Below are 56,757 nucleotides of genomic sequence, written 5' to 3'. Positions count from 1 at the left end.
CCGGAACGTCTCAGCGGTGGGTGCGGTCTGCGTGGCGGGTCAGGAACGTGGCCACCCCCGCCGCCCCGCCCCGCGGCTCCAGCACCCGCGCCGCCCCCGCCAGCATTCCCCGGATCCGGGAGGAGCGGACCCGGTCCAGCAGGTCCAGCGCCTGGTGGCCCGTCGCCGCCGCCTCGTCGGCCAGGCCCGCCCGTGCCAGGTCACCCGTCAGCTGCGCCCGGTACAGCGCCAGGTTCCTGGTGAAGTGCGCGTCCTGGAGCGCCACCGCACGCCGCCCGTGCCGGGCCGCCCGTGACCAGTCGCCCAGCGCGGACCAGCACTGCGCCTCCAGCAGCTCCATCTCGGCGTCCCGGAAGAAGGTCATCCACTCCGGATCGGCGGCGGCCGGCCCCCGCTCGAACGCCGCGCGGGCCCGCCCGATCGCCCGGTCGCACCCCGTCCGGTCGCCGAGCCCCGCCCGGCCCCCCGCCTCCCGCAGCGCGAGCAGCGCCAGCAGCCGGGGCGAGCCGAGCGCGCGGGCGGCCCGCTGTCCGGCCTCCGCCGCCCGGACCGCCTCCCGGGGCCGCCCCGTGTCCCGCGCCAGGAACGACGCGTTGCAGAACGCGTGCGCCTCCAGCGCCGCGTCACCGGCCAGCCGGGCCATGGCGAGCGCCTCCGCGTAGTGCGAGCGCGCGTCGTCGAACCGGCCCGAGTCATGGGCCAGCCACCCCACCGAGATCGCCAGCTCACCCGCCCCCGCGTGCAGCCGGTCCGCGGTGGCGCGCCGCGTCGTGGCCCCGGAGTCCAGCAGCGCGTACGCCGCCCGCAGCGGCTGGCCCGCCCGCCGGTAGAGCCCGTCGCCGCCGTGCCGGTCGTCCAGCAGCCGGATCTGCCGCACCGCCTTCTCGACGGCGGCCACCTCCGTCTCGCCGACCCGGCGCTGCGCGGGCAGGAAGACCGGGGAGGCAGCCGCGCGGGTGCCGTCCAGGCTCAGGGACGCGGCCGCCACCGTGGCGGTACCGCTCGTCATGAACACGCGACGCAGCACGTCGCTCTCCTCGTCGATGTCGATGTCGCCGCGGCCCGTGGCGGGCGGGGGAAGGGACGGGGTCGGGGGCACGGGCGGGGGTGAAGAGGGCGAGGGCGCAGGGGCCGTGTCGCGCGCCCCCCTCCCTCGCACGGCCTCGCGGTCCGAGAACCCCAGGTCGGCCAGGGACGACCCGGGGAACATGTGCAGGAAGACCCGTTCGTACGCGTAGTTGGGACAGCGGATCTCGCCGGACTCCACGCGCCCGATGTACCGGGCATCGCACGCGACGTGTTCGCCGATCTCGCGGGCGGCCCTGCGGACGGCTGCCGCGAACTCCCCCGCCGAGCGTCGGCCGCGCAGTTGGCGGAAGACGACGTTGGGAACTGGCCCTGTCGACACCATGGCTGGCCCTCTCCGGTGCGGCCGGGCTCCTGGGTCAGGTGTCCCGGCGGGGCAAGAACGTACCTGGTGTGACGAACCGCATACACAGGGTTTCCCTACAAAAGGGATAACTCCCCCCTGATCCGCCATGAACTGCCACCCTTTGCGGCGGCGTGGCGCCGTAGCCCTTGACGCTGTCGGCGCGTTGGACACATGGAGACGGAGTGTGGCTCCGTTCGGCGATGAGAGGAGGGGTTCCCTTGCTGCATCTCGGCTCGGAGACCGGCTCACGTACGACCGCGACGAACTCGACGGGCACGACGACGAACCCGACGGCCGAGGCAGCGAACCCGACGGGCGCGGCGGCCGATCCGGCGGGCACGGCGACGCGTCCCACGGGTCCGGCGGCGACTTCGCCCGACCCCGCGGCCGGATCCGCCGAGGAACCCTGCGACCTGGTCACCGTCCCGTCCCGCCAGGGCCTGGAGGCCGTGGACATCCTGCGCCGCGGCGCCGACCAGGAGCCGGTCGGCCCGGTGCTGCACGACGGCACCTGCGACACCCTGGGATTCCTGGTGCCGCCGGGCACCGCCCAGGCGTGGGACGTACCCGGCAGCGCCTGTACGTCCACGAACGGCCGCGGGCTGCGCATCCCCGCCGAGCCGCCCGTCTCCGGCTCCGGCTGGCTGCTGCCGCCCGCCGACGACGCCCCGGTCACCGACCCGGCCGCGCTCCGGGCCGCGCTCGACCAGGCGGCCCGGGTGATCGAAGCGGCCGACAACTGCAGCTGAGCCCATAATGGCCGGACGGGCGGATCTGCCGCCGTTGCCGGTACCCCGGGACCCCATCAGCGAGGATCAGCGAACGTGGCACGTCGAGGAGCGCCGGCCGGGGGCGCGCGGAAGGGTTCCGCGCGCAAGCAGGAGCGCCGGGCCGGCAAGGGGGAGCGGGCCGGGACGTCCCGGACGGTGGACGGCGGCCTCGCCGAGCTGATACCCGACCGGGAACGGCCGCACGGCTGGACCCTGCTGCTGGACGGCGCCCCCCAGTCGCACGTGGACCTCGACGACCCGACGTACCTCTCCTTCGAGTACCAGCGCAGGATCGGCCACATCATCGACCTCGCCGCTCCCGCGCAACATCCGCTGCACGTCCTCCATCTGGGCGGCGGTGCCTTCACCCTCGCTCGTTACGTCGCGGCGACCCGCCCCCGCTCCACCCAGCAGATCGTGGAGGTCGACGCCGCCCTCGTCCAACTGGTGCGCGCGGAGCTCCCGCTGGACCCGCAGGCCCGGATCCGGGTCCGCTCCACGGACGCCCGCGCCGGCCTCGGCAAGATCCAGGACGGCTGGGCCGACCTCGTCATCGCCGATGTCTTCAGCGGGGCCCGTACCCCCGCCCATCTCACCTCCGCCGAATTCCTCGCCGAGGTGCGCCGGGTCCTGAAGCCCGGTGGGCAGTACGCCGCCAATCTCGCCGACGGGCCGCCGCTGGCCCATCTGCGCGGCCAGATCGCCACCGCCGCCGCCGTCTTCCCGGAACTGGCGCTCGCCGCCGACCCGACCGTGTGGCGCGGACGCCGCTTCGGCAACGCGGTGCTGCTCGCCTCGGACCTGCCGCTCGCGGTCGCGGAACTGACCCGTCGGGTCGCGAGCGATCCGCACCCCGGCCGCGTCGAACACGGGCGGGCGCTCGCGGACTTCACCGGAGGCGCCGCCGTCGTCACGGACGAGGCCGCCAAACCGTCCCCGGCCCCGCCGCCCTCGGCCTTCACCTGACGCCGGGGGCCCGTACACACGCGCACACCCGGCCCGGCATCCCGCGCACACCCGGCCCCGCGCAGCCACCTACGGGTCGACGACCTGGACCGTCGGCGGATGACCGTTCCAGGTACAGAACACCGAGTACGTCGCCTCGCCCCCGTCATGGAAGTTCACCCGGATCCAGGCCGCGTTCGTCCAGACCTGCATCGACCAGCCCGGCTCCGGGGTCGCCGAGACCAGTTTCGCCGCGTCGCTCCCCAGCTCGAAGACGACCCGGCCCCCGTCCGTGCGGTACCCCTTCACCTCGCCCGCGGGCGCCGATGTCTTCGCCCGGGCGCCGGACGGCTGCCGGGAGGGCCGGGCGGACGGCGGCGACGACGTGGCGTCAGGACCCGAGGTACGCGGATCGGTGGTGCGCGGCGACGGGGGAGGCGCGGCCCGGTGGGTCGAGGACGACACCGGCTCCCGGCCGGCCTCTCCGGTCCCCTCGGGGGCCGGCGTGCCCACCGCGATCGGAACGGCGCGCGGAGGGTCGTACGCCGTCCCCGCCATCACCGTGTGCACGCCCCACCACGACAGCGTGACCGCCGCCCCGGTGGCGAGCGACCACGCGATCGCGTGTACGAGTCCTTGTTGCATCCGGGACATCCTGCACCACCCCGGCCGGTGCTGTCCCCCGTACCTCCGGCGGCGGGACCGGGGGCCGTCGAATGGCGTACGGTGCCGCCCATGGCAAGTGTGCTCGTGGTCGAGGACGACCAGTTCGTACGTTCCGCCCTCATCCGGCACCTCAGTGAGGCCGCTCATACGGTACGGAGTGTGGGGACCGCGCTCGAAGCGCTGCGCGAGGTCGCGCACCACGGCTTCGACGTGGTCGTCCTGGATCTCGGACTGCCCGATCTCGACGGCGCCGAGGCGCTGAAGATGCTCCGGTCCATCACCGACGTACCAGTGATCATCGCCACCGCGCGGGACGACGAGAGCGAGATCGTACGGCTGCTCAACGACGGTGCGGACGACTATCTGACCAAGCCGTTCTCGGTCGAACACCTCTCGGCGCGGATGGCCGCCGTGCTGCGCCGCTCGCGCGCCTCGGGCGGTGAGGCGCCGCCGCCCAGGGTCATCCGGGTCGGCGGGCTCGCCATCGACCCGCTGCGCCGCCAGGCCGAACTGGACGGCACGGCCATCGATCTGACCCGCCGTGAATTCGACCTGCTGACCTTCCTCGCGGGGCGGCCGGGCGTCGTCGTCCCGCGCAAGGAACTGCTGGCCGAGGTCTGGCAGCAGTCCTACGGCGACGACCAGACCATCGACGTCCATCTGTCGTGGCTGCGCCGCAAGCTGGGCGAGACCGCGGCCCGCCCGCGCTATCTGCACACCCTGCGCGGCGTCGGCGTGAAGCTCCAGCCACCGGCCCCGGAGCCGCCCGCATGAGATGGGCCCTGGCCAAGGTCTGTCTGGCGGTCACCGCCATGGTCGCGATCGCGTTCGCCGTGCCGCTCGGCCTCGTCGTCAAGGAGATGGCCAGCGACCGGGCCTTCTCCGACGCGGAACGGCAGGCCGCCACGATCGGGCCGACCCTCTCCATCACCACCGACCGCAAGGAGCTGACCCGGGCCGTCCTGTCCACCGAACCGGGCGACGAGGGGCGGCTCGCCGTCCATGTCCCGGCCGCCGACGAACCGGGGCGCCGGGCATTGGAGATCGGCACCCGGCGTGCTCCGCGCGAGGACGTGGAGACCGTCCGGAAGGACGGGCGTGCCTCCATCACCGCGGTGCGGGGCGGCTCCGCGCTGCTCACGCCCGTCGCGCTGGGCTCCGGGGACATCGCCGTCGTCGAGGTGTTCGTGCCCGAGGGCGAGGTCTCCCACGGGGTGACCACCGCCTGGCTGATGCTGGCGGGTGTCGGCATCGCGCTGATCGTCGGCTCGGTGGCGGTCGCCGACCGGCTCGGCGTACGCATGGTGGAGCCCGCCCAGCGGCTCGCGGGCGCCGCCCAGGACCTGGGGGAGGGCAGGCTCGGAACCAGGGTCCCGGAGGAGGGGCCCACCGAACTGCGGTCCGCCGCCGTGGCGTTCAACTCGATGGCCGACCAGGTCGTCCAGCTCCTGGCCAACGAACGGGAACTGGCCGCCGACCTCTCGCACCGGCTGCGCACCCCCCTCACGGTGCTCCGGCTCAACGCCGCCTCGCTGGGCGAGGGCCCGGCCGCCGAGCAGACCCGGGCCGCGGTCGAGCAGTTGGAGCACGAGGTCGACACGATCATCCGTACCGCCCGCGAGCAGCGCCCGCAGGCCCAGGGCGTACAGAAGGGTGCGGGGGCCGGCTGCGACGCGTCCGAGGTGATCCGGGAGCGGATGGGCTTCTGGTCGGCGCTCGCCGAGGACGAGGGGCGCGAGGTGCGCCTCGCGGGAGTGGAACGTACGGTACGCATCCCGGTCGCCCGGCCCGAACTGGCCGCCGCGCTGGACGCGTTGCTCGGCAATGTCTTCCGGCACACCCCGGAGGGCACCGCCTTCGCGGTCGATGTGCACCACAGCGGTGACGCGGTGATCGTGCTGGTCTCGGACGCGGGTCCCGGGATCGCCGACCCGGAGGCGGCCCTGGCCCGGGGTTCCAGCGGCCGGGGCGGGGCGGCGGGCGCGGTGGGGTCGACCGGACTCGGCCTGGACATCGTGCGCCGGGTCGCCGAGGCCACCGGTGGCGACCTGCGGATCGGCCGTTCGGTGCTCGGCGGTACGGAGGTCCGGATCTGGATCGGACTGCACGGGAGCAGACCGGAGCGGGGCGGCCGGGGACACGGGCGACGGGTGGGCCGGCAGCGACGCGGGAAGATCCGCCGGAACGCGGAGGTCCGGGGCACCCGCGGCGCGGGGCCGAGCCGCTGACCCGCGAAGACCCGCACCCCGGGCCACCGCCGCCCCGCACCATTAACCCGCGCCGATGGGTCCCTTAAGCCCGCCCTAAGAACGGCGACTCCGGACCGGATCACCCCTTTTGCCGGAATCGGTGCCGCTAACGTGCTCCCGCAGCCACCCACCGCCCGCGTGCCCCGGCCGGTCCCCATCCCCCCACCCCGGCCGGGGTGCGCGCCCCGTCCCCGCCGACGCGCGCCTCCGCGGCTCCGGATCGCTCAGGCCGCCCGGTTCACCGCCGAGAGCACGGCCGTCACCGAGGCGGTCAGCACGGATGTGTCCTGGCCCGCGCCCCAGTACCGCCGCCCGCCGACCAGGCATTCCACGTACGCCATCGCGGGGCTGCCCTGGCCCCGCCCCGTCGCGTGCTGCGTGTAGGTGAGGATCTCGACCTCGATCCCCGCACCCGCCAGCGCGTGCGTGAACGCCGACACGGGGCCGTTGCCCGTGCCCTCGTAGTCGCCCTCGCGCAGGCCGTCGTCCGTCCGGAGCGTGCAGACGAAGCGGTGCTCCCCCGTCGGGCCGCGGTCCGCCGTCCAGGAGGTGAGGGCGACCGCGCCGTCCCGTCCCGGCGTCAGATACGTCGCCCCGAACAGCTCCCACAGGTCCTTCGGGGTGGCCTCCAGCCCGCTGTCGTCCGTGGCCGCCTGCACCGTACGGGAGAAGTCGGCCCGCATCGCGGCCGGCAGGTCCACGCCGTAGTTGCTGTGCAGCAGATGGGCGATGCCGCCCTTGCCGGACTGGCTGTTGACCCGGATGACCGCCTCGTAAGTACGGCCCACGTCGGCCGGGTCGATCGGCAGGTACGGCACCGACCAGAGCGTGGAACCGCTCGTCTCCTGGTGGGCCAGGCCCTTGCTGATGGCGTCCTGGTGGGTACCGGAGAACGCGGTGTAGACGAGGTCGCCGCCGTACGGGTGGCGCGGCGGCACCGGCAGCCGGTTGCAGTGCTCGACCGTGCGGCGGATCTCGTCGATGTCGGAGAAGTCGATCATCGGGTCGACCCCCTGGGCGTGCAGGTTCAGCGCGAGGTTCACCAGGTCCACGTTGCCCGTGCGCTCCCCGTTGCCGAACAGGCAGCCCTCCACGCGCTGGGCGCCCGCCAGCACCGCCAGTTCGGCGCAGGCCACCCCCGTACCGCGGTCGTGGTGCGGGTGCACCGAGAGGATCACCGAGTCCCGCCGGGCCAGGTTCCGGTGCATGTACTCGATCTGGTCCGCGTACACGTTCGGCGTCGCGATCTCCACCGTGGCCGGGAGGTTGTGGATCACCGGCCGGTCGGGGGAGGCGTCCCACAGCTCGGTCAGGCTGTCGCAGATCTCCAGGATGAAGTCCGGCTCGGTGAGGATGAAGACCTCGGGGGAGAACTCGAACCGGATGTCCGTGTCCGGTGCCGCCGCCGCGAGCCGCGCCATCTGTGTCGCCGCCTCCCGGATCACCCCGTGCACCTCGGCCCGGCTGCGGCCCAGCACCACCTCGCGCCAGACCGGCGCCGTCGGGATGTAGAGGTGCACGACCGCGCGGTCCATCCCCGCCACGGACGCGAAGGTCCGCTCGATCAGGTCGGCCCTGGCCGGGGTGAAGACGACGGGGGTGACATCGCCGGGCACCGCCCCGCTCTCCACCAGATGCCGTACGAAGTCGAAGTCCGTCCGGCTCGCGGAGGGGTAGCCGACCTCGATCTCCTTGAACCCCATCGTCACCAGCAGGTCGAACATCCGGCGCTTGCGCGGGGTGTCCATCGGTTCGGCCAGCGCCTGGTTGCCGTCCCGCAGGTCGACCGGCACCCACAGGGGAGCCTGCTCGATCCGGGCGTCGGGCCAGCGACGGCCGGTCAGGGGCAGTTCGACGCGGTCGAAGGCGGAGCGGTAGCGGTGCGAGGGCATCTCGCTGGCGCGCTGCGGGTTCCAGGCGGGCGCACCGGCCGGGACGGGGCCGCGCGGCGTACGGAGGGTGGGGAAGCCGTGCGTCGAGGACGTGGAGCCGGAGGCGGGGCCGGACATGACGCCGGAGGTGGAGTCGGGCAGAAAGCCGGGCATGACGTCGGACATGGAAACGGTCTCTTCTCGGGTCGCCGGACGCGACCGGCGCAGCACGGCACCCCGCGGCGGGGTGCCGGTCGCTTCAGGCCCCGCCGCGGCAGCCGAGAAGAAGGAGACCGCTGAGCGTCATGCCGGTACAGTAGCCACCGAACAAGTCCTCAGACAACCTGACAGGTGAAACCCGTGTCCTCGCCCGGTCCGCTCGGCCGTCCCCTCGGCCCGCTCCGCCCCAGTCCCCTCGTCGAACAGGCCACGGACCACCTGCGCGAGCAGATCACCGGCGGACAGTGGCCGGTCGGCACGAAGATCCCCGGCGAGACCACCCTGGCCAAGACCCTCGGGGTCGGCCGCTCCACGGTCCGCGAGGCCGTGCGCGCCCTGGCCGCGACCGGGCTGGTCCAGGCCCGGCAGGGCGCCGGGGTCTTCGTCATCGCCGACCGTCCGCACGAGGACTGGCCCACGCGGCTGCGCCGGGCCGCGGTCACCGATGTCTACGAGGTCCGGATGATCGTCGAGGTCGAGGCGGCCCGGCTCGCCGCCGAGCGCCGCACCGAGGACGACCTCGTCGCCCTGGACGGGGCGATGGCGGCCCGCCGGGCGGCGAGCAGCTGGGGGGACGCGGAGTTCGTCGACGCGGACATCGCCCTGCACCGGGCGGTCGTGGCCGCCGCCCACAACCCCGTACTCACCGATCTCTTCGCGGAGTTCGCCCCCGCCCTGCGCCAGGGCCTGATCGACCTCGTCGATCTGCTGGACCTGCGCACCGCCCACCCCGGCCACGGCGAGGACACTCACGCCGCCCTCGTCCGGGCCGTGGTCGCGGGCGACGCGCAGGAGGCGGCACGGACCGCCAGGGCCGAGCTGGAGGCCACTCTCGGTATGCTGCGGGGCGCCTGACCCGGCGCCCCGCAGCACCTGGACCGGGGGCCTACCGCCCCTGCCACTCCTGCGCGTACTCGTCGAAGATCGCCCGCAGATGGTGGCCGATCTTCAGGTAGTCCAGGTCGTCCAGGTTGGCCAGCGACACCCGTACCGACCACTCCGGCCCGTCGAAGCCGCCACCGTTCAGCAGCACCACCGAGGTCTGCTCGGCCAGCCGGAACAGCGGGTCGACCGGTTCGTAGTTCTTCTCCAGGAAGTCGGCGAACGGCTTCCCGTGGACGCGTTCGGCCTCCGCGAGCAGGTCCAGTTCGATGTAGTACGCGGCCCGCTTGGGATCCTCGGAGATCTTCATGTGGACGCCCTCCAGCAGGAGTTCCAGGCGCTGACGCACGATGGCACGGATGCGGTGCTTGTACGCCTGGCCCTCGTCCAGCATGTCGAAGAGCGAGAAGAGCGACATCATCACCTGGTGGGGGAGCGACAGCCCGGCGGTGTGGTTCAGCGCCACCTGCCGGGAGTCCGCGACCAGCCGGTCGATGAACGTGATCTTCTCCGGCTCCAGCGACAGCGTCCCGTACCGCTCGTTCAGCCGGGCCTTCTCGTCCGGGCCCTGCGCCGCCAGCATCGCGTCGATCACGTTGTCGTCGTGCAGCCCGATCACCCCGAGCCGCCAGCCCGTGGCGCCGTAGTGCTTGGAGTAGGAGTACACGAGGATCGTGTTGCGCGGCAGATCGGCGGCGAGCGAGCGGAAGCCCTCCACGAAGGTGCCGTACACATCGTCGGTCACGATGATCAGATTCGGGTTCTGCTCGGCGACGATCGACATGATCTGCTCGGAGACCCTCGTGGAGAGCGCCAGCGAGGGCGGATTGCTGGGATTGACGCAGCAGACCATCTTCACCGTCGGGTCGGCGAGCTTGGCGATCTCCTCCTCCGGGTAGCGCCACTGCCGCACCCCGGTCTCCGTGAACAGACTGGCCTCGACACGGACCACGTCGAAGTCGTACGTGTCCAGCTCCGGGATCTCCAGGTACGGGGTGAACACCGGGACCATCAGGGCGATCCGGTCACCCTTCTTCAGAATCCCGTTCTTCAGCAGCGAGTCGAAGATGTAGCACATCGCCGCCGTACCGCCCTCGGTGGCGAACAGGCTCAGGTTCTGTCCGGCGGGCGGCCGGTGGTCGAACATCTCGTCCGCGACGTACCCGCGCACGATCTGCTCGGTGTGATGCAGAATCCGGCCGGGCACCGGGTAGTTGTCGCCGATCGAGGAGTCCGCCAGCTCGTGGACGAAGGCATCGGGGTCGAAGCCGAACCGCTTGACCGCCAGATCCACGCTCGCCTTGAGCAGCTCGATGCCGGGCAGCTCCGGGTGCGTACGGATGAAGTGCTCGAAGCGCTCCGCGCAGCCGACCTCCTCCGGCATGCCGCCCAGGTTGTCGGCCGTCCACACCCGGCGGGACTCGGAGATCGCGAAGTAGCCGAGCGCGTGGTACGCCTCGCGGGGGCCGGTGGCCACCCAGTTCGGGTTGCCGCGGCCCGCGTTGAGCATGGCCCGCGTCGTCCTGCCCTTCTGTCCGGGCTTGTCGCTCTGCGCCGACTGGGCGATCGTGATGAACTTGTCCTTCAGCTCGAACGGGCTGAGCCGGGCGAAGGAACGGATCTCTTCGCGGCTGAGGGTGGTCTTGGGCATGGTGGTCTCCGCTCCCGTGCGTTTCAGTGGTTGAGGATGACGATCACGGCGCCCCACACGGTCAGCAGGACGTTGCCGACGGCGTAGGGGATGGTGTAGCCGAGCGTGGGGATCTGTGACTTCGAGGTTTCGTTGACGGCGCCGATCGCGGCCGTGGTGGTCTGGCCACCGGCCAGCACACCCATCAGGATCGGGAACCGGATCTTCTGGACGTAGTGCCCGAACAGGAAGCCGACGATCAGCGGTACGACGGTGGCGACCGCCCCGAGGACGAGCAGCCCCCAGCCGGCCGTGGACAGTCCGCTGGTGAAGCTCGGCCCGGCGTTGATGCCGACCACCGCGACGAAGAGGCACAGCCCGAGCGTGTCCATGAACCACTGGGCGCCGGGCGGCACATTGCCGTACGTCGGGTACTTGCCGCGGATCCAGCCGAAGACCAGACCCATGATCAGGCCGCCGCCCGAGGTGGACAGCGAGATCGGCACCCCGCCCGCTGTCAGCGCCGGGATGCCGAGACAGCCGCCGAGGAAGATGCCGAGGCCGACCCAGATCATGTCGGTGGCGAAGCTCGTCGGGACGGGCTTGCCGATCTCCCTGCCCGCCGGGCCGACGAGCCGTTCGGGACCGGTGAGGATCACCGTGTCGCCGCGCTCCAGCTTCGTGGACAGCCGGTAGGGGAATTCGGCGCCGGCCCGGTACAGCTTGTCGATGTAGACGCCGACCATGAACGGCTCGCGCCGCAGCTCCTCGATGGTCCGGCCGAGCTGGGCCTTCTCCGAGGCGACGACGTGCAGCGTCTCGGTGCGGTAGCCCAGCAGTTCGACGTCGTCGGCCTCGGCGCCGATGTGCGTACGGGCGTCGAAGTCGACCAGGTCGTGGCGCAGGGCGCTGACCGCGACGGTGTCGCCGAGCGCCAGGGCCCGTTCCTGGTCGTGCTCCAGCACCGTGCCGCCGCGGCGGACACCGGTGAGGTAGACGCGCCGGCCGAGTTCCTTCTGCTGGTTCTCGAAGTCCTCGACGGTGCGGCCGACGAGGTCGGGGCGCTGGACGGTGTACGCGCGCAGCACCACCTCGTAGTAGCCCTCGCCCTCGTCGGGACTCTCGTTCGGGGCGTCCAGCTCGGCGGCGAGCTCGGCGCTCTCGGTGGCGAGGTTCCTGCGGTACAGCCGGGGCAGCACATTGGCCAGCAGCATCGCGCACAGGATCGTGCCGAGCGGATACGTCACCGCGTACCCGACGGCCACCAGGTTCTCCTGGGTCTTCACCTCGGCGGAGGAGAGGCCGGGCAGCGTGCCGATGGCGTCCTGGGCGACACCGATGGCGGCCGACTGCGTGAGCGCCCCGCTCATCAGACCGGCCCCCAGCCCGGGACCGTAACCGAGCAGCGAGGCGAACAGCCAGGAGACCAGCAGCCCGGTGACGCAGACGACGACGGCGTTGACGACCTGGGGCAGGCCGTCCTTCTTGAGGCCGCGGAAGAACTGCGGGCCGACCCGGTAGCCCAGGGCGAACAGGAACATGATGAAGAAGAGGTTCTTCACCGTGTCGTCGATCTGCACCTTGAACTGGGCGCCGAGCACCAGTCCGGCGACCAGACAGCCCGTCACCGCGCCGAGCGCGATCGCCTTGTACCGGACCTTGCCGAGCAGGAAGCCGAGCGCGATGACGATGAAGACGAGCAGTTCGGGATGGGGCTGGAAGATGTTCCGGTTGAGGAAATCGATCACATCAGGCTCCTAGGACGCCGACGAGGATCGGCCCGGTGAGCGGCAGCAGGAAGTTCGACAGCGTGTACGTGATCGTGTAGCCGAGCAGCGGTACGGAGCTCTGGGCCACCTGGGTGATGGAGGTGATCGCGGGGGTGGAGCACTGCTGTCCGGCGATGGCACCGATGAGCAGCGGTTTCTCGATCTTCAGCAGCTTGCGGCCGACGATCAGCGAGATCGTCGCCGGGACCAGCACCATGGCGATGCCCGCGAACGGCAGCAGCGCCCCGTACTCCTTGAGCAGCGGCCATGCCTGCGGTCCGGCGGTCAGTCCCGTGCAGGCGATGAAGACCGCCAGGCCCAGGTCCTTGAGCGTGCTCGCGGCCTGTGGCGGGAAGGCGCCGAAGGTCTGCTTGCGGGAACGGAACCAGCCGAAGATCAGGCCGGAGATCAGACAGCCGCCTCCGGTGCCGAGCGACATGGGGATATCACCGGCGTTGACGACGATCTGGCCCAGCAGGGAGCCCGCCACGATGCCGAACCCGAGGTAGATGAAGTCGGTCGTGTCGTTCTTGACCACGGCGCCGATCTTCGCGACCAGCTTGTTCAGCCCGCCGCGCGCACCGACCAGGGTCAGCACATCACCGCGGTAGAGCGTGGTGCGGCCCGAGGCGGGCAACTGCTGGTCGTTGCGCACGACCTCGGTGATGTAGACCCCGTCCGCGCGGAATTCGGGATGGTTCTTCTCCAGCTGGTCGATGGTCCGGCCGTGGGTGGCCTTCTCGGTGACGGCGACCTGCTTGGTGGCCAGCGGGGTGTCGAGGCCCGGAATGGCGGGGGTCTCGGGGCCGATCTCCCGGCCCGCCTCGATGATGGCCGCGCGCCGCCCGACGACCTGGACCAGGTCGCTGAGCGTCAGTTCCAGACCGGCGTCGGGCGTCAGCAGTTTGCTGCCGCGCTTGACGCCCTCGACCGTGATCCGGCCGCCGAGCGCGGTCTCCAGCTCCCCGATGGTGCGCCCGTCGGCCAGGGTCACGAGATAGGTGCGGCCGACCGTGCCGGGCAGCGCCTCGCGCTCGTCGGACTCCAGTCCGGCCGCTCCGCCGCGCATCTTCTCCCAGAGTTCGCGCGAGGCGTCCGCCAGGTTGATCCGCAGCAGCATCGGCATGACCTGGCTGGTGAAGAGCACGATGGTGATCAGGCCGAACAGATAGCAGACCGTGTACGCGGTGGCGACATGTCCCTGGTACTGGGAGATCTGATCGGCGCTCAGCCCGCTGAGCTTGCCGATGGCCTCGGTCGCCGTACCCACGACCGCCGACTCGGTCGCCGCGCCCGCCAGGATGCCGGCGGCGGTGCCGACGTCCAGGTCGAACCCCTTGGCCAGGCCATAGGCGATGCCGAGGACACAGACCAGCTCGATCAGGCAGAGCGCGAAGAAGCGCAGGCTCCTGCGGTTGAGGTTGGCGAAGAACTGAGGGCCCGCCATGTAGCCGAGCGAGAAGATGAACAGCGCGAAGAAGACGGTCTTGACGTCGTCGTTGACGCTGATGTGCCGGGTGCCGAGCACCAGCGAGACGATCAGCGTCCCGCAGATGCCGCCGAGGGTGATCGGGCCGACGCGGAGCTTGCCGACCAGGTATCCGGCGGCAAGACAGAGGAAGAGCGCCAGTTCGGGGTGGTCACGGATGACACCCATCGCGTCTCACCCGCCCAGCGGGGAGTAGGTGATCAAAAAGGACATAAGGGTGAAATTAGCAGCAGTTGGGTGTGAAGGCACTTCACTGCGCGGGCCCCGCGCTCGCGGGTTTTCCCCGGGTGGCCGAGGGGGTGGCCGAGGGGTGGTCAGGAGTCGGCCGGGGGTGGTCAGGAGTCGGCCGGGGGTTGGTCGAGAGGGTGGCCGAGGGGGCGGCCGAGGGGCGGGTCTTCGGGGAAAGAACGCGGAACCGGCCCGGGTGGGGTGCTCGGCGCCCCGGCTCGTTCACCTTCCGGCGGCCGTGTCGCGCCGTCCGCCTTCCCGTGGGGCAGTGCCGGACGGTCGACCGGCCGGGGCGCTCGGGGATGATCTCCGTCGCCGCCGGGGGTGGATCTCGCTGCTCTGCGGGCGCCTGACCTGCACACATGAACCCATGGGCGGACGGGCGATCAGAAGCCCGGCCGGGGGCGCAAGATGTCGTGCGGGCACGTTCCCGTGACGTGATGGACACGCTCGGGCAACGGAAACGTCTTCAACTCTTGACACTCACCCCCTTGAGGCAGCAACCTTCCGACATCGGCGCATGGGAGCGCTCCCACAACGCACGGGAATCTCGTGCGCATGGCACTGCCCGTGCCTCCGCCCCGTACCACCTGTCGTCGTCCCGCGCCGCTCCCCGGGCCCCGCGGAGCGGCGCCAGTCCCACCCCGGAACAAGGAGTAGTGGAATGCGCATCACCCGCAGCGTTGCCGGTCGACGCCGTAGAACCGCGATCGTGGCCACCACGGGCCTGACGGTCTCCGCCCTCTTGCTCACCGCGTGCAGCGACTCCTCGGACTCCGGCGGCGGAGCCGATGCCGACGGCAACATCACGCTGACCGTCGCCGACTTCGGGCAGTTCGGGTACAAGGAGGCCGGGCTCTTCGAGAAGTACCACGAGCTCAACCCGAAGATCACCGTCAAGGAGGACACCACCGCCGAGGAGAAGAACTACTACCCCAAGCTGCTTCAGCAGCTGAACTCGGGCAGTGGGCTGGCGGACGTCCAGGGGATCGAGGTCGGCCGGATCAAGGAGATCGTCGACACCAAGGCGGACGCGTTCGCCGACCTCGGCAAGGTGATAGACGTCGACGAGTGGGTGTCGTGGAAGGAGAAGCAGGCCACGGCCCCCAGCGGTGCGGTGATCGGCGCGGGGACCGACATCGGCCCGATGTCCCTCTGCTACAACACCGAGCTGTTCGGCAAGGCCGGTCTGCCGACCGACCGCGCCGAGGTCGCCAAGCGGACCGCCGGGGGCTGGGAGGACTTCCTCGCGCTCGGTGAGGAGTTCAAGAAGAAGGCGCCCAAGGGCACGTACTTCATGGACTCCGCGAGCGCGATGTTCAACGCCGTGGTCAGCTCGAACGCGAAGCAGTACTACGACGAGAGCGGCAAGCCGATCTACCAGGACAGCCCCAGCGTCAAGCAGGGCTGGGACCTGGCCGCCGAGGCCGCGTCGAAGAAGCTGACCCAGGGCCTCGCGCAGTTCGAGGACCCGTGGCAGGCCGCCCTGCGCAAGGGCACCATCGCGACGGTGGTGTGCCCCGCGTGGATGGCCGGTCAGATCTCGACGTACGCCGGTGACGCCAACAAGGGCAAGTGGGACATCACCACCGCCCCCGGTGCGACCGCCGCCAACTGGGGCGGCTCCTTCCTCTCCGTACCGAAGTCCGGCAAGAACGTGGACGAGGCCATGAAGCTCGTCAAGTGGCTGACCGCCCCCGAGCAGCAGGCCGCCGTCTTCAAGGCGATCGGTGTCTTCCCGTCCAACAAGGGCGCGTACGAGCTGCCCGACGTGAAGAACGCGACCCTCCCGTACTTCAACAACGCCCCGATCGGGCAGATCTACGCGGCTGAGGCGACGTCCATCCCCGAGGCGGTCATCGGCCCGAAGGACGGCGTGATCAAGGACTCCATCTCCACCCAGATCAACAACATGGAGCAGCGCGGGACCAGCCCCGACGACGCCTGGGACGCGGCGACCAAGGCCATCGACAAGGCGATCGGCTGAACCGCCGCCGGTGCGGGCGGCCGTCCGCCGCCCGCACCGGCGCTTTTGGCGAAACCGCCCTCATCCCCACCCCGACTCCGCCTCCGGTCCGGCCGCTCACCGCGTCGTCCTGCCGGCGCACCCCAGGGAAGGACTCCCGCCCGTGGCAACCTCGACCTCCACCCGGGACGCGTACGCCCCGCCACCCGGTGATCCCCAACGTGAACAGCGGGCCGCCCGACGTCAGTTGTGGCGCAGTCGGCTGTGGCGGTTCGACGACAAGGCGTCCCCGTACGCGTACATCGCGCCGTTCTTCCTCGTCTTCGCCGCCTTCGGGCTCTACCCGCTCATCTACACCGGCTGGATAGCCCTGCACCGGGTGGAGATGACCGGCCTGGATCGGATGGAGTGGGTCGGCTGGGGGAACTTCGACCGTATCCTGCACGACTCCGAGTTCTGGACGGCGGTCAGCAACACCTTCCTGATCGGGGTCATCTCGACCGTTCCGCAGCTGCTCGTCGCGCTGGGCCTGGCCCATCTGCTGAACTACAGGCTGCGGGCCAGTACGTTCTGGCGCACCATCATCCTGACGCCGTACGCCACCTCGGTGGCCTCGGCCGCCCTCGTCTTCGCGCTGGTCTTCCGCGCCGACGGCGGCCTGCTGAACTGGGCACTCCACTTCGTCGGCTTCGGTGACACCAACTGGGCCAACGGGCACTGGACGTCGAAGATCGCCATCTCCGTGATCGTGATCTGGCGCTGGACGGGGTACAACGCCCTGATCTACCTGGCCGCCATGCAGGCCGTGCCGAACGACCTGTACGAGGCCGCCTCGCTCGACGGCGCGTCGCGCTGGCAGCAGTTCCGCAAGGTGACCATCCCCTCGCTGCGGCCGACGATCCTCTTCACGATCGTCATCTCGACCATCGGCTCGATGCAGCTGTTCGGCGAGCCGCTGCTCCTGGAGGGCGGCGCGCTCGGCGCCACCGGCGGCAATGAGAATCAGTACGAGACGCTCAGCGTCTACCTCTACAACTACGGCTGGAATCTCGGGCATCTGGGCCCGGCCGCCGCAGTGGCCTGGGCGATGCTCGCCCTCCTGCTCATCATCGCCGCGGTCAACTGGCTCATCGGCCGCTTCACACGCACCTCAGCGGCCTGACCGGGAGCGAATTCCATGACCATGACCAGCCCCACCCAAGCCCCGCAGGCCCTCCCGCCGAAGCCCGAACGCCGGACACCGCAGCGTAGGAGCCGCTTCCGGATGGGCGCGGGCCAGCAGATGAAGGGCGGCCCGTTCGCCTATGCCGCGCTGATCGTCGTCGGTATCGGTTCGCTGCTGCCGCTCTACTGGACGCTCGTGGCGGCGTCCCGCACCCAGGACGAAGTCCTCGCCAGTACCCCGCCGTTCCTGCCCGGCGGGCGGCTGTTCGACAATCTGCGGACGGCCTGGGAGCAGGCGAACCTCGGCAAGGCGATCGTCAACAGCATCGTCGTCTCCGCGTCGATCACCGCGGCGACGCTGTTCTTCTGCACGCTGGCCGGCTACGCCTTCGCCAAGATGCGCTTCCGCGGCCGCGGCTGGCTGATGACCGCGGTCATCGCCACGCTGACGATCCCGCCGCAGCTCAGCGTCGTCCCGCTGTTCATGATGATGTCCGACCTCGGCTGGGGCGGACAGCTGGAGTCGGTGATCTTCCCGACCCTGGTGAGCGCCTTCGGCGTGTTCTTCATGCGTCAGTACCTGATCGAGGCACTGCCGTACGAACTCATCGAGGCGGCCAAGATCGACGGGGCGAACAACCTCCGCATCGTGGTGAGCGTGGTCCTCCCGGTGGCCCGCCCGGCGATGATGGTGCTGGGCATGCTCACGTTCGTCCAGGCATGGAACGACTTCTTCTGGCCCTACCTCGCGCTGAACCAGCAGAACCCGACCCTCCAGGTCGCGCTGGGGCAGCTCAGCGCCTCCTACACCCCTGACCAGAGCATCGTCATGGCGGGCGCGCTGATCAGCACGCTGCCGCTGCTCGTGGTGTTCGTCCTCTTCGGGAAGAAGATCGTCGGAGGGATCATGTCCGGCGCGGTCAAGGGGTGACACCCGCCCACCACCGTTCTGCCCCTGCCCCTGCCCCACCCACCCCCTGGGAGCGCTCCCGCATGACTGCCGTACGACCTGACGCCACCCTCACGCCCACTGCCGCCACCGTCCCGCACGGGGAACCCGGAGCGCCCCTCTTCCCGGCGGGCTTCGTCTGGGGCGCCGCGACCGCCGCCTACCAGGTGGAGGGCGCCGCCGCCGAGGACGGCCGCACCCCCTCCATCTGGGACACCTTCAGCCGCACCCCCGGCAAGGTCCGCAACGGCGACACCGGCGACATCGCCGCCGACCACTACCACCGCTACGGCGACGACGTCGCGCTGATGAAGCGGCTCGGGCTCAAGGCGTACCGCTTCTCCGTCTCCTGGTCCCGCGTCCAGCCCACCGGCCGCGGCCCCGCCGTCGAGCGCGGCCTGGACTTCTACCGCAAGCTCGTCGACGAGCTGCTGACGGCGGGCATCACCCCCGTCGCCACGCTCTACCACTGGGACCTCCCGCAGGAGCTGGAGGACGCGGGCGGCTGGCCCGAGCGCGCCACCGCCGAACGCTTCGCCGACTACGCCGCCATCATGGCCGGTGCGCTCGGCGACCGGGTCGGCATGTGGACCACGCTCAACGAGCCCTGGTGCTCGGCCTTCCTGGGGTACGGCTCCGGGGTGCACGCCCCCGGCCGCACCGAACCGGCCGCCGCGCTGCGGGCCGCCCACCACCTCAACCTCGCCCACGGCCGGGCGGTCGAGGTCCTGCGCGACCGGCTCCCCGCCGCCGCGCAGATCTCGGTCACCCTCAACCTCCACCAGGTCCGCCCGCTGACCACGAGCGCCGAGGACGCGGACGCTGCCCGCCGGATCGACGCCGTGGGCAACCGGGTCTTCACCGGCCCGATGCTGCGGGGCGAGTACCCCGAGGACCTGATCGCCGACACCGCGCACCTGGTCGACTGGTCCACGCTCGTCCGGGACAGCGACCTGCCGGTGATCTCCCGCCCCGTCGACGTACTCGGCGTCAACTACTACACGCCGACGATCGTCTCCACGCCCGCCTCCGGAGCGGGGGACACCCGCAACGACGGCCACGGCAACAGCGACCACTCCCCGTGGCCCGGCTCCGAGCACGTCGCCTTCCACCTCGCCGAGGGCAGGCCGCGTACGGCGATGAACTGGTCGGTGGACCCCGACGGACTGTACGACCTGCTCCTCGACGTCACCCGTGACCACCCGGGCCTGCCCCTGATGGTCACGGAGAACGGCGCCGCGTTCGACGACTACGTGACCCCCGAGGGCACGGTCGAGGACCCCGAGCGGATCGCCTACCTGCGCGGCCATCTGGACGCCGTACAGCGGGCCGTGGCCGACGGGGCGGACGTACGGGGCTACTTCCTCTGGTCGCTCATGGACAACTTCGAGTGGGCGTACGGGTACTCGAAGCGCTTCGGCGCGGTGTACGTCGACTACGCGTCCCAGCTGCGCACTCCCAAGGCGAGCGCCCACTGGTACGCCGACGTGATCCGCCGCCACGCGCTGCCGCCGGTGCCGGACGCGCACGCCTGACCGCCGCGGCACCACGAAGCCGGGAGACCCCGCCCCACCGGACGGGGTCTCCCGGCTTTCGCGCGGGTGCGGAACCCCGGCGACGATCACCGTTCCCGGCCGCCTGCCCGTAGACTCGGCTCTTCTGGGAGCGCTCCCAAGCCGCACGGCCCGGCCCCCGCCGGGACGGAACATCCGAGACTTGGATTGACTTTGCGGCTGTGAGAAATTGACCGGGAACGGGGAGGCAGCCATGGCGGCAGCGCGAGTACGGAGCGGCGGGCGGCCCACGCTCGAAGAAGTGGCGGCACGGGCGGGAGTCGGCCGGGGCACCGCCTCCCGCGTCATCAACGGCTCGCCACGGGTCAGCGCGCAGACCCGCGAGGCGGTCCAGGCGGCGGTCGCCGAGCTGGGCTACGTACCCAACCGGGCCGCCAGGGCGCTGGCCGGCAACCGCACCGACGCCATCGCCCTGGTCGTCCCCGAACCCGAGACCCGCTTCTTCGCCGAGCCGTACTTCTCCGACATCGTGCGCGGTGTCGGCGCCGCGCTCGCCGACACCGAGATGCAGCTGCTGCTCACCCTCGTGGGCAACGACCGGGAGCGCCGCCGGCTCGCCCAGTACCTGACCGCCCACCGCGTCGACGGTGTCCTGCTGGTCTCCGTGCACGCCGACGACCCACTGCCCGACCTGCTCGAACAGCTCGGGATGCCCTCCGTGATCAGCGGCCGCCGCAGCGCCGCCGAACCCCTCGCCTCGGTGGACTCCGACAACTTCGAGGGCGCGCGGGCCGCCGTCGACCACCTGGTCTCCCGGGGCCGCCGCTCCGTCGCCACCATCACCGGACGCCTGGAGGTCTACGGCGCCCAGCGCCGCCTCGACGGCTACCGCGCGGCCGTCGCCGCGGCGGGGCTGGCCCCCGACGAACGCCTCATCGCCCCCGCCGACTTCACCGAGGAGGGCGGCGCCCGTGCGATGCGCGAACTCCTGGACCGCCGCCCCGACCTCGACGCGGTCTTCGCCGCCTCCGACGTGATGGCCGCGGGCGCCCGCCAGGTCCTGCGCGAGGCCGGGCGCCGCATCCCCGACGACGTCGCCCTGGTCGGCTTCGACGACTCGGTCGTCGCCCGCCACATGGACCCGGCCCTCACCAGCGTCCGCCAGCCGATCGAGGAGATGGGCCGCACGATGGCCAGGGTCCTCCTGGACGAGATCGCGGGCCGCTCGGAGGAACGCCCGAGGATCGTGCTGCCGACGGAACTGGTGGTACGGGACTCGTCCTGAGGGTGCCGTGCGCACGCCGTCTGGTACGGGACTCGTCCTGAGGGGGCGGTGCGCACGCCGTCGCTGACGGCCCGACAGGGGGACCGTGCGCTATGCCCGGTGAGCCGGGTGGGCATGCCGACGGCCGCTCGCTGAGAACAACCGTTCGTCCCGCCGCGGGGGTCATTCACACGCATGGGTGACTGCGCTCGATGCGCATGACGGGACAAGATCAAATGCATGAGAGCTTCCTTGATCCGCCGCGCGTGTGCCGCGGCCCTGGTGCTGGCGACGGTCACACCTCCCGCGGTGGCCGCCCAGTCGGATGGCACCACCGCACGGTCCGGCACCGCCGCACGGTCCGCCATCGGGGCGCAGGTCCGTCTGCTGGGCGAGAAGACCGTTCCGCACAAGCTCGCCTTCCGGGACACGACGGTCGGCGGTCTGTCCGGCATCGACCGGAATCCGTGCACGGGCGAGTACGTCATGGTCAGCGACGACCGTTCGTACCTCCAGCCCGCCCGCTTCTACACCGCCAGGATCGACGTGGACCGCGCCGGAGTGCACTCCGTCGACTTCACCGGCACCCACCCGTTCCTTCAGCCGGACGGCTCGGTCTACCCGCCGCCGAGCCTCAACGACGGCAAGGCCGTGGACCCCGAAGAGCTACGGGTGGACCCGCGGAGCTGCCGGTACTGGTGGGCCCAGGAGGGCGACCGGCCGAGCTCGGCGAGCGCCCCGGTGATCCAGCCGTCGATCCAGTTCGCCAACCGCACCGGCGCCTATCGCGGCCAACTCCGTCTGCCGCCCAACTACGAGTTCACCCTGGGCGATCGGGGCCTGCGGCGGAACAAGGCGGTGGAAGCGATCACGTTCGGAGCCAGGAGCAGCGTGCTCACCAGCGCCGTCGAGGGTCCGCTGCTCCAGGACGGTCCGGAGCCCGATCTGGAACGCGGCGCCCTGGTCCGCGTCACCCAGCAGAACCGCAAGGGCGACGTGCTCGGGCAGTTCGCCTACCCCTTGGAGAAGATCTTCACCGCGTCCGACCCGTCCAGCCCGTGGGCCCCGGACACCGGCGTGCCCTCGATCCTCGCCTTCCCCGACGACCCCAGCCGCTACCTCGTACTGGAACGCACCTGGGTGGCGGGCGCGGGTTACAAGATCCGCATCTTCGACGCCACCACCCGTGGCGCGACCGAGGTGCAGAAGATGGACTCGCTGGCCGGGCAGAGGGTCCTGCCGATGCGCAAGAAGCTGGTCGCGGACTTCCATGACCTGGGCCTGCCCACGATCGAGAACACCGAGGGCATGACCTGGGGTCCGGACCTGCCGGGTGGCGAACGGACCCTGCTGCTGGTCAGCGACGACAACTTCTCCCAGGAGGAGGCCACCCAGATCGTCGCACTGGGCGTCCGCTGAGAAGCCGGTAACGACGACGGGCGGCACCGCAGCACCACACCTCGGCTCCTCCTCCCCTTGGTCCGGGAGGAGCAGAGTCCGTCATCTGAGTCCGTGCCGGTTCGGGTCGCGGCAGACGCCCTTCGCGGTGCCGCATCCGGCACATCCCTGCCCGCCTTCGTCGCTCGCGGGCGGGGTGGGGATCAGGCTGCTGTGCATGGTGGTTCCGTTCAGGTGGTGGGCCGCCGATGGGGGTTCAGGGGCGGCAAATCGGCGTCCCCACAGGTCGGGCGGTGCCGTCGCGGATATGGCAGACGCACGCGCAGTCCAGGAGCCGGCAGTGGTCATGCGCGTCGGCGAGGTGGGGTTGCCGTGCCGCGCGGCAGGGGGTGCTGTGGGTGTCGCCGCGGAGTTGCTCGGCCAGGGCCAGCATGTCATCGAGCCGGGCCCCGGCGGCTGCGGCTTCGGCCAGTTCGGTGTTCGTGATCGGTTCGCCGTGCCACAGGAGGGTGATTCCGTGTTCGGGGCACCGGGCCATGCTGTCGGTCTGGATCGCGAAGTCGTGGACGCCGCCGCTGTGGTGGCACTTCACTCGGAGTCCCTCCCGGTGCGGTCCGCGCTGTCCGGGGTGTTCGGCCATTCCCTGTGCTCGCTGGGGGCGCGCCAGTCGTAGTGGGGGCCGGTGTGGCCGGGGGGCTGGGTGCACCGGGCGTACGTGCCGGGGGTCTCGGCCCAGCAGTACCCGTACCCGATGGGCGTGTTCATCGGCGTACCTTCTTCCAGGTGCGCCCGAGCCGTACGGCGGTCGCGCACGGCACCCCCGTACGGCAGGTGGCGCATGCCAGGGTGTGCCCGAGGTACGCCAGATACGCGCGCTCCGGGGGCTGATACGCGGTCCGCTGCCGCGTCGGTGCCATCACCGGGCCGCCCTCCGCCCCGAGCACGCCAGGGCATCCACACACTCACGGGGGAACCACGCGTACGCGGCACCGGTGACCGGATCGCCGATCAGGTCTGCGGCGCGTTGCGGTGAGACGTGCCAGGTCATGACAGACATGCGAGAGCCCCCTGGGGACGGCCGAATGACGGACCGTCACCGTAGGGGGCTGGGCAAGGGGGAAGGGGGGCAACTTGTACCCCTGTCCCGGCCTGTACCTGCTACCCGACAGTAGCTACGCCGACAGCTTCGGCCAACTGGCTTGTCTCGACGCGCATCGACCGCGAGCTGTGCCGCCACAGCTCTGCCGCGACCGTACGAGCCGACGGGGTGTACGCCACGGTCTCGGCGCCGATCTTGTGTGCCCTCTGCATGACGTGCAGTGCTGCCGTGCGGTCCCCGCGCTGGAGATGCCCGCGCGCCACCTCCACCCACAGCCGGGCCCGCCGCTCGCGTGACGGCATGATGTCCGGGTCGATGTCGTCCGCCAGCCCGATCGCCTTCTGCGACTTCCGCAGGTCGGTGGCCACCGACACCGCGTGGAAGTCCACATTGGCCCGGCCGAACACGGTCGACGGATGCACGTACGAGGCGGGCAGGGACTTGGCGACCTGGTCGCCCTTCCCCCAGTACCGCCATGCCTCCCCCTCGCTGCCCTCACGGGCGGCGGTGACGGCGGCATGAAGCTGGAGTGCGCCGTAGATTCCGTGCCAGTCCTCCGGGGCACCGTCGAGGTGAGGGCGGATCAGGTCTGCGGCCTCCATGACGACACGCAGCGCCTCTTCCGGATACGAGGTTTCACGGAGGATGTTGCCCAAGTTCCAGGCTGACGCCGCGATGGCCGCAGGCTGGTCGGCTGCCTGCGCTGCCGACAGCGCGCGGTCAGCAACCACCCACGCCAGTTCGGTCGGGGCCACGTACGCGGTCGCCTGGCCGGTCAGCCGGTAGATATCCGAGAGCGCGACTTGAGCCGCGCGGCGCCGGTCTCCGTCGAGGCTGCGTACCGCGTGTTCACCGTCCCGAATCAGAGCGGGGAGAAGGGAGCCGACCTCGGTTCGGTTCCGTGCCGACGAGTGCCACAGGCGCCACGTCTGATCCGCCCGCCCCTGGAGCACGACCGGATCGACCGGGCCGCCCGGAGGCGCGGCGAGCGTACGGGTCATGACCGCTGACCAGATGTCCGGCATCCCTGGGTGGGAGAGACGCCCGAGCGGTACCGGCTGGGCCGGTGCGCCGGGGTCGGTGCCAGTGATAACGGACAGGTCGGCGACCTGGAGGGCCGCCGCGAGCTTCAGCAGCAGTGTGTGCGACCGAAGCTCGCGCTCCCCTGACTCGATCTTCTTCAGCCACTCGGCGCCCCGGCCGCAGAGCTGAGCGAGGATCGGGCGCGACATGCCCCGAGACTCACGTAGGACGCGGATGCGCTCGCCGGTACTGAGCTCTGCGGGGATGTCCATGGTGCCCCTCCGTCTGGCTGTCGGTCTCGCCAGAGTACGGCCGGGTGGCATCTCGTGGGGAGGCCGTGCGGCTCCAAGCGGCGGTGGGACGCGGCCCTTTGACAGGTGAGTTGACCGCTCGGCCGGCGCCCGGCAACCTGGCCTCAGAACGAGAGAACGATGTCCTTGAGCAGGCGCAGGGCCTTGCGGCCCTCCGACCAGGTCCAGGCATACGAAACATCCCCCGCCGCCCGAAGGCGAAGGGGGCGACCTTGCAGTCCTGTGGCCGTTACTGGGCGGGCTGACCGCTACCGGGACACATCTCGGTGCCGGTGCCGCCGACCTGATGGCTGGCGGTCGGGGTGCCGGCCGGGCTTCCGACGCCCGCGCCGCAGGACGGGCAGTAGCCCTCGGTGAGACCTGGGTCGAACCGGCGGCCGGGGGTCGTGTGACTGCACATATCAGATCCTCCTCGTTGGAGTGGTGCTGACAGGTGGTGCACATGCGCCCTGGATCGGTCGCCCGGGCGGGGAGTCCCTAAACCTTCCGCACGAACGCCTTCGCCCCGTTGTTGAACTCCACGGTCATGCCGAGGTTGTCCGGGCGCTCGTCCTCGCGGGTCGACCAGCGGGTGATGCTCGCGATCTCCCGCGACTCGGACCGGCCGATCACCGCAGCCAGCCATGCCTCCGCGTTGTCGCCGGCCTGCGGCTCGCCCCAGGCCGGCAGAGCGTCGTACGCGACCGGAACGTCAGCGTGCTCGTGCTTCTCGCCGGCGGCCAGCTGTCCGATGATCTGCCAGCGGGACTCGCCTGCGGCGGCGACGATGACGAGGCCGAAGGGGAACCGGCTCTCCCCGGCTTCGGCAGCCGTCTGGACGCGGGTCACACCGGGGGTGTTCTTGACCAGGTCGAGGACGAAGTCCTGGAATCGCGCGGGTCGCATTTGTGATCAATCCTTCCATGGCGGCCGAGCCAGTCTAGGCCCGCCCGGGCGACCGGGAAGCCAGCCATCCCCGCACGTGCGAGGTCACACACGGATATCCGGAACTGGTCGGGCTCGCCCCACACATAAGGGGGTTATGCCTTCTGACCTGCGGCTTTGTGGGCACCGACCATGAGGATCAGTGACGTTCGCTGCCCCGGATACTACCGGCGGGGCATCCTCTTCGGCAGGCTCACGGATACTTCCGCCGCGGCCGGGATCCAGCGCTGCCGACGACGGCGACGTACTCGGGGTCGTCGGTGCCCCATCACAGCGGCGCACCGAAGCATCCGGACGCCCGGCGGCTGCAACGCGTACCCAGCCGGGCAGGCAGGACCCGCCGGGGCCGGGACGCCGGCCACGGTGGTGTGCCGGAGTAGCGACAGGTGGATGCGGAGGTCGCGCCGAAGATCCTCGGGCGTGCGGTCCTCGATGCCGGTCGGTCTGCTGATGCGGCGCTCGGCCCACTGCTCGAACGGTATGTCGCCGGGAACGGCGGGCTCCGCCACGAAGCCACGGCCCCTGGGTCCGCCCGAGGCCCGAATCGGGGGGCTTGGCCGGACCCGCGTCGGGACGGATCTGGAAACAGATCAGCCCCTGACCCGTTCCCGGGTCAGGGGCTGATCATTCAGGGTGAGTAACGGGACTTGAACCCGCGACATCCTGGACCACAACCAGGTGCTCTGCCAGCTGAGCTATACCCACCATGTCGTCCGGTCACTTTTCCGACCGGCCGAGAAAAAGTGTACAGGGTCCGGGAGGGTGCTCGCGCCCCCGTTGTTTTTCCCCGGTCCACGGGCCCCGAAGGGCCCGTGACCTGGGCTTGTCGTGCTACTCGGGCGGCAGTACGTGGCGCGCCGCGATCTCCTTGGCGCGCTCCGAGTCCGGGCCGGGCTGCGGTACGAAGACCGCCTCCCGGTAGTAGCGCAGTTCCGCGATGGATTCGCGGATGTCAGCCAGTGCCCGGTGGTTGCCGCTCTTGGCCGGGCTGTTGAAATACGCCCGCGGGTACCAGCGGCGGGCCAGCTCCTTGATGGAGGACACGTCGACGATCCGGTAGTGGAGGTAGCCCTCCAGCGTCTGCATGTCCCGCGCAAGGAAGCCGCGGTCGGTGCCGACCGAGTTCCCGCAGAGGGGGGCCTTGGCCGGCTCCTTCACGTGTTCGCGTACGTATGCCAGGACCCGCTCCTCGGCGTCGGCCAGGGTGGTTCCCCCGGCCAGCTCGTCGAGGAGACCCGAGGTGGTGTGCATCTGCCGCACCACCTCGGGCATGGTCTCCAGGGCCGCGTCCGGCGGGCGGATCACGATGTCCACCCCTTCGCCGAGCACGTTCAGCTCCGAGTCGGTGACCAGTGCGGCCACCTCGATGAGTGCGTCGTCCGTCAACGAGAGCCCGGTCATCTCGCAGTCGATCCACACCATGCGGTCGTTCATGCGCCCCACCCTACGGGGCGCTCCGCTGTCCCGGCAGGGCCGGGCGACCGGGGGCGTACGCGTCCGGACCCGGTACGGAGTGCTCCGAGGAGCCCCCCGAGGCCCCGACCGGTACCGCCGGGCTCCGGCGGCCGGACGGCGAACCCTGGGTGGGTACGACCGTGTCGATCACCGTGGCGGTGCTCTCCACCATCCCTCCCTGCGGACGGCGGGCCCGATAGGCGGCCCGGTACGCGGCGGGGGAGGAGCCGAGCTGGCGGCGGAAATGCCCGCGCAGCGCGACCGGGGAGCGGAAGCCGCAGCGGCCCGCGACCTCGTCGACCGAGTAGTCGGAGGTCTCCAGCAGCCGCTGCGCCTGCAGCACCCGCTGGGTGATCAGCCACTGGAGCGGTGCGCTGCCGGTGAGCGAGCGGAACCTCCGGTCAAAGGTCCGCCTGCTCATATAGGCGCGCGCGGCCAGCGTCTCCACGTCGAACTGTTCATGGAGATGCTCCAGGGCCCAGGCCACGACCTCGGCGAGCGGGTCGGAGCCGATCTCTTCAGGCAGAGACCTGTCGAGGTAGCGCTCCTGGCCGCCACTGCGCCGCGGCGGCACGACGAGCCGGCGGGCCAGTGCCCCGGCGGCCTCCGTGCCGTGGTCCGTGCGCACTATGTGCAGACAGAGATCGATCCCGGCAGCCGTCCCGGCCGAGGTGAGCACATCGCCGTCGTCGACGAACAGCTCACGCGGATCGACATGCACCGACGGATAGCGCTTGGCCAGCGTCGGTGCGTACATCCAGTGGGTGGTCGCCGGGCGGCCGTCCAGCAGACCGGCCGCCGCGAGCACGAAGGCCCCGGTGCACAGTCCGACGATGCGGGCGCCCTCCTCATGGGCGCGGCGCAGCGCGTCCAGTGCCTCGGCGGGCGGCGGCGAGGTGATCGAGCGCCAGGCGGGCACCACGACGGTGCCTGCCCTGCTGATCGCCTCCAGGCCGTACGGCGCGGTGAGTTCGAGTCCACCCGTGGTACGCAGCGGCCCTTCCTCGCCGCCGCAGACCAGCAGGCGATAGCGGGGAACTCCCGCGTCCTGCCGGTCGATTCCGAAAACGGAGAGCGGGATGGAGCTCTCGAAGATAGGGCCACCACTGAACAGCAGCACGGCTACGACTTCACGGCGTCGCCGCCCGGTCAGCTTTCGTGCGGCCTCCGTTGCGGTGGCGGAGTCCTGGCTCATGACGCTAAGCCCCCCTCGGTGTTCGCGTCTCCCTGGTCCTTACGGGCCTGTCGCTCCTGCACGTTTCCCCTCGGTATTGCACGGGTCCCCAGCCTTCGATACCCATGATCGAATCTACTGTGTCCCGCAGTCCCGACGTGACACGTTCCCCCGTCGGCACTATGTCGACAAGGCAACTTGGCGCGAAGCATTCGATCACGAAGCGTTCCACTCGCGGGCCGCGCAGGGAAGTGCGCCTCGCGATCATGGCCCGTCCGCGTTGGGTGAAAGCGTACCGCGCGGTCTCTTCCTGCCTGGTGGCAAGTGGGTTGCTCGGCCATATCGCCAAGGATTCGGCGCAGATGTGAAGTTGGCTGAAAACTAATGGTTGCGCGTGCTGGATCCGGTCACGCCCGGCGCACAACTGCCCGCCTGGCGACCGCTCCGGTGCGCTCCGTCGGCCCCTCGCGCGGTGGCGCGTTCGGACCGGCACAGCAGCAGCCGGCAGACTGCCGTGACGGAGGCGAGCCCGAGGGCGGAGACGGTGGCATTACCGACCGATGAGCCGTACACCACCAGAACCGCCGGTACGAGCAGGCCACCGAAGACCACCCAGCGGGCCGCGATACCCGCCGGGTCCGGCGCGGTTTCGGGGCTCGGCTCGGACGAGGGTCCCGGCGGGGTGGGCACGGCTCTGCTCCTTGAGGTGGTGGCGCGGTGGCACGGTGTGACGATGTGGCTAACGGAGACCGTTCGAAGGGGTCACTCCCCGGTACCCCGAATCCCTTCCGTCCGCTGTGCCGCGGTACGGAAAACAGGACGATCGGACTCCTCCGGCGGCGTGGCGCTCGGTGTAGTGCACAACCGGCATTGCCATACGGGGCCGCCTCGGGCATGCTCCCTGCAACGCCGTGCGCGCTTTTGCGGGGGTCTGGGCAGTGGAGGAGTGGCGCCGTACCCTTGGGGGTAGGGGGTTGGGAAGATGATTCCCGGACAGCCGCACCACCCGCTGAAGCACCTTCTCAAGCCGCTCCCTCCTCACGAGGACTCTCTTCGCCGAGACACCGATGGCCGGTCACGAAATCCCTGAACCCGCAGACCGCAAGCAGGTAGCCGACCCCCGGTCGGAACCGCAGACGGTCGAAGAAACACGTCATTCCTGCGATCCCGCGTTCCGGCACGGTGTGGTGGTCGGTTTCGACGGCTCCACATCCAGTGAACGCGCCCTCGCGTATGCCGTCGGCATGGCCTGTAGATCCGGCTCCGGTCTGATCATCGTCCATGTCGCCAACCGGCTGCCGACCACCGTCTGGGCGGGCTGCGAACCCCCCGTCTTCGTCGATGTCCCCGATCACCGGACCGAGGTCCTCGGACTCGAACTGGCCTGCGCGGACTATCTCTCCGAGGTGCCCTGGGTACTGGTCGAGCGCGGCGGCGACATCTGCCATGAGCTGGAGGAGGTCGGCCGTGAGTATTCGGCGGACGCCATCGTCGTCGGCTCCACGCACGGCATCGTCGGCCGGATCTTCGGCTCGGTGGCGGGGCGGCTGGCCCGTCGCGCACAGCGCCCGGTGATCGTCATCCCCTGACCCCCGAACTCTCCGGTGGCGGGTTCGGGCACCGGACTGGGCGGGCGGGGCCGGGATGGTGCGGAGGCCGGACGGGGCGTCAGGGGGCGGGGCGGGCAACCGAGTTCACCGCCGCGTGTGACGCGTCGCGCCCGAAGCGTGCGCCCGGAGCGTGAATGCCGGGAGCCGCCCCGCACCCCGTGGCAGGGGGCGGGACGGCTCCGGGGGCCATGCCTGCGGAATTGCCTACTCGACCGTGACCGACTTCGCCAGGTTGCGCGGCTTGTCGATGTCGCGGCCCATGGCCAGCGCCGTGTGGTACGCGAAGAGCTGGAGCGGGATGCCCATCAGGATCGGGTCCAGCTCGTTCTCGTTCTTCGGTACGACGATGGTGTGGTCGGCCTTCTCCTGCTCGCGGTGGGCGACGGCGAGGATGCGTCCGCTGCGGGCCTTGATCTCCTCCAGCGCCGCGCGGTTCTTCTCCAGCAGGTCGTCGTCCGGGACGATCGCGACGGTGGGGAGCTCCGGCTCGATGAGCGCCAGGGGGCCGTGCTTGAGCTCCGAGGCGGGGTACGCCTCGGCGTGGATGTACGAGATCTCCTTGAGCTTCAGGGAGGCCTCCAGCGCGACGGGGTATCCCCGTACCCGGCCGATGAACATCATCGACCGCGCACCGGCGTACTCCTCGGCGAGCTTCTTGATGTCGTCCTCCGCTTCGAGGATCTCGCCGATCTGCTCGGGCAGCTTGCGCAGGCCCTCGATGATCCGCCTGCCGTCGGAGACCGACAGGTCGCGGATGCGGCCCAGGTGCAGGGCGAGCAGCGCGAACGCGACGACGGTGTTGGTGAAGCACTTGGTGGAGACGACACAGACCTCGGGGCCCGCGTGGACGTACATGCCGCCGTCGGCCTCGCGGGCGATCGCGGAGCCCACGACGTTCACCACGCCCAGGACGCGTGCGCCCTTGCGCTTGAGCTCCTGGACGGCGGCCAGCACGTCGTACGTCTCGCCGGACTGGGAGACCGCGACGTACAGGGTGTCGGGGTCCACGACCGGGTTGCGGTAGCGGAACTCGGAGGCGGGCTCGGCGTCCGCGGGGATGCGGGCCAGCTCCTCGATGAGGCCGGCGCCGATCAGGCCCGCGTGGTACGAGGTGCCGCAGCCGAGGATCTTGATCCGGCGCACGCCCCGCGCCTCGCGGGCGTCCAGGTTGAGACCGCCCAGGTGCACGGTGGAGAACCGGTCGTCGATCCGGCCGCGCAGCACCCGGTCGACGGCGTCGGCCTGCTCGGAGATCTCCTTGTGCATGTACGTGTCGTGGCCGCCCATGTCGTACGACTCGGCCTCCCACTCCACCGTGGTGGGCGTGGCCGTCGTGGTCGAGCCCTCGGTGGTGTACGTACGGAAGTCGTCGGCCTTGAGGGTGGCCATCTCGCCGTCGTCCAGGGTGACGATCTGGCGGGTGTGGGCGACCAGCGCGGCGACGTCGGAGGCGACGAACATCTCCTTCTCGCCGATGCCGAGGACGACCGGGGAGCCGTTGCGGGCGACGACGATGCGGTCGTTGAAGTCGGCGTGCAGCACGGCGATGCCGTACGTGCCCTCGACGGACTTCAGCGCCTCGCGGACCTTCTCCTCCAGGGTGCTGGCCTGCGACCGGGCGATCAGGTGGACCAGCACCTCGGTGTCGGTCTCCGAGAGGAAGGCGACACCGTCGGCGACGAGCTTCGCACGGAGCTCGGAGGCGTTGTCGATGATGCCGTTGTGGACGAGGGCGACCTTGCTGTCGGCGTCCAGGTGGGGGTGGGCGTTCTCGTCGCTCGGGGCGCCGTGGGTGGCCCAGCGGGTGTGGGCGATCCCGGTGGTCCCGGTGAACCGCTTGGGAACGCGGGCCTCCAGCTCGCGGACCCGGCCCTTGGCCTTGACCGTCTTCAGGGTGCCCGGCCGGCCGGCCGCCGCCTTGCCCGTGATGACGATGCCCGCGGAGTCGTAGCCCCGGTACTCCAGCCGCTGCAGGCCCTCCAGCAGCAGCGGGGCGACATCACGCTTTCCGATATAACCGACGATTCCGCACATAGAGTCTCTGCCCCTCCAACGACGTACAAAGATCGGACCGTGCTCAGCCGTAGACGATGCGGCGCAGCTGGCGGAGCGAGAGCTCCGGCGGCGCCACCGCGCGGTGCGGCAGCTCGGCCGCGATGCGTTCGAAGATCTCCGTGTTGACCAGGCCGCCGGACTGCAGTTCCCGGTGGCGGCGCCGGACGAAGTCGTCCGTCGTCTCGTCGAAGTACGCGAGCACGTCGAGGATCACCCGGGCCGCTTCGCCGCGCTGGAGCGCGCTGGAGCGTACGAGGTGGTCGATGAGGTCGTCGTGCGACGAGCGGCGTTCAAGCACTCGTCGATATTGCGCGGCGTCGAGGTGTTATGCAAGAAATCTGCCCGATATCGGGCAGGGGGTCATCGGTGGAGGCCGCCGATCGGGTCAGAGGCGCTTCAGGACGGCCTGTTTTGCCGTGCTGAACTCCTCGTCGGTGAGCACTCCGGCCTGATGCAGCTCGCCGAGCTCCCGCAGCCTGCGCAGGAGTGCGTCGTGATCGTCGGCCGCGGCGGCGGGGGCGACGGCCCGCGGTGCCGCGTCGGCCGCCCCGGTCTTCTCCAGGGCCTTCCGCGCTCCGGGCAGCCGCATCAGCACCGCCGCCGCGACCAGGACGGCCGTGTACTCCTTCTTCGACAGGCCCCACAGATCCAGCGAGTGCGGGTCGAACTTCGGCGGCGCCGCGACCGCGCCGCGCCCCAGCTCGAAGCGCAGATGCCCGTTCTCCAGACCCATGGCGGGCAGCCAGCGCACCCCCGTGACGGACGACACCGGGAAGGAGACCGTGCCGCCGGCGGTCTTCGACTCCTCGGCCTTCCAGTTCCAGGTGAGCCGGACGGTCTCGCCGTCGAACGAGGCCGTGCCGTCCCCGCCGCCGCCGGAGACCGGGAGGGCCGGTCCCGGCAGCAGGAAGCGGTCCACCGGGCCGTCGGGCACCTGCTCGATCAGCAGGGTGTTGCGCACCTCGTCGACGAAGTACTCGGCGACGCCCGTGCGGTCCTTCTCCACCGTGAGGACATAGGGGTCCGCGCCGTCCTTGAGCCGGCCGTCGGCGGCGAGCAGCACCGGGCACGCCCCGCCGCGCAGCCGCAGCCGGAGCCGGCCGCCCTTGCGGTCCGGTTCGAACGAGATGCCCGCCAGCGCCTGTACGGGGACCGCGAGTTCGCCCAGGTCCTGCCGTACCGGATGCGCCTTGCCGCCCGGCACGATCCGTACCGTTTCGCCGTCGAAGGTCCACGTTCCGTCGCGCTGGATGATTTCCGCCATGCCGGTGATTCTGCCAGCCGACCGTGCCGGAAGTGGTCCAGTCATTGACGGGTGCATGACTTGCGCGATACGGATGGTAACCGTTCGGTCGCACAGGAGAACCGCAGGTGACCCCATCGAAAGGGACCGGCTTGTGACACAGCACAGAACGCTTCCCCGTCTGTTCGGCTCGCTGCTGCTCGTCGTGGCGGCCGGCTTCGCGGGCATCGGAGCCGCCTCCGCCCCCGGCGGCGGCGCCCCGGCGCGGGCGGAGACGCCCCGGCCGCTCGGGCAGCTCGTGCCCGTCCCCGCCGAGGTGGCACCGGGCGGGTCCCCGTACGCCATCACCCCGTCGACCAGGATCCGGGTCGCCGACGGCACCCGCGAGGTCCGGGAGATCGGCGCGTATCTGGCGGGCCTCCTGCGCCCCTCCACCGGCTATGCGCTGCCGGTCACCGACCGCGACGGCCGCGACGGCATCCGCCTGGAGCTCGGCGACGACGACCCCGGTCTCGGCGCGGAGGGCTACCGGCTGCGGTCCGCCAAGGGCGCCGTCACCATCACCGCCCGCGAGCCCGCCGGGCTCTTCCACGGCGTCCAGACGCTGCGTCAGCTGCTCCCCGACCGGGTGGAGCGGAACAGCCCGCAGGAAGGGCCCTGGCAGATCGCGGGCGGCACCGTCACCGACTCACCGCGCTACGCCTACCGGAGCGCGATGCTCGATGTCTCGCGGCACTTCTTCTCGGTCGCCGAGGTGAAGCGGTACATCGACCAACTCGCCCTCTACAAGCTGAACAAGCTGCATCTGCACCTCTCCGACGACCAGGGCTGGCGCATCGCCATCGACTCCTGGCCCCGGCTGGCCACGTACGGGGGCTCCACCGAGGTCGGCGGCGGGCCCGGCGGGTACTACACCAAGAGCGACTACCAGGAGATCGTCCGGTACGCAGCCTCCCGCTATCTGGAGGTCGTCCCGGAGATCGACCTGCCCGGCCACACCAACGCGGCACTCGCCTCCTACGCCGAGCTGAACTGCGACGGCATCGCGCCGCCCCTCTACACCGGCACCACCGTCGGCTTCAGCTCGCTGTGCGTCCCGAAGGACGTGACGTACGACTTCGTGGACGACGTCGTCCGCGAACTGGCCGCGCTCACCCCCGGGAAGTACCTCCACATCGGGGGCGACGAGGCGCACTCCACCAGCCACGAGGACTTCGTGGCGTTCATGGAGAAGGCGCAGGCGGTCGTCGGGAAGTACGGCAAGACCGTGATGGGCTGGCACCAGCTGACCGGGGCGAAGCCGGTCGAAGGGGCCGTGGCGCAGTACTGGGGCTACGACCGGACGGGCGCCGCCGAGCGGCAGCAGGTGGTGGACGCCGCGAAGAACGGCACGAAGCTGATCCTGTCCCCGGCCGACCGGTCCTACCTCGACATGAAGTACACCAAGGACACGAAGCTGGGGCTGTCCTGGGCCGGGCTCGTCGAGGTCCAGCGGTCCTACGACTGGAACCCGGCGACCTACCTGGAAGGTGCGCCGGAGGGCTCCGTCCTCGGCGTCGAGGCACCGCTCTGGACGGAGACGCTGACCGACAGCGCGGAGATCGAGCAGATGGCCTTCCCCCGGCTGCCGGGGGTGGCGGAGCTCGGCTGGTCTCCGGCGGCGACGCACGACTGGGAGACGTACAAGGTGCGGCTGGCCGCCCAGGGACCGCGGCTGACCGCGCTCGGCATCGACTTCTACCGGTCGCCGCAGGTGCCGTGGGCCGGACAGTGACGGGCTGACACCCGTACGTACGAGAAGGTGAGCGCCCGGAGGACCGTCTCCGGGCGCTCACCCGTTCATGGGCCCGTCGCCACGCGGCGATCGGGTTCTTCGGTGTGCCGGTCGGCCGGAGCACCGCCACCGCGGACCCGCCGCGGGGTCCGCCGGACCGGCACGGAATCCGGCGGTGAGGGGTCCGTCGGGAGGTGGCCGGTTCCTCGGCCGGACGGTACGGGGTTCTGGCCAGGGCGGAGGAGACCGCCTCCCGGTGCACCGGGAGGGCGTTCGCCGTACGGCCGGGCGTCGAACACGGATCCGTGAAGAAGTCCTGTGCCTTCAGCGGGGGAAGCCGGTCGTGGCCGAATTCCGCGAGGGCTTTGCGGACGAGCAGTCTGTTTGCGGCGGTCCGGTGATCCGGCGCTCCGGGCGGAGGAGGGCGACGCCGTCGGTGCGGAGGGTGATCATCACCGGGGCCCTCCGGCGGTGATGGCCTGGAACCGCTCCCGCGTGCAGGCGCCGAGCAGGGCGCCCTTCTCCGGCCCGGCGCTCTCCCGGATCACCTCGAAACCCACCGCCCTGTGCAGCGCGTGCACGGCGTCCGCACGACCGTCGGGTCCGACGAGCACCCGGCGTACCGACGGGTCGGCGAACAGCGCCTCCATCACGGTGGTGATCGCGGCGGAGCCGAAGCCCTGCGGCGGGGCGACGGCGGGCGCGAGGAGGAGACGCATCCCGACGTCACCGGGCTCCGCCTCGTACAGCCCCTTCAGTTCGGTCTCGGCGGGGTCGTAGCGCTCCATCAGGAAGGCGGGCTCACCGTCGTACAGCCCGATGAAGGCGTCGTGGTTCCGGTGGGCGGCGATCGCCATGCACTTCCGTTCGACGTCCTGGAGCCGGGCGCCGCTCACCGGCCCGAGGTCCGTCCCGGGGCGGGCGGCCCAGCCGTGCACCAGCTCGGCGTCGTCGAAGGGGTCCAGGGGCCGGAGGGTGAACGTGCCGAGGGCCCGGCTCGTGCGGCGGACTCCCGGAAGGCGCGGGACCGCCCGGCCGGGGCGCACGCGCGGCCGGGGCGGACCGTCGGCCCCGAGGAGGCCATGGGGCTCAGGAAGCGCGGACAAGGGACTCTCCCAGGTACTTCTCCGCGTGGCCGGAGATCAGATCGAGCACCGCGGCGATGTCCCGTACGGTCGTCTCCGGGTTGAGCAGGGTGAACTTCAGGTACTGGCGCGCGCCGACCTTCGTACCGGCGACGACCGCCTCGCCGGAGGCGAAGAGCGCCTTGCGGGCGTAGAGGTTGGCGCGGTCGATCTCGGCGGGCGAGGTGACGCCGGACGGGATGAAGCGGAACACCAGGGTGGAGAGCCGCGGCCGGACGACCACCTCGAAGCGCGGGTCGGCGGCCAGCAGCCGCCAGCCCTCGGCGGCGCGGTCGCAGACCTCGTCGAACAGTTCGCCGATGCCGTCCGCGCCCATGACGCGCAGGGTCATCCACAGCTTCAGCGCATCGAATCTGCGGGTCGTCTGGAGGGACTTGTCCGCCTGGTCGGGGCTGCGCTCCCCGGTCATCCGCCGTGGGTCCGGATACTCCGCGTGGTACGTGACATGGCGCAGCGCCGCCCGGTCGCGGACCAGTACGGCGGAGGAACTCACCGGCTGGAAGAAGGACTTGTGGTAGTCCACGGTGACCGAGTCGGCGCGCTCGATGCCTTCGAGCAGCCCGCGGCGCTCGCGGGAGGCCAGCAGCCCGCAGCCGTAGGCGGCATCGACGTGCATCCGGACGGAGAACTGTTCGCAGAGCGCGGCGATCTCCGGCAGCGGGTCGATGGAGCCGAAGTCCGCGGTGCCCGCGGTGGCGACGACGGCCATCGGGACGGTGCCCTCGGCGGCGCACCGCTCCAGCGCGCGGGCCAGGGCCACGGTCTGCATGCGCCTGTCGCGGTCGACGGGCAGGGAGATGACCGAGTCGGGTCCCAGGCCCAGGATCCTGGCGGCCTTGCGCACCCCGATGTGGCCGCACTCGGAGGTGAGGATGCGCAGCCGGGCGAAGTGCTCGGGCCGGGACGCCACTTCTTCGCGGGCGAGCAGCAGCGCCTGGAGGGTGGACTGCGTACCGCCGCTGGTGAAGATGCCGTCGGCGGCCGGGCCCAGTCCGATGCGTTCGGCGGTCCAGTCGATCAGCCGGCGCTCGATGAGCGTGCCGCCGGCGCTCCGGTCCCAGCTGTCCAGCGAGGAGTTGACGGCCGAGAGCACGGCTTCGCCCAGCACGGCGGGGATCACCACGGGGCAGTGGAGATGGCCCAGATAGCGCGGGTGGTGGAAGTGGACGGAGTCACGGAGGTAGACCTCGCTCAGCTCGTCCAGGGCGGCCGAGACATCGCCCAGCGGCCGGTCCAGGTCGATCGCGCCGACGACGGGGGAGAGTTCATCGACGCCGACCCCGCTGAAGGGGCGTTCGGCGGCGGTGAGTCCGGCCGCGACCTGTTCCACTCCTGCGGTGACGGTGCGCCGGTAGTGCTCCGCAGTCATGTGGTTGAGCAGGTGCGAACGCATGAGGGGTCCTCCCGGGTGAGGGGAACGTCATCGCCGCCCTCCGGGCAGGGAAGGCGGGGACGAGGGCGCGATGCCTAGCTTAGGTTAGCCTAACCTAACCTTCGATGGGGCGGCTCCTCGCCCCCGAGGGGTGCGCGCGGAGGCCGTCCGGCTCAGGCGTCTTCGGCGGCCGCTTCCGCCCGCAGCTGCTCCTCGCTGAGCCCGCGCCGCCAGTAACCGACGAAGGTCACCCGCCGGCGGTCGAACCGCCGCTCCTGGACGAGATGGCGGCGCAGCGCCCGTACGCCGGACGACTCGCCCGCGATCCAGACGTACGGGGTGCCCCCGGGCAGTTCGGCGGCCCGGACGGCGTCCACGGCCGAGGGGGCGCCCTCGCTCCGTACGAGCCAGCTGATCCTGGCCCTGGCCGCCGTGTTGAGGGCCTGCCGGTCCTTGGTGTGCGGCACCTCCAGCCACACCCGGGCGGTCAGCCCGGCGGGCAGCCACTCCAGGGCGGCGGACGCGGCGGGCAGTGCCGTCTCGTCGGCCCAGATCAGCACCCAGTCGGTGTCCTGGGGCGGCCGGAAGCGGACGGCCGTGTTGTCCTCGACGGCCGGGCCGAGCGCCTTGAGCGACTGCCCCGGAGCGGAGGCCATGGCCCAGCGGCAGGCGGGTCCGCCCTCCTCGTGCAGCGCGAAGTCGATGTCGACCTCGGTGGACCCGTCGGCCGCACGGCGCTGCGCGCGCACCGTGTACGAGCGCATCACCGCCCGCACGTCCTCCGGCAGCGCCCGCCACTCGGCGAACCAGTCCTCGCCGGTGGGCACTACCGGCTCGGGCTGCCCCGGGTGCGGCAGGAACAGCGACAGGCTCTGGTCGCGGCCCCCGGCGGCGAATCCGTCGAGCCCCGCGCCGCCGAAGGTGATCCGGTGCATCGTGGGGCTGAGCCGTCTGGTCCGGAGCACGGTCAGGCCGAAGAACCGGAAGGGGGTGATGGCGGGTGCGGGGGCAGTCGTCATACGGGAGTTCCTCCGGTACGGGCGGGGCCCGCGGGCGGACGGCCCGGCCCCGGCAGCGGCAATCCGAAGGAAGGTTAGCCTAACCTTTGTGTCTGCGGAATGAGCCGGCGGAACGGGCGGTCCGACGGAAGCGGGGCGCGGCCACCGGCCCCGCCCCGCCTCTCCCGCCGTTCCGTGCCCCGCTAGTCGGGCAGCGCCGTGCCGGTCTCCTTGACGACGTACGAACCGGCCCCGGTCACCCCGCCCTTGGCTCCCGGCAGCACGCGCACCGTGTTCTCGCCCGGCACCGCCACGGCCAGCTCGGCCCTGCCGTCCCGGTTCAGGTCCCGCAGGCGCAGGTCGTAGCCGAAGCCGTCACCCGCCACCGTTCCTCCGGCAACTCCGGGCAACGTCTTGCCGATCACCTGGGAACGCGATCCCTTGAGCCCGCCGGAGCCACCGCGGAACAGGTACGCCCCGCCGACGGAGGTCTTCTTCCCGGCCGCTTCCCACGGAACGCCAACGGCCAGATCGGCGTACCCGTCGCCGTCGGCGTCACCGGCCGAGAGGGCCTGGCCGAAGGAGTCGTCCGGCTCCGAGGCGCCCGCGACACCGGCGGTCGACTGGCTGAGCTTCCCGCTTCTGGAACCGGGGCCGCTCGCCGTGCCGTACCAGAGGGTCACCGAACCGCGCCCGCCACTCTCGTAGGGGTTGCCGATGGCGATGTCCCCGTAGCCGTTCCGGTCGAAGTCGCCGATCGCGGCGTCCAGGCCCGAGTGCGGCTTCCTGCTGTCGATGACCTTGGTCGGGCCCGATGTCAGCCCGCCGGACGCGCCCTTCAGGAACCAGGCTTCGGTGCGGAAGACCTTGTCGGTCCCGTGCACGCCGATGATGACCAGATCGGTCTTCCCGTCCCCGTTGACCTTGCCGGCGGCCAGGCTCTCGCTGTACCAGCCTCCGTCGGCCTTGTCGTACTTGGTGACCTTGCCGAGGCCGCCGGACTTGGTGAAGCCGCCTCGGTAGAGGTAGGTGTCACTGGCGTTGAGCGTGGCTATGTCGGGCTTGCCGTCCCCGTTGAAGTCGCCCGTGGCCAGGTCGCTGCCGAAGGCCCCGTACGCTCCGCCGCCCTTCCGGGGCAGCGCGGTGCCGCCCTTCAGCCCCTTGGACGAGCCCCACAGGATGGTGACCGAGCCGACGGGGGTCTTGCCGGACTCCTCCGTGGGGTTGCCCACGACGAGGTCCGCGTATCCGTCCCGGTTCAGATCGGCGTGGGCCAGGGCGGCACCGAACTGGTCGTTCGGCTCCCCGCCGCCGGGGACACCGGCGGAGTCCTGGTGGATGAGCTGCGTGCGGGCGGTCAGCCCCTTGGGCCCGCCGAACGTGACCTGGACCGCGCCGCCGGTGAAGTAGAGCGAGCCGTCGTGAATACCGGTGTACGCGTAGGAGGTGGCCAGGTCGCGGTAGCCGTCCCCGTTGAAGTCGTCGTAGTTCTTCGCGGCGGCGGCCGACGCGGGCGCGGCGACGGTGAGCGGAGTCAGCCCGGCGGCGAGCACGACGGCGACGGCGGCGGCTGTGCGGGCACGGGGGGAGCGAGGGGACTGCTGCATGAAGAGCTGCTTCTCCTGCGGATGAGGACCGGGCGGACCGGTGGAACAGGGCCGTGCGCGTCAGCGGATCACGGCCGTGTGGCACAGCGAAGACCGCTGTCGGTGGCCAAGGGTTGTACGTGGGTACGGGTCATCCGCCGAAGTCCGCCCGGCAGGCGTCGAGTCCCTCGACGGTGACCTCGACGCTCCGGTGCTGCTCCCAGCGCTCCCGGTCCAGCCGCAGCCGTCGCACGGTGAGGCTCTCGCCGCGTACGGCTTCGACGTCCAGCCCGTCCGGTACGTAGCCGAGGCGGCGCGAGACGCCGAGCGAACGGGCGTTGTCGCTCACCGCACCCGACGTGGCGTACCGGGCGCCGAGTCCGGCGAAGGCCAGATGCAGCACGGCGGCCCGCATCTCGGTGCCGATGCCCCTGCCCTGGTGCGCGAGCCCCAGCCACGACCCGGTCGCGACCTCCCGGGTCACACCGAACTCCCGGCCCGAGACGTCCTGCCGCCCGACGACCTCGCCCTCGTGGAGCACGGCCAGGCTGAGCGTCCAGTCCCGCACCGACCAGTTCGCCACCGTGGCCAGCACATGCTGGTACACGGTCCGTCCGATCTCGTCGGGCTCCCCCTCGGTCCACGGCACGGTGAACGGCATGCTGTCCGGCGCGTGCACCCCTTCGGCGGCGACCGACGCGAGCGCGTCGAGCAGATCGGGCCCGGGAAGGCGCAGTTCGAGACGGGGGGTGCGGACGCGGAGCCCGTACAGGGGCCAGTGCCTGGGTGTCATGACGGGACTCTGCCGGGGCGGGGCGAGTGGTGTCGAGCGGGTTTCGCCGGTGCCCGCGGCGGGAGGACCGGCCGGGGGCCGGCGGGGAACGCCGACGGGGCGGCGCACTCCGACGTGGTGTCGGGGTGCGCCGCCCTGGGGTCGGACGTGGGCCGGGTGGTGGGTGGTGGCCGTTACCTCGGGTCGCGGTTGAACTTGGCGGTCGACCAGAAGTAGCCGAGCACGGTGAGACCGACGCACCAGGCGACGGCGAGCCATCCGCTGTTGCCGATCTCGGTGCCGAGGAGCAGGCCGCGGAGGGTTTCGATGGCGGGGGTGAAGGGCTGGTACTCGGCGATCGGCTGGAACCAGCCCGGCATCGTGTCGACGGGGATGAAGGCGCTGGAGAGGAGGGGGAGCAGGATCATGGGCATGGCGTTGTTGCTGGCGGCTTCGGCGTTCGGGCTGATCAGGCCCATGCCGACGGCGATCCAGGTGAGTGCCGTGGAGAACAGGACGAGCAGTCCGAACGCCGCCAGCCACTCCAGGACGGTGGCGTCGGTGGAACGGAAGCCGATGGCCACGCCGACGGCTCCGACGAGGATCACGCTGATCACGCATTGCAGGACGCTGCCGACGACATGTCCGACGAGCACGGAGCCGCGGTGGATGGCCATGGTGCGGAAGCGGGCGATGATGCCTTCGGTCATGTCGTTGGAGACGGAGACCGCGGTGCCGATGGTGGTGCTGCCGATGGTCATCAGCACGAGCCCGGGAACGATGTAGGCGATGTAGTCGGAGCGGTCGGCGCCGCCGCCGCCGATGCCCGCGCTCATCACGTCTCCGAAGATGTAGACGAAGAGCAGCAGCATCATGATCGGTGTGAGCAGCAGGTTCAGCGTCATGGACGGGTAGCGGCGCGCGTGCAGGAGGTTGCGGCGCAGCATGGTGCCGGAGTCGCGGACGGCGAGGGTGAGGGCGCTCATCGGACGTTCTCCTTGGGCTGGTGGGGGACGTCGGCCTTGGCGGTGAGGGCGAAGAAGACGTCGTCGAGGTCGGGGGTGTGGACGGTCAGCTCGTCGGCTTCGATGCCCGCGGTGTCGAGCCAGTCCAGGAGGGAGCGGAGTTCGCGCTGGCTGCCGTCGCTGGGGATCTGCAAGGACAGCGCCTCGTCGTCGCGGGCGGCCTCGTTCAGGGTGGTGGCGGCGGCCTGGTACGCGGCCGGGTCGGTGAAGCGGAGCCGTACGTGTCCGCCGGGGATGAGGCGTTTCAGTTCGTCGGCGCTTCCCTCGGCGGCGATCCTGCCGTCGTTGAGGACGGCGATGCGGTCGGCGAGTTCATCGGCCTCGTCGAGGTACTGGGTGGTGAGGAAGACGGTGACGCCGCCCGTGACGAGCTCGCGGATGATGCCCCACATGTTGTGGCGGGAGCGGGGGTCGAGGCCGGTGGTGGGCTCGTCGAGGAAGATGATCCGCGGGTTGCCGACCAGGGTCATGGCGATGTCGAGTCGGCGCTTCATGCCGCCGGAGTAGGTGGAGGCGGGCTTCTTCGCGGCCTCGGTCAGGTCGAAGCGCTCAAGCAGCTCGGCGGTGACCCGACGCCCTTCGGTCCTGGACAGGTGATGCAGGTCCGCCATGAGGAACATGTTCTCCTCGCCGGTGATCAGCCCGTCGACGGCGGAGAACTGCCCGGTGACGCCGATCGCGGCCCGTACCCCGTCCGGTGATGTGCTGACGTCGTGGCCCGCGACCCGGGCCTGTCCGCCGTCGGCGGTGATGAGCGTGGAGAGGATCTTCACGGCGGTGGTCTTGCCGGCGCCGTTCGGGCCGAGCAGCGCGAAGACGGAACCGGCCGGGATGGACAGATCGATGCCGTCGAGGACGGTCTTGTCGCCGTACGACTTGCGCAGACCGACGGCGGAGACGGCGGCCGGTGACGGGTGACTGTCACCCTGCCTGGACGTGGACATGACAGAAGAAGGCATGGAGCCCTCCCAATCGGAGGCTGAAGTGGCGGGGGAAGTGACTGAGGCGAGGTGAGGCCGGCGAGGCCAGGGGTGCTGGTGGTGCCAGTGGTGCCGGTGGTGCCGGGGTCAGGGCTTGGCGCGGCGGATGTCGATGTTGCCCCAGCGGGTCCGGGCGCGGACCTCGACGGTGTCCTCGGTCTTCTCCGGGGTCTCGGAGGCGGTGAGCGTGTTGCGTACCTGTCCGCGGCCGGAGCTGACGTCGAGCCAGGCGGCGGTGCCTTCGCGGATGCCGATGTCGATGGCGCCGTAGGAGGTCTCCAGCTGGACGGTGCCGCGGGCGACCTCGGCGACGCGCAGGGTGCCGTGGGCGGTGGTGGCGGTGACGGAGCCCTCGGCGCGTTCGATGTCGATGTCGCCGTTGGCGCCGCTGACCCGCAGGTCGCCGGTGGTGGCGCCGACGGTCGTGGTGCCGTGCGAGTTCTTCAGGACGGCGGTGCCGTCGACCAGGCCGACGCGCAGACTGCCGGAGCTGGTGGTGATCTCGGCGGGACCCTCCACCCGGTCGACGGTGATCGAGCCGTGGGACGCGGTCAGGTGGAGCGGGCCGGTCGTGTCGAGGCGGACGTCACCGGACGAGGTCTTCACACGGACGTCGCCGAGCCGGCCCGCCCCGAGCACCTGGGTCCAGGAGCCGGTCGCGTCGACGCGTGAGCCCGTGGGCAGGTCGACCGTCACGTCGACGGTGCCGGTGGGCCCGACGAGGTAGCGCTGCTTGGGCGTCCTGACGGTCAGGACGCCACTCGCGAAGGTGACCTCGGTCTGCTCGGCGGCCCGCACGTCCTTGTCCTTCTTCGGGTCGCGGGGCCGCACCTCGACGACCGTGTCGAGGCGGTCGCCCGCGGCGAACTGGAGGGAACCCGCGTCCACACGGGCGTTGACCGAGATCGGCTGGGGAGTGTCGAAAGAAGGCATGGCTGTCCCGTCCTCTTGGGTCCTCGTGGCGTCCCCGCTGGTGGGACGTGGTGTGGGTGAAGCGGTGCGGGCGGGGGTGCGGCTAACGCACCCAGCCCGTGAAGTTCTGTCCGACGTTCTGGGCCTTCTCCGTCGTACGCGGCCGGGTGCCGCCGTCGACCGCGGCCGACACCGCCCGCACCAGCCACGCGTTGACCGACAGGCCCTCGCGGTTCGCGGCGTCCTCGGCGCGTGCCTTGAGGTGGGCCGGCAGCCGCAGATTGACGCGGGCGGGGCCGCCCTCATCGCCGTCGGACGGGGCCGGGGCCCGGAGCGGTTCGAGGGGTGCTGCGGCCTCCACGGGGGCGTCGCCCTCGGTGGGCGGCAGCACCACCACGAAGTCGGGGTCGAGGCCACGGAGCCGTACGTCGACCGAGCCCGGTGCGAGTTCGCGGGTGATCTCGTCCGTCGCGGCGGAGAGCACATTCAGCATGGCCAGCCGGGTCGCCGACTCCAGGGGAGCGGTGAGCCTTTCTGCCAGCTCGCGAGCTTCGTCGCCGCCGGCTGCGGCGGCCACCGCGAGTTCGCGGCGGAGGGTGTCGACGTACGGGGTGAGGTCCATGACGCAATAGTGGCACCACTATGGCTCCATGCGCAAGCCGTGAAGTGACATTCCTGCTCCGGTCGCGGCCGCAACCGCTCTGACCTGCGGAAATGTTGTGGCACCTCTCTCGGGAAGTGTGGCGCCATGTGTGTTCATCTGCTTCAAGGGGCGCGGAATGGCGCCGGATGGCACTGCGTGGCACCGCGTGGCGCCGAGTGATGCCGGATGGCGCCAGGTCGTGCCGCCATAGGCCGCCGCAAGCTGCCAGGTCGCCAGGTCGCCAGGCCGGCTGGCCACCAGGCCACCAGACCGGCGGACCGCTCAAACAGAAAGCCGCTGTGCGCCCCACAACCGGACGCACAGCGGCTTCACCGAGCCGGGGTCACCGCTCAGGCGGGCAGCCCCAGTTCCCGGGCGATCAGCATCCGCTGGACCTCGCTCGTGCCCTCGCCGATCTCCAGGATCTTCGAGTCGCGCCACATCCGGGCCACCGGGTACTCGTTCATGAAGCCGTAGCCGCCGTGGATCTGGGTCGCCTCGCGCGCGTTGTCCACCGCGACCGTCGAGGAGTACAGCTTGGCGATCGCCGCCTCCTTCTTGAACGGCTCGCCCGCCAGCAGCCGGGACGCCGCGTCGCGCCAGCCGATGCGGGCCATGTGCGCGCGCATCTCCATGTCGGCGATCTTGAACTGGATGGCCTGGTTCGCACCGATCGGCCTGCCGAACGCGTGCCGCTCGGCGGCGTACTTCACCGACTCGTCCACACAGCCCTGCGCCAGGCCCGTCGACAGGGCGGAGATCGCGATCCGGCCCTCGTCCAGGATCCGCAGGAACTGCGCGTATCCGCGGCCCTCCTCGCCCAGCAGGTTCGCCGCCGGGACCCGGACGTCGGTGAAGGACAGCTCGCGGGTGTCCGAGGAGTTCCAGCCCACCTTGGAGTACGGGGCGGCGACCGTGAAGCCGGGGGTGCCGGAGGGCACGATGATCGAGGAGATGCGCGGGGCGCCGTTCTCCTTGCGACCGGTCACCGCGGTCACCGTCACCAGCTCCGTGATGTCCGTGCCGGAGTTGGTGATGAAGCACTTGGAGCCGTTGATCACCCACTCGCCGCTCGCCTCGTCGAGCACCGCCGTCGTGCGCGTACCGCCCGCGTCCGAACCGCCGTCCGGCTCGGTCAGGCCGAACGCGCCCAGTGCCTCTCCCGAGCAGAGCCTCGGCAGCCACTGCCGCTTCTGCTCCTCGGTGCCGAAGCGGTAGACGGGCATCGCGCCCAGCGAGACCCCGGCCTCCAGGGTGATCGCCACCGACGAGTCGACCCGGGCCAGCTCTTCGAGGGCGATCCCGAGGGCGAGGTAGTCGCCGCCCATGCCGCCGTACTCCTCCGGGAACGGCAGCCCGAACAGACCCATCCGCCCCATCTCGCGCACGATCTCGTACGGGAACTCATGGCGCTCGTACAGGTCGCCGATCTTCGGGGCGATCACGTCGTGCGCGAACTGCTCCACGGTGCGGCGCAGTTCCTCGTGCTCGGCGGTCAGCCGGTGATCCAGGGACATGGTGGTGTTTCACTCCTTGTGGGAGAGCGCGCGGACGGTACGGGAGGGGCTGGGGCGGCCCAGCTGTTCGGCGAGCCACACGCTGGTGGCGGTGAGCACGTCGAGGTCGACCCCGGTGTCGATGCCGAGGCCGTCGAGCATCCACACGAGGTCCTCGGTGGCGAGATTGCCCGTCGCGCTCTTCGCGTAAGGGCAGCCGCCGAGGCCGCCCGCGGAGGAGTCCACGGTGCTCACCCCGTGCTGGAGCGCGGCGAGGGTGTTGGACAGAGCCTGGCCGTACGTGTCGTGGAAGTGCACCCCGATGGTGTCGGTGCGCACGCCCCCCTCGTTCAGCTCGGAGAGCAGCGCCTGTACGTGGCCGGGGGTGGCGACGCCGATCGTGTCGCCGAGGGACAGCTCGTCGCAGCCCAGGTCCATCAGCGCCCTGGCGACCCGGACGACCTGGTGGACGGGGACGGGGCCCTCCCACGGGTCGCCGAAGCACATCGAGAGATAGCCGCGCACATGCACCTTGTCCGCCTTGGCGCGGGCCACGACCGGCTCGAACATGGCGAGCGACTCGTCGACGGTCCGGTTCAGATTGCGGGCGGCGAACGTCTCGGTCGCCGAGCCGAACACGGCGATCCGGCGGGCCCCGAGCGCCAGCGCCCGGTCCAGACCGCGCTCGTTCGGCACGAGGACCGGCAGCGCCACGTCCCCGACGTCCGCGATGTCGCCGAGCAGGGGGAACAGCTTCTCCGCGTCGGCCAGTTGGGGCACCCACTCGGGGTGGACGAAGCTCGTCGCCTCGATCGTCGTGAGCCCGGCGACGGCGAGCCGGCGGATGAACTCCGCCTTCACCTCGGTCGGGACGACGGCCTTCTCGTTCTGGAGGCCGTCGCGGGCCCCGACCTCGTGGATGCGGACCCGGGCCGGCAGGCCCTGGGCGGGCACCTCCATGGGCAGCCCGTGCGGTCGTGCGGTCATGATTCCTCCCCGGCTGCGGCTGCGGGCGCCACCACGGCCAGGACCTGGTCCATGGCGACCGTGGCTCCTGCGGTGACGTCCAGTTCGGTGACGGTGCCGGCGTGCGGGGCGGAGATGACGTGCTCCATCTTCATCGCCTCGACCACCAGCAGGCTCTGCCCGGCTACGACCTCGTCCCCGACGGCCACCTTCACCACCGTGACGGTCCCGGGCATCGGGGCGGCCAGCGTGTCGGCCCCGGCGCGGGCGGCGCCGCTCAGAGACGCCTCGACCGGGTCGTGGTCCTGGACGTGCCAGGTGTCGCCGTCGCGCCCCAGCCAGTGGCCGCTGCGGTGGAAGTGGTGCGTGACGCCGTCGAGTTCGACGCTCACACCGTCCGGGGTGAGCGTCGAACCGCCGGGCGCCGAGTGGGCCGAGGGCTCACTGCCCGGCACCCGCAGCGGGAAGACGAGCGGGGCAGGCGCGCCGCCCGTGCGCCAGCCGTTCGGTACGGAGAAGGGGTCCGTCCAGCCACCCGCGTCCGGCCGGGGAGCCAGCGCGTCGCGCCGCAGCGCGGCCGCCGCCGCGTACACCTCGTCCGGCACCCCGTCCGGGACCAGCCCGTCCGCCTCGCGCTCCACCAGGCCCGTGTCCAGCTCGCCCGCCACCACCGCCGGGTGGGCCAGCAGGCGGCGCAGGAAGCCCGCGTTGGTCGGGACGCCCAGGATCACGGTGTCCGCGAGGGCCGCGCGCAGCTTGCGTACGGCGGTGGCGCGGTCGGGGCCGTACGCGATGACCTTCGAGAGCATCGGGTCGTACAGGCTGCCGACCGGCACGCCCTCGCTGAGCCCGGAGTCCGTCCGCACCCCGTGGCCCCGCGGCTCGCGCAGGGCCAGCACCGTGCCGCCGGAGGGGAGGAAGCCGCGCGCCGGGTCCTCGGCGCAGATCCGGGCCTCGATCGCGTGCCCGGTCAGGGTGATGTCGCTCTGGGCGTACGGGAGGTGTTCGCCCGCCGCGACCCTCAGCTGCCACTCCACCAGGTCGAGGCCGGTGATCAGCTCGGTGACCGGGTGCTCGACCTGGAGACGGGTGTTCATCTCCATGAAGCAGTACGCGGCGGGGTCGTCGCCCGGGACGATGAACTCCACCGTGCCCGCGCCGACATATCCGCAGGAGCGGGCCGCCTGGACGGCCGCCTCGCCCATCGCCGCCCGGGTCTCCTCGTCCAGCAGGACCGACGGCGCCTCCTCGATGATCTTCTGGTGGCGGCGCTGGAGCGAGCACTCGCGCTCGCCGAGGTGCACCACATGGCCGTGCGTGTCGGCCAGCACCTGGATCTCGATGTGGCGCGGCCGGTCGATCCACCGCTCCACCAGCAGCGTGTCGTCGCCGAACGAGGCGCGGGCCTCGCGCCGGGCCGCCGCGATCTCGTCCGCCAGCAGCGCCTCGTCGCGGACCAGCCGCATGCCCTTGCCGCCGCCGCCCGCCGAGGGCTTCAGCAGCACGGGCATGGCGATCTCACGTGCGGCGGCGGCCAGTTGGGCGTCGGTGAGCCCGCTGCCCGAGGAGCCGGGTACCACCGGCACCCCGGCCGCCGCGACGGTCTCCTTGGCCCGGATCTTGTCGCCCATCAGGGAGATCGCCGGGGCGGGCGGCCCGATGAAGACCAGCCCCGCGTCCGCGCACGCCTGCGCGAAGCCCGCGTTCTCGGCGAGGAACCCGTACCCCGGGTGCACGGCCTGCGCGCCGGTGCGGCGGGCCGCGTCCAGCAGGGCGTCCACGCTGAGGTAGCTCATCGCGGCGGGCGCCGGGCCGATCCGGACCGCCGTGTCCGCCTCGCGTACGTGCCGGGCGTCCGCGTCCGCGTCGCTGAAGACGGCGACGGAGCGCACCCCCATCTCCCGAAGGGTCCGGATCACCCGGACGGCGATCTCGCCGCGGTTGGCGACCAGAACGGTGTCGAACATCGTCATCTGTTCCTCACATCCTGAAGACGCCGAAGCCGGGCCCGGCCGGGTCCTTCTGGGGCAGCGGGGCGTTGGCGCAGGCGGTCAGGGCGAGACCCAGCACCTGCCGGGTGTCCAGCGGGTCGATCACCCCGTCGTCCCAGAGCCGGGCGGTGGCGTAGTACGCGTTGCCCTGGGTCTCGTACTGGGCGCGGATCGGGGCCTTGAAGGCGTCCTCGTCCTCGGCGCTCCAGTCGTCGCCGAGCTGGTCGCGCTTGACGGTGGCCAGCACGGAGGCGGCCTGCTCGCCGCCCATCACGGAGATCTTGGCGTTGGGCCACATCCACAGGAAGCGGGGGCTGTAGGCCCGGCCGCACATCGAGTAGTTGCCCGCACCGTACGAACCGCCGACGACCACGGTCAGCTTCGGCACCCGGGTGCAGGCGACCGCCGTGACCATCTTCGCGCCGTGCTTGGCGATGCCACCGGCCTCGTAGTCCCGGCCGACCATGAAGCCGGAGATGTTCTGCAGGAAGACGAGCGGGATGCCGCGCTGGTCGCACAGCTCGATGAAATGCGCGCCCTTCTGGGCGGACTCGGAGAACAGGATGCCGTTGTTGGCGACGATGCCGACCGGGTGCCCGTGGATACGGGCGAAGCCGGTGATCAGCGTCGTCCCGTACTCCGCCTTGAACTCCTGGAACCGCGAGCCGTCCACCACCCGCGCGATCACCTCGCGTACGTCGTACGGAGTGCGGGAATCGACCGGCACCGCCCCGTACAGACCGGCGGGGTCGACCTTCGGCTCCTCGGCGGGCCGGACCGGCCAGGGGAGCGCGCCGCGCTCCGGCAGGGTGGCCACGATGTTGCGGACGATCCGCAGCGCGTGCGCGTCGTCCTCCGCGAGATGGTCGGTGACCCCCGACGTACGGGAGTGGACCTCGCCGCCGCCCAGCTCCTCCGCCGTGACGACCTCGCCGGTCGCGGCCTTCACCAGCGGCGGACCGCCGAGGAAGATCGTCCCCTGGTTGCGGACGATGACGGCCTCGTCGCTCATCGCGGGGACGTACGCCCCGCCGGCCGTGCAGGACCCCAGCACCGCCGCGATCTGCGGGATACCGGCCCCCGACATCCGGGCCTGGTTGTAGAAGATCCGCCCGAAGTGGTCCCGGTCGGGGAACACCTCGTCCTGCATGGGCAGGAAGGCCCCGCCCGAGTCGACCAGATACAGGCACGGCAGCCGGTTCTCCAGCGCCACCTCCTGGGCGCGCAGATGCTTCTTCACGGTCATCGGGTAGTACGTGCCGCCCTTGACCGTGGCGTCATTGGCGACGATCACGCACTCCCGGCCGCTGACCCGCCCGATTCCGGCGATCACCCCGGCCGCCGGGGCGGCGCCCCCGTACAGCCCATCGGCCGCCAGCGGGGCCAGCTCCAGGAAGGGCGAACCCGGATCGAGCAGGGTGTCCACCCGCTCCCGGGGCAGCAGCTTGCCGCGTGCCACATGCCGGGCGCGGGCCTTCTCACCCCCGCCGAGCCGTGCCGTGGTGAGCCGCGTGCGCAGCTCCTCGGCGAGCGCGTGATGCGCCGCCTCGTTGGCCTGCCAGGCCTCCGAGGCGGGATCGGCCGCGCTCGCCAGGACCGGTGCCTGCTGCATCGTGTCGAGCCCCCTTGCCCGTACCGCGATTGTTAATGAGCGTTAACGCATTGCGTTCAGGTTAACGAGCGCTAACGGCCCTGTCTAGAATGAATCCCCATGAGCACCCATGCCGCCGCCCGCGTCGCGGCTCCCACCCGCCGCGAGCAGATCCTCCGGGAGGCCGCCCGCCTCTTCGCCGAGCGCGGCTTCCACGGCGTCGGCGTCGATGAGATAGGGGCCGCCGTCGGTATCAGCGGCCCCGGCCTCTACCGCCACTTCCCCGGCAAGGACGCGATGCTCGCCGAACTGCTGGTGGGCATCAGCGAGCGCCTGCTGGCGGGCGGCCGGCTCCGCGTGTCGCAGGACGCGGCCGACGGGGACGGCTCCCCGCGCGCCCTGCTCGACGCGCTCATCGAGGGCCACATCGACTTCGCCCTGGACGACCGCCCCCTGATCACCCTCCACGACCGCGAGCTGGACCGCCTGCGCGACACGGACCGCAAGCGGGTGCGCCAGCTCCAGCGCCAGTACGTCGAGGTCTGGGTCGGCGTCGTCCGCGAGCTCTACCCGGACCTGGCCGAGGACGAGGCCCGCGTCACCGTCCACGCCGTCTTCGGCCTGCTGAACTCCACCCCGCACCTGGCCCGCCCCGAGGCGCTCCCCGGCCGTACGGCGACGGCGGAGCTGCTGCACCGGCTGGCGCGGGGGGCGTTCGACGCGGCGGCCGGTTCATAGGGCCCGGCAACCTCAGGGGCGGGTGAGCGCGTCTCTCCTCCCGGGACGGGCAGGAGACGCGGGACGCGACAGGGCGCCCAGGGCAAGCGGGGTGTCCAGGGCATACAGGCGCCCAGGACACGCAGGGCGTCCAGGGCATACAGGGCGCTCAGAACACGCAGGGCGTCCAGGGCGAACGAACGAGGGGGACACGACGGATGACCGTCACGCTGGCCGAAGAGATCATGCTGCTGTCGCTGGACGACGAAAGCGGCGCGGCGAAGGGGCGCACGGCCGCGGGCTGGGGCGTGGCGGGCGGCATTCTCCTGGAGCTCGCCATGGCGGGCCGGGTCGCCGTGACCGGCGGCCGGATCGAGGTGACCGACGCGTCGCCGACCGGTGACGCGCTGCTCGACGGACGGCTGGAACGGATCGCCGCCTGGACGAAGGGCTCCGGCAGGCGCAAGGCGGCCGACTGGCTGACGAAGGACCAGAGCAAGGGCGTGCGCGCGGCGGTGGACCGTCTGTGCGAGCGCGGTCTGGTGACCGAGGAGCGGCACCGGGCGCTGGGCCTGTTCCCGACACGGCGCTATCCCGAAGCGGACGGCTCCGTGGAGCGGGAGCTGCGCGACCGGCTGAGCGCCGTCGTCCTGGACGGCGCTCAGCCGGACAGCCGTACCAGCGGACTGGTCGCGCTCCTGCACGCCGCGAACATGCACCGCCAGGCGTTCCCCGACGTACCGCGCAAGCAGATCGCCCCACGCATGGCGGAGATCGCCGACGGGCAGTGGGCGGGCGACAGCGTCCGCGAAGCGATCCGCAACGTCCAGGCGGTGGTCACCGCCGTCACCGCGGTCACCGTGATCATCGCGGCGGGCTGACCGCGCGCCGACCCGGAAACGGGGCACGGCCGAAGCCGCCCCTCCGGCCGGAGGGGCGGCACCACCACGATGTTCGAGGGACGCGTGTCGCACCACCATGAACCGCCCCGTTCCGCCGCCCCCGGGGCGGCCGCCGCGCCTCCGGGCATACCGACCGGGCCCCGGCGGCACCGGATCGTGGAGGTCGACGCCCTGCGCGGCTTCGCACTCGGCGGCATCTTCCTCGCCAACGTGCTGGTCATGGCCGGGATCGAGGGCCGGCGCGGTGGCGGCCCGCTCACCGGTGGCGTGGACTACGCCGCGCTGTGGCTGGTCACGATGTTCGTGCAGACCAAGTTCTACCTGCTGTTCTCGTTCCTCTTCGGCTACAGCTTCACGCTCCAGATGGACTCGGCCGCACGCGACGGGGCACGCTTCGCACCGCGGATGCTGCGCCGGCTCCTCGCCCTGTTCGTCCTCGGCCTCCTGCACGCCGCGCTGCTGTACACCGGTGACATCCTCACCGTCTACGCCCTGCTCGGCCTGATCCTCTTCGCCGCCCGCGGCGCCGCCCCGGCCCGGATGTGGCGAGCCGCCCTCCGGGTGTACGGAACCGTCGCCGCCCTCTATCTGTTCTTCGCGGCGGCCGTCACCCTGCTGGACCCGGCCGACGGCGGCGACGCCGCCGACCTCGCCGAGCGGACCGCCGAACTGACCGCCGCCTACCGGGGCGGCGCGGGTGACGTGATCCGCGCGAACATCGGAGCCTGGCCGGACATCCTGGCCGGGCTGTTCATGATGGGCGGCATGGTCGTCGCCGCCTTCCTGGCCGGATACGCGGCGGGCCGGCGCGACCTGCTCACCGGCATCGTCGGCCGCGCCGACCGGCTGCGCCGGATCCTCGTGGGCGGGCTTCTCGTGGGGCTGCCCGGCGGGGCGCTCATGGCGGCGGGCGCGGTCGGACCGCTCTCCGCCCGCTGGGAGATCCTGTTGTTCGTCGTCGGCATGATCACCGCCCCGGCGCTGAGCGCCGCCTACGCGAGCGGCCTGCTGCTCTGGTTCACCACACCGCGCGGCGCCGCCCTCGCCGCCCGGCTGGCCCCGGCGGGCCGCATGGCCCTGACCAACTACCTGACGCAGTCCCTCGTCATGGCCCTGGTCTTCACGGGCTACGGTGCCGCGCTGTACGGCCGGGTGGGCGCGGCCACCGCCCTGGGCGGGGCGCTGCTCTTCTACGGGTGCCAGCTCGTCGTCTCCGCGCACCTGATGCGGCGCCACCGGCTCGGCCCGGTGGAGTGGCTGCTGCGCGCGGCAACGTTGTGGGGCCGGCCCCGCCGAGGACCGGCCCCACCTCCCGCGTAACGCCTCCCGCGTAACGCCTCCCGCGTAACGCCTCCCGCGTAACGCCTCCCGCGTAACGCCTACCGGGCTGCGGCGGTCCCCTCCCGGGCCGAGACGGTGACGCGGTCGACCCGCATCGGGTGGCCGGGCTCGGTGGCGGGGCCCGGACTCGCCCCGTCGGCGAGCGGCAGCTTGCCGCCGACGGCCACGTTCAGGATCAGGAACACCCCGTGGTCCACCGCCCGCTTCCAGGTCGGGCCGTCCATCGCGGCGGCCGTCACCCGGTGGTACAGGCGCCCGTCCAGATACCAGCGCACCTGCTCCGCACCGGGGGAGAGGTCGACCTCGACGGCGTACGAGTGGAACGCCGTACGGCAACCGGGGCACGGCTGCGGCCCGGAGGTCAGGCCCACCGGCTCCTCGCAGGGGCCGCCCTCCATGACGCCGCAGTGCATGCTGCCGAACACGGTGTCCCGGCCGTTGACGGACTCCATGATGTCCAGCTCCCCGACGCCCGGCCAGCCCGTGTACCCGTCACGCAGCGGCGCCCCCAGGGTCCAGAAGGCCGGCCAGTAGCCCGCCGCCCCGGCCCCCGTGACGTCCGGCAGCGCGATCGACGCCTCGATCCGCAGCATCCCGCCGGGCGGCGGCGCGAAGTCGGAGCGCCGGGTCTCGATGCGGCCCGAACTCCACTCGCCCGCCTTCCTGGTGGGGACGATCTCCAGTGCGCCCTTCCCGTCGAGGCGGACGTTGTCCGTCGAGTCGGTCATCGTCTCGATCTCGCCCGTGCCCCACTGCGGCGCGGGGCAGCCCGGGTAGCAGGTGCCGAGGTCGTACTGCCAGTGCGCGGCGGACGGGCGGCTGCCCGCCGGGCCCTCGAAGTCGTCCCGCAACAGCTCGGTCCACCCGTCCGCCCCGGGCCTTCCGGGGGCGCTCGGTGCGGGCGTCACGGGTACACCGGGCGCGGGCAGCGCGCCGGATTCGCCGAGCAGCCGCTCCAGCCGGGGGGTCAGGACGACGGCCGCCACGTTGGTCAGATGGGCGTCGTCCCGGTAGAGCAGGACCCGGTCCCGTACGGCGGGGCAGACCGGACCGTCCCCCGGGCACAGGACGGGGTTCACGCTGATGCTCCGTACACCGGGCAGCGCTCCGGACGCGATCCGCCGGGCCAGCGGATCGGCCGGTACGGCGTCCTTCCGGGCGAACGCGCAGGCTCCGGGGTCCTCGGGGCGGCCGGAGACGCACGCGGGGATGTCCGTACCGGGTACGGGGGTGTCCTCGATGTAGACGATCGGAGCCCCGAGAGCGCGCAGGGGCTTCAGCGTCTCCTCCCAGCCGCGGGCGAGGAGCGCCGGGTCGGTGGTGTAGCGGTTGAGCGAGGCGATCACGATGAGCCTGGGTTTGGGCTGCTTCCGCAGCCGCTCCAGCGCGTCCGCCCGCCAGGTGTCGCACTCCCGGTAGACGCGGCCCAACTGCGGGCTGTCCACGGCCAGTCGGGGCAGCGGGCAACCCTGCTTCACCAACTCCTGGAGCGCCCAGCCGCGTTCGGACGCCAACGCGAGCATGGGTGAGAACCACTGCCCGGCGTGCGAGTCGCCGAGCAGCACGATCCGGTCCGGGCTGTCCGTCGCGCCGAACAGGCACGTGGGGCTGCGGGTCACGGCCGGCGCGACCTCGCACTCACCGTCCGGCGGGAAGTCCTTGCGCGCCTGCACGGGGTTGGGCACCACGGGCCCGTCCGCGAGCGGGGCACCGGCGCCCCGGTCCAGGAGCGAGGGCCCGGAGGCGGCACCCGGCGCGAGCCCCTGGAGGTCGACCGGGGTGGCCGGGCCCAGCAGCCGGAGCGTCGTGGTGCCGACCACCAGCGCCAGCACCACCGGCAGGATGATCGCCGAGATGCCCACCGCCAGTCCGCGCCGGGGGAGTTCGGAGACGGTCCGGCTGCGGCGCAGCGGCTGCTCCACCCAGCGCATGGTGGCCAGGGCGGGCAGCGCGGACGCCACCGTCAGGGCGGTCCGCTCGGGCCAGCCGAGCGCCCCGAACCGGGCCTCGGCCAGCACGAGGACGGGCCAGTGCCACAGATAGAGGTTGTAGGAGAGCCGCCCGATCGCTCGCGGCGCCCGCCCCGCCAGCAGCCGCCCGACCCCGTACGGCCCCTCCACGTACCGCTCGCCCCGGCCGGGAATCGCGGCCAGGATGACGGCCGCCGTGGCCAGCGTCGGTACGAGCGCGGCGTAACCGGGGTACGGGGTGCTCGCGTCGTACGACAGGACGCACCAGACGATCGCCGCGGCTCCGGCCCAGCCGCACAGCAGGCGCAGCGGACGCGGCCCGCGCATCAGGTGCCAGGGCAGCAGGGCGAGCAGCGCCCCGGCACCGAACTGCCAGACGCGCGAGGGCGTACCGAGGTACGCCAGCGATACGGAGGAGTCCGTCCAGTGCAGGGACAGGGCGAGCGACCCGAGGGCCAGCACGGCCGTGACCAGGGCCACGGTGCCGCGCACCGCCCGCCCCCGGCGGACCGCGCGGGCCGCGACGACGACGAGCACCGCGAGCAGCGGGGCCCAGAACAGATAGAACTGCTCCTCCACCGCGAGGGACCAGAAGTGCAGCAACGGGCTCTGGTCGTGCCCGGCGGCGAGGTAGTCGGTGCGCTGCGAGACGAACCGCCAGTTGGCGACGGACAGCGCCGCCGCCACGACGTCGTACTCCAGGTCGGTGCGCCGCAGCGGTACGGTCAGCCAGGCACCGGCCACCGCCACGGCGGCGAGCACCACGGCGGCCGAGGGCAGCAGCCGCCGGGCGCGGCGGGAGAAGAAGTCGCCGAGCCGGATGCGGCCGGTGGTGATGGCCTCCCGGACCAGCAGCCCGGTGATCAGGTAGCCGGAGATGACGAAGAAGATGTCCACCCCGACGAACCCGCCTTCCAGACCGGGTATCCCGGCGTGGAAGGCGAGGACCGCGACCACGGCCACCGCGCGCAGACCTTCGATGTCGGGCCGGAACGTGGACCGGTGCGGACTCGGCCCGGATTCGCCGCCGGAGCCGGTCACGGGCGCGGCGGCCCCCCGGCGTCGGCGCGGGGTCACGAGGAAGGGCATGAGAATGGTGCCTTTCACTTCAGCTCAACTCAGCCAGGGGAGCATCGGGTTGACGAGCCCGGAGGCGAGCAGGCCGGTCAGCAGGAGGACGGCGGAGGCGGCCAGGGTCTCGGGCCAGCGCCGGGGCAGCATGCGGGTCCGGGCACGGAGGCCGGTGACCAGGCCCGCGACCGGATTCGGGACGGGCC

General features: G+C 71.5%; 50 protein-coding genes and 1 tRNA gene (1 of these 51 cut by a window edge). 16 read left to right on the top strand and 35 right to left on the bottom strand.

Annotation, left to right across the window (positions count from 1 at the left end; all coding sequences use genetic code 11):
- Positions 1-10: 10 nt before the first annotated feature.
- On the bottom strand, positions 11-1,411 hold the full coding sequence (locus OG251_RS13645) for a tetratricopeptide repeat protein (RefSeq protein WP_326677429.1): 1,401 nt from the start codon (positions 1,409-1,411) through the stop codon (positions 11-13).
- Positions 1,412-1,650: 239 nt separating this feature from the next.
- Here OG251_RS13645 and OG251_RS44980 point away from each other — a divergent pair, with 239 nt between their 5' ends.
- Positions 1,651-2,181, top strand: a complete 531-nt coding sequence (locus OG251_RS44980) for a hypothetical protein (protein WP_442818329.1) — start codon at positions 1,651-1,653, stop codon at positions 2,179-2,181.
- A 75-nt stretch (positions 2,182-2,256) separates the two neighbouring features.
- A complete protein-coding gene (locus OG251_RS13635; protein WP_326677428.1) occupies positions 2,257-3,168 on the top strand; it encodes a spermidine synthase in 912 nt (303 codons plus the stop codon).
- A gap of 69 nt (positions 3,169-3,237) precedes the next feature.
- On the opposite strand, the gene OG251_RS13630 is transcribed toward OG251_RS13635, so the two are convergent.
- Complete coding sequence (locus tag OG251_RS13630; RefSeq protein WP_326677427.1) at positions 3,238-3,792, bottom strand: hypothetical protein; 555 nt, start codon at positions 3,790-3,792, stop codon at positions 3,238-3,240.
- A gap of 90 nt (positions 3,793-3,882) precedes the next feature.
- On the opposite strand from OG251_RS13630, the gene OG251_RS13625 reads away from it, so the two are divergent.
- Positions 3,883-4,587 carry a response regulator transcription factor gene (locus OG251_RS13625; protein ID WP_326677426.1) on the top strand — a complete coding sequence of 235 codons (705 nt, stop codon included), beginning with the start codon at positions 3,883-3,885 and terminating at the stop codon, positions 4,585-4,587.
- Positions 4,584-6,041 carry a HAMP domain-containing sensor histidine kinase gene (locus tag OG251_RS13620; protein ID WP_326677425.1) on the top strand — a complete coding sequence of 486 codons (1,458 nt, stop codon included), beginning with the start codon at positions 4,584-4,586 and terminating at the stop codon, positions 6,039-6,041. The genes OG251_RS13625 and OG251_RS13620 overlap by 4 nt, the downstream gene beginning before the upstream one ends.
- A 245-nt stretch (positions 6,042-6,286) precedes the next feature.
- Here the strand turns inward: OG251_RS13620 and leuA are convergent, their stop codons facing one another.
- Positions 6,287-8,071, bottom strand: coding sequence for a 2-isopropylmalate synthase (gene leuA / locus OG251_RS13615; RefSeq protein ID WP_326681249.1), 1,785 nt, complete (start codon positions 8,069-8,071; stop codon positions 6,287-6,289).
- A 222-nt stretch (positions 8,072-8,293) separates the two neighbouring features.
- Between leuA and OG251_RS13610 the strand changes: the two genes are divergently transcribed.
- Entirely contained in the window at positions 8,294-9,007 is a 714-nt protein-coding gene (locus OG251_RS13610; RefSeq protein WP_326677424.1) for a FadR/GntR family transcriptional regulator, read from the top strand.
- A 31-nt stretch (positions 9,008-9,038) separates the two neighbouring features.
- On the opposite strand, the gene OG251_RS13605 is transcribed toward OG251_RS13610, so the two are convergent.
- Genes OG251_RS13605 through aspT (OG251_RS13595) form a run of 3 tightly spaced genes read right to left on the bottom strand, consistent with a single transcriptional unit; the run spans position 9,039 to position 14,090 of the window.
- A complete protein-coding gene (locus OG251_RS13605) occupies positions 9,039-10,685 on the bottom strand; it encodes a bifunctional aspartate transaminase/aspartate 4-decarboxylase (RefSeq protein ID WP_326677423.1) in 1,647 nt (548 codons plus the stop codon).
- Between the two features lie 23 nt (positions 10,686-10,708).
- A complete protein-coding gene (gene aspT, locus OG251_RS13600; protein WP_326677422.1) occupies positions 10,709-12,412 on the bottom strand; it encodes an aspartate-alanine antiporter in 1,704 nt (567 codons plus the stop codon).
- A gap of 1 nt (position 12,413) precedes the next feature.
- Positions 12,414-14,090, bottom strand: coding sequence for an aspartate-alanine antiporter (gene aspT, locus OG251_RS13595; RefSeq protein ID WP_326677421.1), 1,677 nt, complete (start codon positions 14,088-14,090; stop codon positions 12,414-12,416).
- 724 nt (positions 14,091-14,814) lie between these two features.
- Here aspT (OG251_RS13595) and OG251_RS13590 point away from each other — a divergent pair.
- From OG251_RS13590 to OG251_RS13565, 6 genes are all read left to right on the top strand, one after another.
- On the top strand, positions 14,815-16,137 hold the full coding sequence (locus OG251_RS13590) for an ABC transporter substrate-binding protein (protein WP_326677420.1): 1,323 nt from the start codon (positions 14,815-14,817) through the stop codon (positions 16,135-16,137).
- A gap of 142 nt (positions 16,138-16,279) precedes the next feature.
- Positions 16,280-17,278 (top strand): carbohydrate ABC transporter permease, encoded by a 999-nt coding sequence (locus tag OG251_RS13585; RefSeq protein WP_326677419.1) that lies wholly within the window; start codon positions 16,280-16,282, stop codon positions 17,276-17,278.
- A gap of 15 nt (positions 17,279-17,293) precedes the next feature.
- Positions 17,294-18,211, top strand: a complete 918-nt coding sequence (locus OG251_RS13580) for a carbohydrate ABC transporter permease (RefSeq protein ID WP_326677418.1) — start codon at positions 17,294-17,296, stop codon at positions 18,209-18,211.
- 62 nt (positions 18,212-18,273) lie between these two features.
- Entirely contained in the window at positions 18,274-19,764 is a 1,491-nt protein-coding gene (locus OG251_RS13575; protein WP_326677417.1) for a GH1 family beta-glucosidase, read from the top strand.
- Between the two features lie 232 nt (positions 19,765-19,996).
- Positions 19,997-21,028, top strand: a complete 1,032-nt coding sequence (locus OG251_RS13570; RefSeq protein WP_326677416.1) for a LacI family DNA-binding transcriptional regulator — start codon at positions 19,997-19,999, stop codon at positions 21,026-21,028.
- A 219-nt stretch (positions 21,029-21,247) separates the two neighbouring features.
- On the top strand, positions 21,248-22,426 hold the full coding sequence (locus OG251_RS13565) for an esterase-like activity of phytase family protein (RefSeq protein WP_326677415.1): 1,179 nt from the start codon (positions 21,248-21,250) through the stop codon (positions 22,424-22,426).
- Positions 22,427-22,661: 235 nt separating this feature from the next.
- Here the strand turns inward: OG251_RS13565 and OG251_RS13560 are convergent, their stop codons facing one another.
- The 11 genes from OG251_RS13560 to OG251_RS13510 all read right to left on the bottom strand — a co-directional run bounded on the left by OG251_RS13560 (position 22,662) and on the right by OG251_RS13510 (position 29,081).
- Positions 22,662-22,997: a hypothetical protein gene (locus OG251_RS13560; protein ID WP_326677414.1), complete on the bottom strand. Its 336-nt coding sequence runs from the start codon at positions 22,995-22,997 to the stop codon at positions 22,662-22,664.
- Positions 22,994-23,170, bottom strand: coding sequence for a hypothetical protein (locus OG251_RS13555; RefSeq protein WP_326677413.1), 177 nt, complete (start codon positions 23,168-23,170; stop codon positions 22,994-22,996). Before OG251_RS13555 ends, OG251_RS13560 begins: the two co-directional genes overlap by 4 nt.
- Positions 23,167-23,322, bottom strand: coding sequence for a hypothetical protein (locus OG251_RS13550; protein WP_326677412.1), 156 nt, complete (start codon positions 23,320-23,322; stop codon positions 23,167-23,169). The genes OG251_RS13555 and OG251_RS13550 overlap by 4 nt, the downstream gene beginning before the upstream one ends.
- Complete coding sequence (locus OG251_RS13545; protein ID WP_326677411.1) at positions 23,322-23,462, bottom strand: hypothetical protein; 141 nt, start codon at positions 23,460-23,462, stop codon at positions 23,322-23,324. The genes OG251_RS13550 and OG251_RS13545 overlap by 1 nt, the downstream gene beginning before the upstream one ends.
- A 101-nt stretch (positions 23,463-23,563) precedes the next feature.
- Positions 23,564-24,799: a helix-turn-helix domain-containing protein gene (locus tag OG251_RS13540; RefSeq protein WP_326677410.1), complete on the bottom strand. Its 1,236-nt coding sequence runs from the start codon at positions 24,797-24,799 to the stop codon at positions 23,564-23,566.
- A 268-nt stretch (positions 24,800-25,067) separates the two neighbouring features.
- Positions 25,068-25,238 carry a hypothetical protein gene (locus OG251_RS13535; RefSeq protein WP_326677409.1) on the bottom strand — a complete coding sequence of 57 codons (171 nt, stop codon included), beginning with the start codon at positions 25,236-25,238 and terminating at the stop codon, positions 25,068-25,070.
- A gap of 77 nt (positions 25,239-25,315) precedes the next feature.
- Complete coding sequence (locus tag OG251_RS13530; RefSeq protein WP_326677408.1) at positions 25,316-25,723, bottom strand: hypothetical protein; 408 nt, start codon at positions 25,721-25,723, stop codon at positions 25,316-25,318.
- Between the two features lie 671 nt (positions 25,724-26,394).
- Positions 26,395-26,467: transfer RNA gene (locus OG251_RS13525), tRNA-His, on the bottom strand.
- Between the two features lie 126 nt (positions 26,468-26,593).
- Positions 26,594-27,196, bottom strand: coding sequence for an oligoribonuclease (orn, locus tag OG251_RS13520; RefSeq protein WP_073723945.1), 603 nt, complete (start codon positions 27,194-27,196; stop codon positions 26,594-26,596).
- Positions 27,197-27,206: 10 nt separating this feature from the next.
- Entirely contained in the window at positions 27,207-28,412 is a 1,206-nt protein-coding gene (locus tag OG251_RS13515) for a helix-turn-helix domain-containing protein (RefSeq protein ID WP_326677407.1), read from the bottom strand.
- Between the two features lie 360 nt (positions 28,413-28,772).
- Complete coding sequence (locus tag OG251_RS13510) at positions 28,773-29,081, bottom strand: hypothetical protein (RefSeq protein ID WP_326677406.1); 309 nt, start codon at positions 29,079-29,081, stop codon at positions 28,773-28,775.
- Positions 29,082-29,458: 377 nt separating this feature from the next.
- Between OG251_RS13510 and OG251_RS13505 the strand changes: the two genes are divergently transcribed.
- Complete coding sequence (locus OG251_RS13505) at positions 29,459-29,980, top strand: universal stress protein (RefSeq protein ID WP_266806602.1); 522 nt, start codon at positions 29,459-29,461, stop codon at positions 29,978-29,980.
- 225 nt (positions 29,981-30,205) lie between these two features.
- On the opposite strand, the gene glmS is transcribed toward OG251_RS13505, so the two are convergent.
- The 3 genes from glmS to OG251_RS13490 form a co-directional block, all read right to left on the bottom strand.
- Positions 30,206-32,035 carry a glutamine--fructose-6-phosphate transaminase (isomerizing) gene (gene glmS, locus OG251_RS13500; protein WP_326677405.1) on the bottom strand — a complete coding sequence of 610 codons (1,830 nt, stop codon included), beginning with the start codon at positions 32,033-32,035 and terminating at the stop codon, positions 30,206-30,208.
- Between the two features lie 43 nt (positions 32,036-32,078).
- On the bottom strand, positions 32,079-32,354 hold the full coding sequence (locus OG251_RS13495; RefSeq protein WP_326677404.1) for a hypothetical protein: 276 nt from the start codon (positions 32,352-32,354) through the stop codon (positions 32,079-32,081).
- An 87-nt stretch (positions 32,355-32,441) separates the two neighbouring features.
- Positions 32,442-33,320 (bottom strand): DUF4429 domain-containing protein, encoded by an 879-nt coding sequence (locus OG251_RS13490; RefSeq protein ID WP_326677403.1) that lies wholly within the window; start codon positions 33,318-33,320, stop codon positions 32,442-32,444.
- A 133-nt stretch (positions 33,321-33,453) separates the two neighbouring features.
- Between OG251_RS13490 and OG251_RS13485 the strand changes: the two genes are divergently transcribed.
- Positions 33,454-35,073: a beta-N-acetylhexosaminidase gene (locus tag OG251_RS13485; protein WP_442818328.1), complete on the top strand. Its 1,620-nt coding sequence runs from the start codon at positions 33,454-33,456 to the stop codon at positions 35,071-35,073.
- A 452-nt stretch (positions 35,074-35,525) separates the two neighbouring features.
- Here OG251_RS13485 and OG251_RS13480 read toward each other — a convergent pair whose 3' ends face one another.
- The 13 genes from OG251_RS13480 to OG251_RS13420 all read right to left on the bottom strand — a co-directional run bounded on the left by OG251_RS13480 (position 35,526) and on the right by OG251_RS13420 (position 50,571).
- Positions 35,526-36,119: a GNAT family N-acetyltransferase gene (locus OG251_RS13480; RefSeq protein WP_326681248.1), complete on the bottom strand. Its 594-nt coding sequence runs from the start codon at positions 36,117-36,119 to the stop codon at positions 35,526-35,528.
- 43 nt (positions 36,120-36,162) lie between these two features.
- The gene (locus OG251_RS13475; protein ID WP_326677401.1) at positions 36,163-37,611 is read right to left on the bottom strand and encodes a pyridoxal phosphate-dependent decarboxylase family protein; all 1,449 of its coding nucleotides are present in this window, start codon (positions 37,609-37,611) and stop codon (positions 36,163-36,165) included.
- 152 nt (positions 37,612-37,763) lie between these two features.
- Entirely contained in the window at positions 37,764-38,609 is an 846-nt protein-coding gene (locus tag OG251_RS13470) for a siderophore-interacting protein (protein ID WP_326677400.1), read from the bottom strand.
- 182 nt (positions 38,610-38,791) lie between these two features.
- On the bottom strand, positions 38,792-40,195 hold the full coding sequence (locus tag OG251_RS13465; RefSeq protein WP_326677399.1) for a VCBS repeat-containing protein: 1,404 nt from the start codon (positions 40,193-40,195) through the stop codon (positions 38,792-38,794).
- A gap of 130 nt (positions 40,196-40,325) precedes the next feature.
- The gene (locus tag OG251_RS13460) at positions 40,326-40,967 is read right to left on the bottom strand and encodes a GNAT family N-acetyltransferase (RefSeq protein WP_326677398.1); all 642 of its coding nucleotides are present in this window, start codon (positions 40,965-40,967) and stop codon (positions 40,326-40,328) included.
- Positions 40,968-41,140: 173 nt separating this feature from the next.
- The gene (locus OG251_RS13455) at positions 41,141-41,932 is read right to left on the bottom strand and encodes an ABC transporter permease (protein WP_326677397.1); all 792 of its coding nucleotides are present in this window, start codon (positions 41,930-41,932) and stop codon (positions 41,141-41,143) included.
- Positions 41,929-42,930 carry an ATP-binding cassette domain-containing protein gene (locus tag OG251_RS13450; protein WP_326677396.1) on the bottom strand — a complete coding sequence of 334 codons (1,002 nt, stop codon included), beginning with the start codon at positions 42,928-42,930 and terminating at the stop codon, positions 41,929-41,931. Before OG251_RS13450 ends, OG251_RS13455 begins: the two co-directional genes overlap by 4 nt.
- Before the next feature lie 108 nt (positions 42,931-43,038).
- Positions 43,039-43,884 carry a DUF4097 family beta strand repeat-containing protein gene (locus tag OG251_RS13445; protein ID WP_326677395.1) on the bottom strand — a complete coding sequence of 282 codons (846 nt, stop codon included), beginning with the start codon at positions 43,882-43,884 and terminating at the stop codon, positions 43,039-43,041.
- Positions 43,885-43,966: 82 nt separating this feature from the next.
- Positions 43,967-44,485, bottom strand: coding sequence for a hypothetical protein (locus OG251_RS13440; RefSeq protein ID WP_326677394.1), 519 nt, complete (start codon positions 44,483-44,485; stop codon positions 43,967-43,969).
- A gap of 371 nt (positions 44,486-44,856) precedes the next feature.
- Positions 44,857-46,023 (bottom strand): acyl-CoA dehydrogenase family protein, encoded by a 1,167-nt coding sequence (locus OG251_RS13435; RefSeq protein WP_073723484.1) that lies wholly within the window; start codon positions 46,021-46,023, stop codon positions 44,857-44,859.
- Between the two features lie 9 nt (positions 46,024-46,032).
- Complete coding sequence (locus OG251_RS13430; RefSeq protein WP_385890128.1) at positions 46,033-46,989, bottom strand: hydroxymethylglutaryl-CoA lyase; 957 nt, start codon at positions 46,987-46,989, stop codon at positions 46,033-46,035.
- Positions 46,986-48,941, bottom strand: a complete 1,956-nt coding sequence (locus tag OG251_RS13425; protein WP_326677393.1) for an ATP-binding protein — start codon at positions 48,939-48,941, stop codon at positions 46,986-46,988. The genes OG251_RS13430 and OG251_RS13425 overlap by 4 nt, the downstream gene beginning before the upstream one ends.
- A 7-nt stretch (positions 48,942-48,948) precedes the next feature.
- Positions 48,949-50,571: a carboxyl transferase domain-containing protein gene (locus OG251_RS13420; protein WP_326677392.1), complete on the bottom strand. Its 1,623-nt coding sequence runs from the start codon at positions 50,569-50,571 to the stop codon at positions 48,949-48,951.
- Positions 50,572-50,670: 99 nt separating this feature from the next.
- Here OG251_RS13420 and OG251_RS13415 point away from each other — a divergent pair, with 99 nt between their 5' ends.
- From OG251_RS13415 to OG251_RS13405, 3 genes are all read left to right on the top strand, one after another.
- The gene (locus OG251_RS13415; protein ID WP_326677391.1) at positions 50,671-51,288 is read left to right on the top strand and encodes an SACE_7040 family transcriptional regulator; all 618 of its coding nucleotides are present in this window, start codon (positions 50,671-50,673) and stop codon (positions 51,286-51,288) included.
- Between the two features lie 197 nt (positions 51,289-51,485).
- Positions 51,486-52,148 (top strand): GOLPH3/VPS74 family protein, encoded by a 663-nt coding sequence (locus OG251_RS13410; protein WP_326677390.1) that lies wholly within the window; start codon positions 51,486-51,488, stop codon positions 52,146-52,148.
- Between the two features lie 69 nt (positions 52,149-52,217).
- On the top strand, positions 52,218-53,489 hold the full coding sequence (locus OG251_RS13405) for a DUF418 domain-containing protein (RefSeq protein ID WP_326677389.1): 1,272 nt from the start codon (positions 52,218-52,220) through the stop codon (positions 53,487-53,489).
- 59 nt (positions 53,490-53,548) lie between these two features.
- On the opposite strand, the gene OG251_RS13400 is transcribed toward OG251_RS13405, so the two are convergent.
- Positions 53,549-56,569: an acyltransferase family protein gene (locus OG251_RS13400; RefSeq protein ID WP_326677388.1), complete on the bottom strand. Its 3,021-nt coding sequence runs from the start codon at positions 56,567-56,569 to the stop codon at positions 53,549-53,551.
- Positions 56,570-56,593: 24 nt separating this feature from the next.
- A protein-coding gene (locus OG251_RS13395; protein ID WP_326677387.1) for a glycosyltransferase family 2 protein crosses the window boundary here: on the bottom strand, positions 56,594-56,757 show its final stretch. The gene runs 1,600 nt beyond the window's last position; only the last 164 of its 1,764 coding nucleotides appear in the window; its start codon lies off the right edge, out of view — the gene reads right to left on this strand; it ends in the stop codon at positions 56,594-56,596.

Origin of the sequence: Streptomyces sp. NBC_01237 (assembly GCF_035917275.1) — a bacterium.
In the GTDB taxonomy this organism is placed as follows: Bacteria; Actinomycetota; Actinomycetes; order Streptomycetales; family Streptomycetaceae; genus Streptomyces.
Note: the sequence above shows the minus strand (reverse complement) of the source record. Positions and strands in the feature narration are given on the sequence as shown.

What these genes read in the sequence shown, in the direction of transcription:
- OG251_RS13460 (WP_326677398.1), bottom strand. Translation starts at nt 40,967, where the DNA reads ATGACACCCAGGCACTGGCCCCTGTACGGGCTCCGCGTCCGCACCCCC.
- OG251_RS13465 (WP_326677399.1), bottom strand. Translation starts at nt 40,195, where the DNA reads ATGCAGCAGTCCCCTCGCTCCCCCCGTGCCCGCACAGCCGCCGCCGTC.
- orn (WP_073723945.1), bottom strand. Translation starts at nt 27,196, where the DNA reads ATGAACGACCGCATGGTGTGGATCGACTGCGAGATGACCGGGCTCTCG.
- OG251_RS13420 (WP_326677392.1), bottom strand. Translation starts at nt 50,571, where the DNA reads ATGCAGCAGGCACCGGTCCTGGCGAGCGCGGCCGATCCCGCCTCGGAG.
- OG251_RS13630 (WP_326677427.1), bottom strand. Translation starts at nt 3,792, where the DNA reads ATGCAACAAGGACTCGTACACGCGATCGCGTGGTCGCTCGCCACCGGG.
- OG251_RS13625 (WP_326677426.1), top strand. Translation starts at nt 3,883, where the DNA reads ATGGCAAGTGTGCTCGTGGTCGAGGACGACCAGTTCGTACGTTCCGCC.
- OG251_RS13455 (WP_326677397.1), bottom strand. Translation starts at nt 41,932, where the DNA reads ATGAGCGCCCTCACCCTCGCCGTCCGCGACTCCGGCACCATGCTGCGC.
- OG251_RS13545 (WP_326677411.1), bottom strand. Translation starts at nt 23,462, where the DNA reads ATGTCTGTCATGACCTGGCACGTCTCACCGCAACGCGCCGCAGACCTG.
- OG251_RS13590 (WP_326677420.1), top strand. Translation starts at nt 14,815, where the DNA reads ATGCGCATCACCCGCAGCGTTGCCGGTCGACGCCGTAGAACCGCGATC.
- glmS (WP_326677405.1), bottom strand. Translation starts at nt 32,035, where the DNA reads ATGTGCGGAATCGTCGGTTATATCGGAAAGCGTGATGTCGCCCCGCTG.
- OG251_RS13405 (WP_326677389.1), top strand. Translation starts at nt 52,218, where the DNA reads ATGTTCGAGGGACGCGTGTCGCACCACCATGAACCGCCCCGTTCCGCC.
- OG251_RS13575 (WP_326677417.1), top strand. Translation starts at nt 18,274, where the DNA reads ATGACTGCCGTACGACCTGACGCCACCCTCACGCCCACTGCCGCCACC.
- OG251_RS13515 (WP_326677407.1), bottom strand. Translation starts at nt 28,412, where the DNA reads ATGAGCCAGGACTCCGCCACCGCAACGGAGGCCGCACGAAAGCTGACC.
- OG251_RS13400 (WP_326677388.1), bottom strand. Translation starts at nt 56,569, where the DNA reads ATGCCCTTCCTCGTGACCCCGCGCCGACGCCGGGGGGCCGCCGCGCCC.
- OG251_RS13445 (WP_326677395.1), bottom strand. Translation starts at nt 43,884, where the DNA reads ATGCCTTCTTTCGACACTCCCCAGCCGATCTCGGTCAACGCCCGTGTG.
- OG251_RS13580 (WP_326677418.1), top strand. Translation starts at nt 17,294, where the DNA reads ATGACCATGACCAGCCCCACCCAAGCCCCGCAGGCCCTCCCGCCGAAG.
- OG251_RS13605 (WP_326677423.1), bottom strand. Translation starts at nt 10,685, where the DNA reads ATGCCCAAGACCACCCTCAGCCGCGAAGAGATCCGTTCCTTCGCCCGG.
- aspT (WP_326677421.1), bottom strand. Translation starts at nt 14,090, where the DNA reads ATGGGTGTCATCCGTGACCACCCCGAACTGGCGCTCTTCCTCTGTCTT.
- OG251_RS13475 (WP_326677401.1), bottom strand. Translation starts at nt 37,611, where the DNA reads ATGCGTTCGCACCTGCTCAACCACATGACTGCGGAGCACTACCGGCGC.
- OG251_RS13505 (WP_266806602.1), top strand. Translation starts at nt 29,459, where the DNA reads ATGGCCGGTCACGAAATCCCTGAACCCGCAGACCGCAAGCAGGTAGCC.
- OG251_RS13535 (WP_326677409.1), bottom strand. Translation starts at nt 25,238, where the DNA reads ATGTGCAGTCACACGACCCCCGGCCGCCGGTTCGACCCAGGTCTCACC.
- OG251_RS13620 (WP_326677425.1), top strand. Translation starts at nt 4,584, where the DNA reads ATGAGATGGGCCCTGGCCAAGGTCTGTCTGGCGGTCACCGCCATGGTC.
- OG251_RS13555 (WP_326677413.1), bottom strand. Translation starts at nt 23,170, where the DNA reads ATGAACACGCCCATCGGGTACGGGTACTGCTGGGCCGAGACCCCCGGC.
- OG251_RS13530 (WP_326677408.1), bottom strand. Translation starts at nt 25,723, where the DNA reads ATGCGACCCGCGCGATTCCAGGACTTCGTCCTCGACCTGGTCAAGAAC.
- OG251_RS13440 (WP_326677394.1), bottom strand. Translation starts at nt 44,485, where the DNA reads ATGGACCTCACCCCGTACGTCGACACCCTCCGCCGCGAACTCGCGGTG.
- OG251_RS13470 (WP_326677400.1), bottom strand. Translation starts at nt 38,609, where the DNA reads ATGACGACTGCCCCCGCACCCGCCATCACCCCCTTCCGGTTCTTCGGC.
- OG251_RS13435 (WP_073723484.1), bottom strand. Translation starts at nt 46,023, where the DNA reads ATGTCCCTGGATCACCGGCTGACCGCCGAGCACGAGGAACTGCGCCGC.
- OG251_RS13550 (WP_326677412.1), bottom strand. Translation starts at nt 23,322, where the DNA reads ATGGCACCGACGCGGCAGCGGACCGCGTATCAGCCCCCGGAGCGCGCG.
- OG251_RS13415 (WP_326677391.1), top strand. Translation starts at nt 50,671, where the DNA reads ATGAGCACCCATGCCGCCGCCCGCGTCGCGGCTCCCACCCGCCGCGAG.
- OG251_RS13450 (WP_326677396.1), bottom strand. Translation starts at nt 42,930, where the DNA reads ATGCCTTCTTCTGTCATGTCCACGTCCAGGCAGGGTGACAGTCACCCG.
- OG251_RS13565 (WP_326677415.1), top strand. Translation starts at nt 21,248, where the DNA reads ATGAGAGCTTCCTTGATCCGCCGCGCGTGTGCCGCGGCCCTGGTGCTG.
- OG251_RS13410 (WP_326677390.1), top strand. Translation starts at nt 51,486, where the DNA reads ATGACCGTCACGCTGGCCGAAGAGATCATGCTGCTGTCGCTGGACGAC.
- OG251_RS13490 (WP_326677403.1), bottom strand. Translation starts at nt 33,320, where the DNA reads ATGGCGGAAATCATCCAGCGCGACGGAACGTGGACCTTCGACGGCGAA.
- leuA (WP_326681249.1), bottom strand. Translation starts at nt 8,071, where the DNA reads ATGTCCGGCCCCGCCTCCGGCTCCACGTCCTCGACGCACGGCTTCCCC.
- OG251_RS13430 (WP_385890128.1), bottom strand. Translation starts at nt 46,989, where the DNA reads ATGACCGCACGACCGCACGGGCTGCCCATGGAGGTGCCCGCCCAGGGC.
- OG251_RS13540 (WP_326677410.1), bottom strand. Translation starts at nt 24,799, where the DNA reads ATGGACATCCCCGCAGAGCTCAGTACCGGCGAGCGCATCCGCGTCCTA.
- OG251_RS13425 (WP_326677393.1), bottom strand. Translation starts at nt 48,941, where the DNA reads ATGACGATGTTCGACACCGTTCTGGTCGCCAACCGCGGCGAGATCGCC.
- OG251_RS13570 (WP_326677416.1), top strand. Translation starts at nt 19,997, where the DNA reads ATGGCGGCAGCGCGAGTACGGAGCGGCGGGCGGCCCACGCTCGAAGAA.
- OG251_RS13645 (WP_326677429.1), bottom strand. Translation starts at nt 1,411, where the DNA reads ATGGTGTCGACAGGGCCAGTTCCCAACGTCGTCTTCCGCCAACTGCGC.